General features: G+C 72.9%; 56 protein-coding genes, 3 pseudogenes and 1 riboswitch (2 of these 60 running past the window's edge). Of the genes and pseudogenes, 29 read left to right on the forward strand and 30 right to left on the reverse strand.

Annotated elements, in window-relative coordinates:
* The 5 genes from BKD26_RS06565 to BKD26_RS06585 all read right to left on the reverse strand — a co-directional run.
* Nucleotides 1-1,672 carry the 5' portion of an ABC transporter ATP-binding protein gene (locus BKD26_RS06565; RefSeq protein ID WP_241518571.1) on the reverse strand. 11 nt of this gene lie to the left of the window's left edge, so only the first 1,672 of its 1,683 coding nucleotides appear in the window; its start codon is at nt 1,670-1,672; the stop codon falls past the left edge of the window.
* 408 nt (nt 1,673-2,080) lie between these two features.
* A complete protein-coding gene (locus BKD26_RS06570) occupies nt 2,081-2,209 on the reverse strand; it encodes a SapB/AmfS family lanthipeptide (protein WP_073755677.1) in 129 nt (42 codons plus the stop codon).
* Nucleotides 2,206-4,791, reverse strand: a complete 2,586-nt coding sequence (gene lanKC, locus BKD26_RS06575; RefSeq protein WP_084896744.1) for a class III lanthionine synthetase LanKC — start codon at nt 4,789-4,791, stop codon at nt 2,206-2,208. Before lanKC ends, BKD26_RS06570 begins: the two co-directional genes overlap by 4 nt.
* Nucleotides 4,792-4,913: 122 nt before the next feature.
* Nucleotides 4,914-5,309 (reverse strand): VOC family protein, encoded by a 396-nt coding sequence (locus tag BKD26_RS06580; protein ID WP_084896747.1) that lies wholly within the window; start codon nt 5,307-5,309, stop codon nt 4,914-4,916.
* 46 nt (nt 5,310-5,355) lie between these two features.
* Nucleotides 5,356-6,987: an amino acid adenylation domain-containing protein gene (locus BKD26_RS06585; protein ID WP_084896749.1), complete on the reverse strand. Its 1,632-nt coding sequence runs from the start codon at nt 6,985-6,987 to the stop codon at nt 5,356-5,358.
* Nucleotides 6,988-7,360: 373 nt separating this feature from the next.
* On the opposite strand from BKD26_RS06585, the gene BKD26_RS06590 reads away from it, so the two are divergent.
* Together BKD26_RS06590 and BKD26_RS06595 are read left to right on the forward strand one after the other, a co-directional pair.
* On the forward strand, nt 7,361-8,923 hold the full coding sequence (locus BKD26_RS06590) for an FAD-dependent oxidoreductase (RefSeq protein ID WP_084896751.1): 1,563 nt from the start codon (nt 7,361-7,363) through the stop codon (nt 8,921-8,923).
* 2 nt (nt 8,924-8,925) lie between these two features.
* A complete protein-coding gene (locus tag BKD26_RS06595; protein WP_084896754.1) occupies nt 8,926-9,216 on the forward strand; it encodes a phosphopantetheine-binding protein in 291 nt (96 codons plus the stop codon).
* Between the two features lie 86 nt (nt 9,217-9,302).
* Here the strand turns inward: BKD26_RS06595 and BKD26_RS06600 are convergent, their stop codons facing one another.
* From BKD26_RS06600 to BKD26_RS06610, 3 genes are all read right to left on the reverse strand, one after another.
* Complete coding sequence (locus BKD26_RS06600; RefSeq protein WP_143662620.1) at nt 9,303-9,563, reverse strand: MbtH family protein; 261 nt, start codon at nt 9,561-9,563, stop codon at nt 9,303-9,305.
* 26 nt (nt 9,564-9,589) lie between these two features.
* Nucleotides 9,590-13,573 carry a non-ribosomal peptide synthetase gene (locus BKD26_RS06605; protein ID WP_084896756.1) on the reverse strand — a complete coding sequence of 1,328 codons (3,984 nt, stop codon included), beginning with the start codon at nt 13,571-13,573 and terminating at the stop codon, nt 9,590-9,592.
* 96 nt (nt 13,574-13,669) lie between these two features.
* Nucleotides 13,670-14,557, reverse strand: coding sequence for an EamA family transporter (locus tag BKD26_RS06610; RefSeq protein ID WP_084896758.1), 888 nt, complete (start codon nt 14,555-14,557; stop codon nt 13,670-13,672).
* Nucleotides 14,558-14,877: 320 nt separating this feature from the next.
* Between BKD26_RS06610 and BKD26_RS06615 the strand changes: the two genes are divergently transcribed.
* The gene (locus tag BKD26_RS06615) at nt 14,878-15,591 is read left to right on the forward strand and encodes a lysophospholipid acyltransferase family protein (RefSeq protein WP_084896760.1); all 714 of its coding nucleotides are present in this window, start codon (nt 14,878-14,880) and stop codon (nt 15,589-15,591) included.
* Between the two features lie 146 nt (nt 15,592-15,737).
* Nucleotides 15,738-16,028 carry a DUF4190 domain-containing protein gene (locus BKD26_RS06620; RefSeq protein WP_084896762.1) on the forward strand — a complete coding sequence of 97 codons (291 nt, stop codon included), beginning with the start codon at nt 15,738-15,740 and terminating at the stop codon, nt 16,026-16,028.
* Between the two features lie 10 nt (nt 16,029-16,038).
* On the opposite strand, the gene BKD26_RS06625 is transcribed toward BKD26_RS06620, so the two are convergent.
* The 6 genes and pseudogenes from BKD26_RS06625 to BKD26_RS06650 all read right to left on the reverse strand — a co-directional run bounded on the left by BKD26_RS06625 (nt 16,039) and on the right by BKD26_RS06650 (nt 20,480).
* On the reverse strand, nt 16,039-16,782 hold the full coding sequence (locus tag BKD26_RS06625; protein ID WP_084896764.1) for an urease accessory protein UreD: 744 nt from the start codon (nt 16,780-16,782) through the stop codon (nt 16,039-16,041).
* Complete coding sequence (ureG, locus tag BKD26_RS06630) at nt 16,779-17,462, reverse strand: urease accessory protein UreG (RefSeq protein WP_084896766.1); 684 nt, start codon at nt 17,460-17,462, stop codon at nt 16,779-16,781. The genes BKD26_RS06625 and ureG overlap by 4 nt, the downstream gene beginning before the upstream one ends.
* 15 nt (nt 17,463-17,477) lie before the next feature.
* On the reverse strand, nt 17,478-18,140 hold the full coding sequence (locus BKD26_RS06635) for an urease accessory UreF family protein (RefSeq protein WP_084896768.1): 663 nt from the start codon (nt 18,138-18,140) through the stop codon (nt 17,478-17,480).
* Complete coding sequence (locus BKD26_RS06640; protein ID WP_084896771.1) at nt 18,140-19,861, reverse strand: urease subunit alpha; 1,722 nt, start codon at nt 19,859-19,861, stop codon at nt 18,140-18,142. The genes BKD26_RS06635 and BKD26_RS06640 overlap by 1 nt, the downstream gene beginning before the upstream one ends.
* Nucleotides 19,854-20,165: an urease subunit beta gene (locus BKD26_RS06645; protein ID WP_084896773.1), complete on the reverse strand. Its 312-nt coding sequence runs from the start codon at nt 20,163-20,165 to the stop codon at nt 19,854-19,856. Before BKD26_RS06645 ends, BKD26_RS06640 begins: the two co-directional genes overlap by 8 nt.
* 13 nt (nt 20,166-20,178) lie before the next feature.
* Nucleotides 20,179-20,480, reverse strand: a pseudogene (locus tag BKD26_RS06650) (urease subunit gamma).
* Nucleotides 20,481-20,781: 301 nt separating this feature from the next.
* Between BKD26_RS06650 and BKD26_RS06655 the strand changes: the two are divergent.
* Entirely contained in the window at nt 20,782-22,953 is a 2,172-nt protein-coding gene (locus BKD26_RS06655) for an FG-GAP-like repeat-containing protein (RefSeq protein ID WP_084896775.1), read from the forward strand.
* 85 nt (nt 22,954-23,038) lie between these two features.
* Here BKD26_RS06655 and BKD26_RS06660 read toward each other — a convergent pair whose 3' ends face one another.
* Complete coding sequence (locus tag BKD26_RS06660; protein WP_084896777.1) at nt 23,039-23,338, reverse strand: type II toxin-antitoxin system Phd/YefM family antitoxin; 300 nt, start codon at nt 23,336-23,338, stop codon at nt 23,039-23,041.
* Between the two features lie 62 nt (nt 23,339-23,400).
* Between BKD26_RS06660 and BKD26_RS06665 the strand changes: the two genes are divergently transcribed.
* The 4 genes from BKD26_RS06665 (at nt 23,401) to BKD26_RS06680 (ending at nt 25,901) form a co-directional block, all read left to right on the forward strand.
* Nucleotides 23,401-24,009 carry an ATP-dependent Clp protease proteolytic subunit gene (locus BKD26_RS06665; protein ID WP_084896779.1) on the forward strand — a complete coding sequence of 203 codons (609 nt, stop codon included), beginning with the start codon at nt 23,401-23,403 and terminating at the stop codon, nt 24,007-24,009.
* A 3-nt stretch (nt 24,010-24,012) separates the two neighbouring features.
* Entirely contained in the window at nt 24,013-24,330 is a 318-nt protein-coding gene (locus BKD26_RS06670) for a hypothetical protein (protein WP_084896781.1), read from the forward strand.
* 296 nt (nt 24,331-24,626) lie between these two features.
* Nucleotides 24,627-24,831, forward strand: a riboswitch (cyclic di-AMP (ydaO/yuaA leader).
* Nucleotides 24,832-24,835: 4 nt separating this feature from the next.
* Nucleotides 24,836-25,312 (forward strand): C40 family peptidase, encoded by a 477-nt coding sequence (locus BKD26_RS06675; protein WP_084896784.1) that lies wholly within the window; start codon nt 24,836-24,838, stop codon nt 25,310-25,312.
* 52 nt (nt 25,313-25,364) lie between these two features.
* Nucleotides 25,365-25,901, forward strand: coding sequence for a DUF6328 family protein (locus tag BKD26_RS06680; protein ID WP_084896786.1), 537 nt, complete (start codon nt 25,365-25,367; stop codon nt 25,899-25,901).
* Here the strand turns inward: BKD26_RS06680 and BKD26_RS06685 are convergent.
* Complete coding sequence (locus tag BKD26_RS06685; RefSeq protein ID WP_084896788.1) at nt 25,837-26,469, reverse strand: LysE family translocator; 633 nt, start codon at nt 26,467-26,469, stop codon at nt 25,837-25,839. The two genes, BKD26_RS06680 and BKD26_RS06685, sit on opposite strands and share 65 nt — an antisense overlap.
* 74 nt (nt 26,470-26,543) lie before the next feature.
* Between BKD26_RS06685 and BKD26_RS06690 the strand changes: the two genes are divergently transcribed.
* Nucleotides 26,544-27,455, forward strand: coding sequence for a LysR family transcriptional regulator (locus tag BKD26_RS06690; RefSeq protein ID WP_084896790.1), 912 nt, complete (start codon nt 26,544-26,546; stop codon nt 27,453-27,455).
* Between the two features lie 583 nt (nt 27,456-28,038).
* Here BKD26_RS06690 and BKD26_RS06695 read toward each other — a convergent pair.
* A complete protein-coding gene (locus BKD26_RS06695; protein WP_084896792.1) occupies nt 28,039-28,470 on the reverse strand; it encodes an ATP-binding protein in 432 nt (143 codons plus the stop codon).
* A 247-nt stretch (nt 28,471-28,717) separates the two neighbouring features.
* On the opposite strand from BKD26_RS06695, the pseudogene BKD26_RS06700 reads away from it, so the two are divergent.
* Both BKD26_RS06700 and BKD26_RS41195 read left to right on the forward strand, forming a co-directional pair.
* Nucleotides 28,718-29,572, forward strand: a pseudogene (locus BKD26_RS06700) (helix-turn-helix transcriptional regulator); the annotation flags it as partial.
* Nucleotides 29,573-29,602: 30 nt separating this feature from the next.
* Entirely contained in the window at nt 29,603-29,806 is a 204-nt protein-coding gene (locus tag BKD26_RS41195) for a DUF397 domain-containing protein (protein WP_277622355.1), read from the forward strand.
* Here the strand turns inward: BKD26_RS41195 and BKD26_RS06705 are convergent.
* Nucleotides 29,799-31,013 (reverse strand): 8-amino-7-oxononanoate synthase, encoded by a 1,215-nt coding sequence (locus BKD26_RS06705; protein ID WP_084896794.1) that lies wholly within the window; start codon nt 31,011-31,013, stop codon nt 29,799-29,801. The two genes, BKD26_RS41195 and BKD26_RS06705, sit on opposite strands and share 8 nt — an antisense overlap.
* A 142-nt stretch (nt 31,014-31,155) precedes the next feature.
* Here BKD26_RS06705 and bioB point away from each other — a divergent pair, with 142 nt between their 5' ends.
* From bioB to BKD26_RS06745, 8 genes are all read left to right on the forward strand, one after another.
* Nucleotides 31,156-32,307, forward strand: a complete 1,152-nt coding sequence (gene bioB, locus BKD26_RS06710; RefSeq protein ID WP_084896796.1) for a biotin synthase BioB — start codon at nt 31,156-31,158, stop codon at nt 32,305-32,307.
* A complete protein-coding gene (locus BKD26_RS06715) occupies nt 32,300-33,589 on the forward strand; it encodes an adenosylmethionine--8-amino-7-oxononanoate transaminase (RefSeq protein ID WP_084896798.1) in 1,290 nt (429 codons plus the stop codon). The genes bioB and BKD26_RS06715 overlap by 8 nt, the downstream gene beginning before the upstream one ends.
* Before the next feature lies 1 nt (nt 33,590).
* Entirely contained in the window at nt 33,591-34,310 is a 720-nt protein-coding gene (gene bioD / locus BKD26_RS06720; RefSeq protein ID WP_084896800.1) for a dethiobiotin synthase, read from the forward strand.
* Between the two features lie 11 nt (nt 34,311-34,321).
* Entirely contained in the window at nt 34,322-34,666 is a 345-nt protein-coding gene (locus BKD26_RS06725) for a VOC family protein (RefSeq protein ID WP_084896802.1), read from the forward strand.
* Nucleotides 34,667-34,713: 47 nt separating this feature from the next.
* Nucleotides 34,714-35,358, forward strand: a complete 645-nt coding sequence (locus BKD26_RS06730; RefSeq protein ID WP_084896804.1) for a class I SAM-dependent methyltransferase — start codon at nt 34,714-34,716, stop codon at nt 35,356-35,358.
* Nucleotides 35,359-35,405: 47 nt separating this feature from the next.
* A complete protein-coding gene (locus BKD26_RS06735; RefSeq protein ID WP_084896806.1) occupies nt 35,406-36,185 on the forward strand; it encodes an SDR family oxidoreductase in 780 nt (259 codons plus the stop codon).
* A gap of 70 nt (nt 36,186-36,255) precedes the next feature.
* Nucleotides 36,256-38,739, forward strand: a complete 2,484-nt coding sequence (locus BKD26_RS06740; protein ID WP_084896808.1) for a helix-turn-helix transcriptional regulator — start codon at nt 36,256-36,258, stop codon at nt 38,737-38,739.
* 9 nt (nt 38,740-38,748) lie between these two features.
* Nucleotides 38,749-39,306 carry a DNA-binding protein gene (locus BKD26_RS06745; protein WP_084896810.1) on the forward strand — a complete coding sequence of 186 codons (558 nt, stop codon included), beginning with the start codon at nt 38,749-38,751 and terminating at the stop codon, nt 39,304-39,306.
* Between the two features lie 71 nt (nt 39,307-39,377).
* Here the strand turns inward: BKD26_RS06745 and BKD26_RS06750 are convergent, their stop codons facing one another.
* A complete protein-coding gene (locus tag BKD26_RS06750; RefSeq protein WP_084896812.1) occupies nt 39,378-39,902 on the reverse strand; it encodes an ATP-binding protein in 525 nt (174 codons plus the stop codon).
* Between the two features lie 179 nt (nt 39,903-40,081).
* Nucleotides 40,082-40,180: pseudogene (locus BKD26_RS41200) on the reverse strand (peptidylprolyl isomerase); the annotation flags it as partial.
* 63 nt (nt 40,181-40,243) lie between these two features.
* Here BKD26_RS41200 and BKD26_RS06760 point away from each other — a divergent pair.
* Nucleotides 40,244-40,984 (forward strand): VOC family protein, encoded by a 741-nt coding sequence (locus BKD26_RS06760; protein WP_084896814.1) that lies wholly within the window; start codon nt 40,244-40,246, stop codon nt 40,982-40,984.
* Nucleotides 40,985-41,089: 105 nt separating this feature from the next.
* On the opposite strand, the gene BKD26_RS06765 is transcribed toward BKD26_RS06760, so the two are convergent.
* The 7 genes from BKD26_RS06765 to BKD26_RS06795 all read right to left on the reverse strand — a co-directional run bounded on the left by BKD26_RS06765 (nt 41,090) and on the right by BKD26_RS06795 (nt 45,795).
* Nucleotides 41,090-41,860, reverse strand: coding sequence for a hypothetical protein (locus tag BKD26_RS06765; protein WP_084896816.1), 771 nt, complete (start codon nt 41,858-41,860; stop codon nt 41,090-41,092).
* Nucleotides 41,857-42,345: a SigE family RNA polymerase sigma factor gene (locus BKD26_RS06770; protein WP_084896818.1), complete on the reverse strand. Its 489-nt coding sequence runs from the start codon at nt 42,343-42,345 to the stop codon at nt 41,857-41,859. The genes BKD26_RS06765 and BKD26_RS06770 overlap by 4 nt, the downstream gene beginning before the upstream one ends.
* Before the next feature lie 87 nt (nt 42,346-42,432).
* A complete protein-coding gene (locus BKD26_RS06775) occupies nt 42,433-44,004 on the reverse strand; it encodes an SMI1/KNR4 family protein (protein ID WP_084896820.1) in 1,572 nt (523 codons plus the stop codon).
* A gap of 94 nt (nt 44,005-44,098) precedes the next feature.
* Nucleotides 44,099-44,503, reverse strand: a complete 405-nt coding sequence (locus BKD26_RS06780; protein ID WP_084896822.1) for a hypothetical protein — start codon at nt 44,501-44,503, stop codon at nt 44,099-44,101.
* Between the two features lie 96 nt (nt 44,504-44,599).
* On the reverse strand, nt 44,600-45,076 hold the full coding sequence (locus tag BKD26_RS06785) for a hypothetical protein (protein WP_084896824.1): 477 nt from the start codon (nt 45,074-45,076) through the stop codon (nt 44,600-44,602).
* A gap of 64 nt (nt 45,077-45,140) precedes the next feature.
* Nucleotides 45,141-45,512 (reverse strand): fic family toxin-antitoxin system, toxin component, encoded by a 372-nt coding sequence (locus BKD26_RS06790; protein ID WP_084896826.1) that lies wholly within the window; start codon nt 45,510-45,512, stop codon nt 45,141-45,143.
* Nucleotides 45,513-45,558: 46 nt separating this feature from the next.
* Nucleotides 45,559-45,795 carry a toxin-antitoxin system HicB family antitoxin gene (locus tag BKD26_RS06795; RefSeq protein WP_084896828.1) on the reverse strand — a complete coding sequence of 79 codons (237 nt, stop codon included), beginning with the start codon at nt 45,793-45,795 and terminating at the stop codon, nt 45,559-45,561.
* Nucleotides 45,796-45,884: 89 nt separating this feature from the next.
* Between BKD26_RS06795 and BKD26_RS06800 the strand changes: the two genes are divergently transcribed.
* The 6 genes from BKD26_RS06800 to mug all read left to right on the forward strand — a co-directional run bounded on the left by BKD26_RS06800 (nt 45,885) and on the right by mug (nt 51,818).
* Nucleotides 45,885-46,310, forward strand: a complete 426-nt coding sequence (locus BKD26_RS06800) for a GNAT family N-acetyltransferase (RefSeq protein ID WP_084897002.1) — start codon at nt 45,885-45,887, stop codon at nt 46,308-46,310.
* Nucleotides 46,311-46,461: 151 nt separating this feature from the next.
* Nucleotides 46,462-47,895, forward strand: coding sequence for a hemolysin family protein (locus tag BKD26_RS06805; RefSeq protein ID WP_084896830.1), 1,434 nt, complete (start codon nt 46,462-46,464; stop codon nt 47,893-47,895).
* Nucleotides 47,892-48,908 carry a hemolysin family protein gene (locus BKD26_RS06810; protein WP_084896832.1) on the forward strand — a complete coding sequence of 339 codons (1,017 nt, stop codon included), beginning with the start codon at nt 47,892-47,894 and terminating at the stop codon, nt 48,906-48,908. The genes BKD26_RS06805 and BKD26_RS06810 overlap by 4 nt, the downstream gene beginning before the upstream one ends.
* A gap of 51 nt (nt 48,909-48,959) precedes the next feature.
* Nucleotides 48,960-49,751 (forward strand): SGNH/GDSL hydrolase family protein, encoded by a 792-nt coding sequence (locus tag BKD26_RS06815; protein WP_084896834.1) that lies wholly within the window; start codon nt 48,960-48,962, stop codon nt 49,749-49,751.
* A gap of 59 nt (nt 49,752-49,810) precedes the next feature.
* Nucleotides 49,811-51,244 (forward strand): adenylosuccinate lyase, encoded by a 1,434-nt coding sequence (gene purB, locus BKD26_RS06820; protein WP_084896836.1) that lies wholly within the window; start codon nt 49,811-49,813, stop codon nt 51,242-51,244.
* A gap of 19 nt (nt 51,245-51,263) precedes the next feature.
* Entirely contained in the window at nt 51,264-51,818 is a 555-nt protein-coding gene (gene mug, locus BKD26_RS06825) for a G/U mismatch-specific DNA glycosylase (RefSeq protein ID WP_084896838.1), read from the forward strand.
* Between the two features lie 21 nt (nt 51,819-51,839).
* Here the strand turns inward: mug and BKD26_RS40840 are convergent, their stop codons facing one another.
* Nucleotides 51,840-52,028 (reverse strand): hypothetical protein, encoded by a 189-nt coding sequence (locus tag BKD26_RS40840; RefSeq protein ID WP_084896840.1) that lies wholly within the window; start codon nt 52,026-52,028, stop codon nt 51,840-51,842.
* Between the two features lie 38 nt (nt 52,029-52,066).
* Here BKD26_RS40840 and BKD26_RS06835 point away from each other — a divergent pair, with 38 nt between their 5' ends.
* Entirely contained in the window at nt 52,067-53,230 is a 1,164-nt protein-coding gene (locus tag BKD26_RS06835; RefSeq protein ID WP_241518560.1) for a DMT family transporter, read from the forward strand.
* Nucleotides 53,231-53,234: 4 nt separating this feature from the next.
* On the opposite strand, the gene BKD26_RS06840 is transcribed toward BKD26_RS06835, so the two are convergent.
* Nucleotides 53,235-53,672, reverse strand: coding sequence for a hypothetical protein (locus BKD26_RS06840; RefSeq protein ID WP_084896842.1), 438 nt, complete (start codon nt 53,670-53,672; stop codon nt 53,235-53,237).
* Nucleotides 53,673-53,827: 155 nt separating this feature from the next.
* Nucleotides 53,828-54,298, reverse strand: coding sequence for a hypothetical protein (locus BKD26_RS06845; RefSeq protein WP_084896844.1), 471 nt, complete (start codon nt 54,296-54,298; stop codon nt 53,828-53,830).
* Nucleotides 54,299-54,417: 119 nt separating this feature from the next.
* Between BKD26_RS06845 and BKD26_RS06850 the strand changes: the two genes are divergently transcribed.
* Nucleotides 54,418-54,488, forward strand: partial view of an ROK family transcriptional regulator gene (locus tag BKD26_RS06850; protein ID WP_084896846.1) — the beginning only. Its footprint extends 1,087 nt past the window's final position; only the first 71 of its 1,158 coding nucleotides appear in the window; the start codon lies at nt 54,418-54,420; its stop codon lies off the right edge, out of view.

Here is a 54,488-nt window from a genome sequence, read left to right on the forward strand (position 1 = left end):
CCGCCCCTGCGGCGGTGAAGACGGCCCGGTACGCCGGGTCGCGCCACAGCGTCCGGTGCGGCCCGACCGCGCGTACCCGGCCGCCGTCCAGCCACACCACCAGGTCCGCCCGGGCGGCGGAGGAGAGCCGGTGGGCGACGACGAGCCGGGTGCCCGGCCGGACGTCGTGGGCCAGCGCCCGCTCGACCTGCCGCTGGGTGACGGTGTCCAGGCCGGACATCGCGTCGTCGAGGATCAGCAGCCGTCCCGCGTGGGCGAACGCCCGGGCCAGGCCGAGTCGTTGCAGCTCACCGCCCGAGAGCGGGGCGTCCACGAGGGGGGTGTCGTAGCCGTCGGGCAGCCGTACGACGAACCCGTCCGCACCGGCCGCCCGGGCGGCGGAGCGCACGGCGGCCGGCCCGGGCAGGTCGGCCCCGAACGCGATGGAGGCGCCGACCGTGGTACCGAAGAGCGCCGGACGGGAGAAGGCGTGGCCCACCTCGCGGCGCAACTGGCCGGGCTCCACGCGGTCCAGACGTACGCCGTCGAGGCGGACGTACCCCTCGTCGGGGTCGACCAGCCGGCCCGCGACGGCCGCGAGCAGCGACTTTCCCGCGCCCGACCGGCCGACCACGGCGGCGGTCGCCCCGCCGGGCACCCGCAGGTCGATCCCGCGCAGCACGGCCACCCCGTCCCGTACGACGGTGACGCCGCGCAGTTCGAGCGTGCCGGTGCCGTCGGCGGGCAGGTTCTCCGCACCGTGCGGTACGGCCGGGAGGGCGAGGAGCTCTCCGGTGCGGCGGGCGGCGGCCCGGCCGCGGACCAGGCCGCCGAGTGCCGCGGCGACCGAGCCGACGCCGGCGGCGAGCGCGGCGTACCGGGAGGCCGCCACCAACTCGCCGACGCCCAGGGCGCCGGAGGCCAGCCGGGCGCCGCCGACGGCGAGGACGACGCACACCAGCAGGGGCATCAGCACGCCGCTGCGGGCGACGGCGCGGCCGTACACCCGCCACATCGTCCGCCCTTCGGTTGCGAGTTCGGGAAGCGTGGCGAGGACGCGCCGCCGTTCGCGTGCGACGGTTCCGGCGGCGGCGATGGTACGGGCGCCGGCCAGCGCCTCGAGGAGGCGGTCCGCCATGCCGGACTGCACGCGCTGGTAGCGCGAGACAGTGTCGGATGAGGTGCGGGCGAAGGCCCGCAGGAGGAGGACGAGCAGCGGGACGCCTGCCACGAAGGCGGCCGCCGTCCACAGGTCGATGAGCAGCAGCGCGACCAGTGCGCCGACGGGCGGGAGGACCGTGGCGAGGGCGCTCGCGGCGGTCGCCGGGACGGTGCCGGCCTCGGTGGCGTTGGCGGTCAGCCGGGTGGCGAGGTCGCCGGGGGCGAAGCGGGCCGCCGCGTGGTATGGGGAGGCGGCGAGCAGGCGGCCGAGGGCGCGGTGGCGGAGCCAGGCGGTGGACCGCGCGTTGGTGGTGCCGGTCAGCAGGGCCACGAGCGCGTCGAGGGCCACCTCGGCCGCGATCAGCGCGCCGCACAGGGCGACCCAGCGGGGTGCGTCGGCGGACCCGGCGAGCAGCAGGTCGAGGCTCCGGCCGAGGACGGCGGGCTCGGCGAGGGCGGCCAGCGCGGCGCCCACGGAGCAGACCAGGATGGCCCCGGCTCGCCCCCCACTGTGCCGGGCGGCCCCCCACAGGACCCGGTCGGCCCCGGAGCCCCCCTCGCCCGCGGGGGGCTGGTCGGCGGGCGGGGCGTCTGCGGATGGGTGGTCCTTTCGCGCCGGCGGAACCTCCGGCTCCGGCAGGGGCTCCCGCACCGCGCGCCGGGCGCCCCGCGCGGGAGCGGCGCCGGGCTTCGGTGGCGGGGATGGTTCAGGGGGCGGTCCCAGGGGCGGTTCCGGGGGCGGGGAGGTCATGGGGCCGGTGTCCTCCTCGGGGCGGGCGGAACGGGGCGGCCGGGATGCGGGTGGTCCCCGGCGGGGCGGGTGTGAACGGGTCCGGGGCGTGAACGGGCCGGGATGCGGGTGGTCCCGGGCGGGGTGAGCCGCCCGGGACCGGGTGATCCGTACGGGCGCGCGGCATTCGGCACCGCGCGACCGGGCGGGTCAGTTACAGGTGGTGACGCTCAGGCTGCTGTCGCCGCAGAGCAGCAGGCTGGCCCGGCTGCCGGTGGCGATGTCGCCCGTCGCCTCTTCCTTCGGGGTCTCCATCGACTGCAGGTCGAGAAGCGTCATGATTGATTCCTTTCCTTCATGGGGACGGTGTGCTCTGTCTCGGCCCCTGGCTGGGGCCGGCTCGTGGGCCGCCGGAGCGGCGGGAGGAACGGCAGGTGCGCGTGTCCGTCGGACGCGGCGCTGCCGAGGGCGAGCAGGCAGCCGGCGGTGCCCGTGGCGAGGTCCATGGACAGCCGCATCATCTGCTCGCCGGGGAAGGCCAGATGGCCCTCGTACGGCACGGCGTGCCGGGCGAGGGCGTCGATCTGACGCCGTACGTCGGAGGTCTCGGTGCCCGGCCCCGGCACGGTGGTGCGGCTCAGGTACAGCACCATGCCGGCCGCGCCGCGGAACAGCCCGGGCTGGGCGTAGAACGTGGCCTGGGCGGCCCGTACGATGTCGCGCCGCGCCTGCTCGAAGTCGGCGTCGTCCCGGTGGGCGGCGTAGTCGTCGAGGACCATCCCGATGCCGACGCTCCCGGCGCCGAGGTACGGCATGGTCCGCCAGCCCTCGTCGACCTGGAGGGTGCCGCCCGCGCTGGTCACGCAGCGGGCGAGGTCGCGCCGGAGCGCGTCGGCGGCCAGGTCCAGCAGCCCGGTGTCACCGGTGCGTTCGTACAGGCGGAGGAAGAGGAGGGCGGGCCCGGACGCGCCGTACAGCAGTCCGGCCCGGGAGATGCCGGGAAGGGCGCGGGCGACGAGATCGGCGCAGCGCAGGGCGGCGTCCCGCATCCCGAGCGCGTCCAGGGCGAGGCCGACGCCCGCGAGGCCGCTGTGCAGGTCGGGGGCGATGTCCTCCCAGGGGCGCTGGAGGGTCGGTTCGGCGAGCTCCAGCGCGCGTTCGGGGTGACCGAGGCGGTCCAGCGTCCAGGCGAGGCCGGCGAGGCCGTCGTAGAACCCGACCGGTGTGCCGGACTCGGGTTCCTTGGTGCGGCGCAGCAGCCACTCCTCGGCTTCCCCGCAGCGCCCGGCGCCCGTCTCGGCGAGGGCGTACAGGACGCCGGCGGTGCCGTAGCCGAACGTCAGCCCGCCGCCCGCCGCCGCGAACTGGGCGATGTCGCCGGGGAAGAACCGGTCCTCCCGCTCCGGTGTCGCGGAGGCGAGCACGGCGCGCACCATGGAGTCGCGGCTGCGCGGCCAGTCGCCGGGCTCGACGGGCAGGTAGGGCCCGCTCCCGGAGGGTCCGGCGATCTCCTCGACCGCCTCGTCGAGGAAACCGCGCGGTACCGGGAAGTGCGCGGCCGCGATGTCCGCCAGGTGCCGGGCCTTCCCCGGATCCAGCGGGAACAGGCTGGTCAGCGGCATGAAGAGAGCGATCCGCAGGCACGCCAGCGCGTAGCGGTCGACGGCGAACCCGCGCCGGTCGGGCGGCGCGACGAACGCCGGGTTGGCGACGGTCTGGCGCCGTCCCTCGTCGATGTGCGCGGCGGCCTCGAAGTCGAGCAGCATCACGGACGTCTCGTCCTCGGACACCATGATGTTGAACAGGTGCAGGTCGTTGAAGACGACCCCGCGTGCGTGCACCGCCTCCACGGCCTCCTCCACCAGGCGGTGGATCCGCAGCGCCCATTCGGTGTATTCGGCCAGGGACTCCGGTGTCGGGTCGGCCTCGATCAGCGGGTGGCGGCGGGCGAAGAAGGTGTTGAGGGGCTTGCCCTCCAGGAACTCCATCGCCAGGAAGTGGTGGTCGCCGAGGACGAACGTGCCGCGCACGTCGGGGGTGTACGGCAGTCCCGCCAGCCGCTCCAGCGCGGTCTGCTCGCGCCGCAGCCGGGTCACCGCGTCGGCGCCGTCGGCGGCCAGGCCGGCGTGCGGGCGGGCTTCCTTGAGGACGACCTTCTCGCCGGTGCGGCGGTCGTGGCCGACGTACACTCCCCCGCCGTTGGAGAAGTGCAGGGCGCTGTCGACGGTGTACGGGATGTCGGTGACCGTCACGGCGGCGCGTGCGTCGAGGTGGGGCTTGAGGAAGGCGGGCGGATCGACCCAGTCGGGCAACTGGAAGACGGGACCGCGCAGGTCGGGGACGAGCCGCCCGTCGGGGTGCTCGACGGCCGGGCACAGTTCGCCGTTCTCGCCGTAGCAGTGCCGCTGCGTGAAGCTGCCGTACCGGACGTACACCGGTCCTTCGCCCCAGCGGAGGTCGCTGAGGATGTACGGGCCCGGCTCGCCGTCGAGCAGTGCCGCCAGGTCGTCGGCGATCCGGTGGCACTGCTCGTCACCGGCCGGGTAGACGGTGATGAACTTGCCGCTCGCGGCGCGGTCGGCGTACTTGGCGTTGCGGGTGTGCAGCAGGTAGCGGCTCGGTACGAACTTGAAGGCGACGCCCCGGGCGAGGCAGTAGTCCATGACCTTCGAAAGAATCGTTTCAGCATTGGCCAGGCAGGCCGAAACGTGGATCTTCCAGCCCTGCGCGGGCAGCGTGAGGTCGACCGGGCGGAGAGCCAGCCAGTCACCGCTGCGGTGCCGGCGCCACCCTTCGGGTACGGGGGCGAGCGCCGCCCCGTACAGCGCGCCCCTGCGGTCGGTGCCCTCGGCGGACAGCCGGTACGGCGCGTCGTAGAAGTGGCGGTCCGCGTCGCAGAAGGCGGCGTAGCCCTTGATCACACCTGCTCCCTCGGTCGGCGACGGGGACAACCGTGTCACCGGGGAGCCGGGCCGCAACAGTCACAACCGTCAGCAACCGACCGTGCGGAACGCATGAGTAACTTCGCGCCCGTGACGATCCCTCAGGTCGCCGACCGGCCTTCCCGGGCGACCAGGGTGAAGGAGTGACCGGCCGGGTCGGAGTACGTCCGCACGTCCCGTGGGCCGGAGTTGTCCCTGGTCTCCACCGGCCGGGCACCCAGACCGACCGCCTCGCGTTCCGCCTCGTCCATGTCGTCCTGGGCCACCAGGATGTGCAGGTGGGCCTGCTGGGAGTCGTCGGGCCGGGGCCAACTCGGCGGCGCGTAGCCGTGATCGCGCCGTACGGCCAGGCATACGCCGTGGTGGCCGGCCACCTCGATGAAGTCGGGATCGGTTCCGCGCCGCGTCGTCGCGTCGAGGAGCTTGGCGTAGAACTCCGCCAGCGCCTCGGGTTCGGCACTGTCCAGGACCAGGACACTCTTCTTGGGTACGGTCATGCACCTCTTGTGCCCCCATCCCGGCGGCCATCACCCCCCTGCGCCGTCAGCCCGCCGGCCCCTCGCCGGCTATGAGCGGCAGCGTGCTCAGCGCGCCGCGGTCGACCTTGCCCTGTGGGGTGAGTGGCAGCACGTCCAGCCAGCGGCGGAGTCCGGGGATCATGTGGGCCGGCAGACGGGTACGGAGACGCTCCGTCAGCGTGCCGTCGACGCCGGAGTCGCCCACCAGGCAGGCGAGGAGCGCCGGTCCTCCCGGGGCGTCGTCACGCAGGACCACGGCGGCGTCCCGCACCCCGGGGCAGTGCAGCAGCGCCTCCTCCACCTCGCCGATCTCTATACGGAACCCGCTGACCTTCACCTGGTTGTCCATGCGGTCGAGGAACTCCAGCGTCCCGTCGGGCAGCCGGCGTACCCGGTCGCCGGTCGCGTACATCCGGGCGCCGGGGCGGTCGGCGAAGGGGTCGGGCAGGAAGACGGCGGCGGTGCGAGCCGGCCGCCCCAGGTAGCCCCAGGCCAGGCCGTCTCCGGCGAGGTGGAGCTGGCCCGGCCGGCCGGCCGGTACGGGAGCCAGGTCGTCGTCGAGGACATGGGCCCGCACGCCGCGGATGGGCCGCCCGATGGGGACGCGCCGGGGCGGGTCAGCGGCGCAGCGGTGAAGCGTGGCGGTGACGGTCGCCTCTGTCGGCCCGTAGGCGTTGACCACCGTCAGGGACGGGGGCGCCCCGGTGACACCGGCTCCGTCGAGCAGGGAGCCGCCGGTGATGACGAGCCGTACGCCCGCCTCGGCCAGCCGGGGCAGGAGAGCTCGGCCGTACGGGCCGATCACCGCCGCGGGGAGGTCCACCACCGTGGCACCCAGGGTGCTCGCGGCTTTGAGGATGCTGCGGGGCAGGAAGCCCTGGTCCTCCGGGATGGCCACGGTCGCGCCGTGGCAGAGGGCCATCAGGCAGTCCTGCACCGAGACGTCGACGGAGGGGCGGGACGTCCAGAGGACCACGTCGCGCTCCGGGACCAGTTCGAAGTCGTCCTTCGAGGTGGTGATCAGGTTGAAGAGGGCGTCGTGTGGGACCGCGACCGCCTTCGGCCGCCCCGTGGACCCCGATGTCGTGATCGCGTACGCGAGATCGTCCGGTGCGGGACCGGCGAACGGGGCCGCGCGGGAACCGGCCGTGCCGGGACCCGCCGCCGGGGCCACGTCCGGACCGGCGGCGGAGCGGTGGCCGCCGTGGTCGGGGTCCTCGAACCCCGTGATGACCAGTGCCTCGGGGTACGAATCGAGTGGGGCCTCGACGAGCACGGTCCCGCAGCCGGTCTCCTCGATCACACGGCGGACACGTCGGGGCGGATCGTCCGGGTCCAGAAGAAGGCAGGCGGCGCCGCACCGCAGGACGGCCAGCAGGCCGAACAGCGCGGCGGGTCCCCGCCGCGCCAGAAGACCCGCCAGCGTTCCCTGCCGTACACCGGACCGGGACATCCGGATGCTCAGGTCCTGCACGGAATCGTGGAGTTGGGAAAAGGTCCAGGAATGGTGCGGGGTCTTGACGGCCGTTGCGTGCGGACGTTCGTTTATCTGCAATGACAGGAGGTCACACACGGTACGGGGAGTTGACGACAACGTTCCGTTTGGGCGGTCGGCGCGCACAACACCTCCAGGAAGGCCGGGTAGAGCGACAACCATGTAGGCAGAGCCATTTCAGCGCTCGAACGGAGTCCCTATACTCGGCCAGGATCGCACTCCCGTCGAGTGGAGAGCCGATGAAGAGACGCCAGTCGATCCGGAACCGCCGCACCGATCCCGCAAGCGTCCTCAGCGACCGGTCCGCTCACGCCGGGATCACATCCGGCGGGGTGAGACTCGGTCATTTCCACATGTCCGGTCGCTTGTCCGGCCGTTCAGCCGTCCTTTGCGCGGCGTCCGCGTCGCGGTACGACGAGCCGAATCACCCATGACCGCGAGTACATTTTTCAGCCACTTTCCGGCAATGCGGCCCGTGTAATACCCGGTACGGGCCGTAAATACATCGCACGCCCACGCACTCCTCGGAGGATTTATGCCCCTCGGAAAGGTCCCGACCCCCGTCGACGGACAACCGCCCGGCCGGGCCGACGTCGTCATCGTCGGCAATGGCGCCCTTGGCCTGTTCCTCGCCGATGAACTGATGCGACGACAATTCGGCTCCGTCACCGTCGTAGGCCCCTGGGCGCGGGAAGGAGGCGCGAGCCAGGCCGCCGGGGCGATGCTCGGCTGCTTCGGCGAGGTCACCCGGGAAACCCTGCGCAACCGGCCACAGCGCAGCCGCTTCGAGATGGCCTTCGCCGCCCACGAGCGGTGGGAGGACGTGGTGGGCGGCCTGGAGGACGACGCCCCGGGCCGACTGCCTCTCCGCACGGCCGACGAGACCCACGTCATCCTGAACGCCGTCGGCGCCGAACTGGACTCGATCAACTTCGAGGCGATGCTCGCCGCGCTCGACGAGTACAAGCAGCCCTGGGAGGAAGTGGATCCGCGCACCATCCCGGGCTATCGGCCGAGGACCGAATCCCGGGCCCTTCGCGCGGTACGGCTGCCCACCGAGGGGGCCGTCGACGCCCGTGCCGTACTCAACGCCGTGCAGGAACGATTACTCCGCGAAGGCGTGACCCTGGTGGACGCCACCGTGCGGCGGCTGACCGAGGGCTCCGACGCCGTCACCGGGGTCGAACTGGACGACGGCCGGCTCATCGAGGCCGGCACCGTCGTCGTCGCGGCCGGAGCTGCCAGCGAACAGCTGGTCCAACCCTTCCTCGACGGTGCTCTGATGCCGACGTTTCCCGGACTCGGCTTCGCGATGCTCTCCCGACGGGTCGTCGGCGAACCGTTCCGCAGCGTGGTCCGCACCCCCAACCGCGGTTTCGCCTGCGGACTGCACGTCGTACCCGCCGGTCCTGGCATGGAGTACCTGGGTGCCACCAACCGCCTGGTCGACCGCCCCACCGACGTCGTTCCCGTGGGCGACGTCCGGTTCCTCGCCCAGTACGCCATGCAGCAACTGGACGAGGACATCGCGCGTCACGACGTCGTCCGCTACCTCACCGGCAACCGTCCGATGACCCTCGACGGGTTCCCGCTGATCGGCGCGCTGCCCGTCCCCGGTCTGTACCTGATGACCGGCACGTACCGCGACGGCTTCCACTGCGCGCCACTTCTCGCCACGCACGTCGCCAATGAACTGCAGGGGCGCCCCGGCGTCATCGACCCCATGTTCGCCCCGGTGCGCCGCCCCATCGAGACCCGCACCCTGGAGTACTCCGTGGAGGAGTACGTCGAACACACCCTGGCCGCGTGGTTCGAGACGGGCGCACAGGCCGCCCCGCAGATGACGACCGCCCAGCTCGCCAACTCGTACCGGCTCCACGCCACCCAGGTGTACGAGCGGCTGGGCATCGACTACGGGCTCGCCCCGGACGTGCTGTGGTACGCGGCCGGCAGCCTGACGGGTGCCCGCCGCATCGCCCGCTACCTGCGCCGCGGCGAGGCCCTCACCGGGGCGGCACACCCCCCGGCGACGGCGGGTGCCACGAGCGGGGAACCGGGGATCGCACGGACGACGGAAGCACGGGAAGGGGAGCGGTGACCATGCCGGGACCGACCACGGTGGAGACCGTACGCGCCATTGTCGGCGAGCAGCTCGGCTTCGTCCTCCGACGCGGTGTGCTCGGGCCCGACGACGACCTGTGGAACCTGGGGATGACCTCGCTGAACTGCATGGGCATCATGCTTGCCCTGGAGGACGGCTTCGACCTCGAACTGCCCGAACACCGCCTGAACGAGGCCACCTTCGGCACCGTTCGCTCCATCGCGGCGGCGGTGGAGGAGGCGCTGGCGGGCCAGGACGCCACGGGAGGACGGGACCGGGTGGGCGGCTGATCCCGGTGCGCGCGATGCCGTGGCCCCGGTTCGTTCCGCCGGCGAAACCGGGGAACGGGGCCGGCGGGCCACGGCGTCGCCGGACGTCAGTGCCCTCCCGTGAGCGCCCTCAGCACTCCGGGGAGTCGCCGGTCTCGCCCCCCCATGCGGCGCCGCACACTCAGTGGACGCAGGTCGGTCCACACCTCGTCGATGTGGGCCAGGCATTCCTCACGCGTCCCCGAAGGACCGGCGCGGTGCCATCCGGCGGGCAGGTCCCGGTCGGTGGGCCACACCGAGTACTGCTCCTCGTCGTTGGCGACGACCTGGCAGCGGCGCTCCTGGTTCCGTTCCGGCTCGGCCCGGATGATGTCGTTCGTGTCGTCCAAGGGAATCAGCTCCTCGTCGGCTCGCCCGCGGCGAGCCAGGTGACCGCCTCCGGCAGAGCGTTCTGCCAGGCGGCGTAGGTGTGCCCTCCGGGGCCGTACGCACAGGTGACGGCGTGGCCCGCGCGGCGCAGCCGCTCTCCGGTCCTGGCCGTCCCGGTCGGCAGGTCGGTCCCATCGGCGAGGACGAGGTCCGCCTCCGCCCGGCCGGCGTGCAGATACAGGCGCGACGACACGGCTGCGGGCACGCCGTCCACCGGCTCCAGACGGTGGTCGGAGAGCGGGCTCGACAGGGCGATCGCGCCCGCGAACCGGTCGGGGCGGCGCAGCGCGGCGCGGACCGCCGCCACCCCGCCCAGACTGGCCCCGAGGCAGAACACCGGCCCCGGCCGCACCGCCGGCGTCCACGCCTCCAGCAGGGGGACGACCTCGTCGGCGAGCAGATCGGCATAGCCGTCGGCGAGGAGTTCCTCACGGCGTCCCCGCCAGGAGCCGGGGCTGACGAAGACGGCTGCGACAGTGGGCACCGCACTCCGTCCCACCAGCCCTTGCAGGATGGCCGGAAGCCGGACCACGTCCACGAACTCGCCACCGTCCAGCACCACGAGCCCCCACCGGGGCACGTCCCCGCCCTGTCCGGCGCCGGAGGCGTAGAAGTCGACGCGGCGCTCGCCGTCGAGGCCCTTGGCGCACCAGGTCGACCGCTCCAGGCGGTACGGAGCGTCCGCCGTCCCATCAAGGCCGGGTGTCCCGTCAAGCCGGGATGTCCCGTCAAGGCCGGGTGCCCCGTCAAGGCCGCGTGCGCCCTCCTCCAGCAGCGCCGAGGCGTACGCGGCCGGGGTGCGATGGCGCAGCATCAGCCGCAGCGGCACCTCGCGGCCGAGGAGGTTCCGCACGGCGGCCGTCGCCCGGGGCACCAGCAGCGAGTGCCCGCCGCATGTGAAGAAGTCGTCCGTCCCGGACAGCGGATGTCCCAGAACCGTGGACCATGCCTCACAGACCCGCTCCTCCAGGGCGTTCGCGGCGCCGGCGCGAGCCACCGGGACGGAGGAGACGGATGAGACGGATGAGGGGCGTACCGGGCGCGGCGGCGGCAGTGCCGAGCGGTCCACCTTGTTGCGTACCGTCAGCGGCAGCCGCGACAGCTGGACGATGTGCGCGGGAAGCATGTAGGCGGGCAGGCGTGCGGCCAGGCACCGGCGCAGTTCCCCGGGGTCGAAGGGCTGGGAGGCGGCGGGGACCACGTACGCGACCAGCGCCGGACCCGTGTCCAGGTCGGCGGCGACGACCACGGCCGACGCGACCGCCGGCTCGCGCACCAGGGCGTGCTCGATCTCCGACGTCTCGATCCGGTAGCCGCGGATCTTCACCTGCCGGTCGGCGCGCCCCAGGAAGTCGATCGTGCCGTCCGCGAGGTACCGGCCCAGATCCCCGGTGCGGTACATCCGGGAGCCGGGGGGCCCGAACGGGTCGGGCAGGAAAGCCGCCGCGGTCGTCCCGGGCCGGCGGTGGTATCCGCGGGCCAGCCCGTCTCCGGCCAGGTGGATCTCCCCGCGCATGCCGACGGGAACCGGCCGCAGGTCCTCGTCGAGGATGTAGACCCGGGTGTACGGCACGGCGTGCCCCAGGGGAACACGCCCGGCCCGGACGGGGCCCGTGGACACGGTCGCCAGGACGGTGCTCTCGGTGGGGCCGTACGACGCGAGGACGCGACAGCCCGGCAGCGCGCGCCGCACCGCCTCGAAGCTGCGGGGGTTGACCACGTCGCCGCCCACCACCAGCTCACGCAGCCCGGCGAGTGCCGCGGGACCACGCTCGACGACGAGGTCGAGTTGGGGCGAGACGAGCTTGAGGGTGGTGACACGGTGCGCTCTCAGCGCGGGGCCCAGCTCCTCCAGCAGCGCGCCCGTGTCCACCACCGCCACTCGGCCGCCATGGGCGAGTGGCGCCCATTCGAGCACGGCCACGTCGAAGGAGAGCGGACCGGTCTGGAGGAACGTCGTACCGGGACCGACATCCAGGTAGCGCGGGGCGCCGGACACCAGCCGCCCCAGGGCGCGGTGGGTGATCGTGACGCACTTGGGCGTCCCGGTGGAGCCGGAGGTGGAGATGAGGTAGGCGGCGCTGTCGGGGTCCGGTGCCGGGAACGCCCTCGGCACGTCGTCCCCGGCCGGCGCGTCCGGAGCCGTTTCCGTCGTCGCGGCCGGATCGCCGTCGTACACCAGCAGCGGTACGTCCGTCCCGGGAAGCCGTGCGCGCAGGGCGGGGTGGACGACGATGAGGACCGCCCCGGCGTCGTCGAGGAGGAACCGCAGCCGTTCGGCGGGAAGACCCGGGTCGAGCGGCAGGTAGGCCGCGCCCGTCAGTGCCACGGCCAGGAGCACCACGGGGGTGTCCGTGGTCCGTTCCAGGCACACGGCGACCACGCGCTCGGGGCCCGCCCCGTACGCCACCAGACGGTGTGCCAGCCTGGCGGCGCGACGTTCGAGTCCGGCGTAGGACAGCACCTCCCGGGCCCCGGTGACGGCGGTGGCCGTGGGCCGCAGGCGCACCTGGTTCCGTACGAGTTCCACGACCGTGGCCCCGGGGCAGTCCGCCGGATCGTTGCGGCGCCACAGCCGGTCCCGCTCCGCGCGGTCCAGCAGGTCGAGGTCCGCCAGGGGTACGTCGGGAGCGCGCGCCCCCTGCTCCAGCAGCCGTACGCAGCGCTCGGCCAGGGCGGTCACGGTGGCGTGGTGGAAGAGGGCGGGGCGGTAGAGGAAACCCGCCCGGAGGCGGCCGTCCACCACCCGGGTGTGCAAGGACAGGTCGAATCGGGCCGTCGTCGGCAGCTGGGGCTCCCAGGCCGGTGGTGTGCCACCTCCCTCCTCCGCCCCGGGTCGGCCGCCGGCGTGGTTGACCGTGATGTCGAACAGTGGATGGCGGCCCGCGCCGGCCCCGGCGCCCAGCGCTGCCACCAGCCGCTCGAACGGCACGTCCTGATGGGCGTCGGCGAACATCCACGCGTCGCGCGTACGTCGAATGATCTGGCGGAACGTCAGCCGCTCTCCCGACAGGTCGACGCGGAGAACCACGGTGTTGACGAAGAATCCCATCACGTCGTGGAGCTCGGGGCTGGGCCGGTCGGAGAGCATCGCGCCGATGACGACGTCGTGCTGTCCCGTGAACGCCTTCAATGTCGCGGCCAGCGCGGCGGTGACCACGACGGCCTGGCTCGCGCGGCTCCGCCAGGCCAGGGCCGACACGGCGTCCGTGTCGTCGGAGGACAGGGTCATGACGACCTCCCGCCCGGCGTCGTCGTCCGCGTCCGCCGCCGGCCTGGGGTGGTCCGTCACCAGCTCCAGACGCTCGCAGCCGTCCAGCCGCCGCAGCCAGCGCTCGGTCACCGGCCGCAGCGCCTCACTCGCCTGCAACCGGCGCTGCCACAGCGCGTAGTCCCCGAACTGAAGCTTCGGCACCGGCAGCCGGGGGGAACGCCCCTGGCACTCGGCCGCGTACAGTTCGTACAGTTCGTACAGGTCACGGCCGAACACGTCCATGGACCAGCGGTCGGACACGATGTGGTGCTGGGCGACGAACAGTCCGTACCCGTCGTCCAACCGGGCCACCACCGCCCGTGCGAGCGGTGGCCCGGCCAGGTCGAACGGCCGGCGCGCGGCGTCTTCCACGGCTTCCGCCCAGTCCTTGCCCGCCCAGCGCACCGGAACACGCACCCCGTCCCGCAGCCGCGCGGTCACCGTCCCGTCCCCTCCCAGGACGAAGGCGGTGCGCAGGATCTCGTGGCGCCGCACCAGCGCGTCCAGCGCGCGTGTGAGCGCGTCCGGATCGACCTCCGTCCCCCAGTGCCAGCCTCCGGTGACGTGGTAGCGGGCCCCGTCGTCCGACTGGCGCTGCCACCACAGGCGTTCCTGGCCCGCCGACAGCGGATGGCCGTCCGGCCGGGGAGCGCGCTCCAGCGGGTACGGGTTCAGGACTCGCCGTTCGATGCTCACTGCGCACTCCTCGCGTTCCCGGTGATACTGCGGTGGCTTCGGGACGGGACGACTCGCGTCGTTGCGGAGGGGGGAGCCGTCGGCGCGGGGCGACCGTCACGCCGCGGAGATCATGCCGACCGCCGCGACGGCCGCGCCGATGCCGACCAGCTGCCACGGACCCGGCCGCTCACGCAGGATGGCGAGCGCCAACAGCACCGTAACCGCGGGATACAGCGACGCCAAGACGGCGACCAGCCCGAGCTGCCCCTCCCGCAGGGCCAGGACGAGCACCAGGTTCCCCGCCGACGCCAGCACCCCCGACGCCACGGCCGTACCCAGCCGGCGCGGGGGTGCCAGGGGCTCCGCCCGCCGCTTGACCAGCCAGCCGACCCACACGACGACCACCACCGCCGAGGCGATGCGGGCGCTGAGGACGGGGGCGACACCCGAGTCGTCCGAAATGCGGCTGAACAGGATGTAGTAGAGGGCGAATCCGCTTCCCGCGACCGCGCCCAGCACCATGGGGAGCGGACGCCACAGCTCCGCCCCGCTGGCGCCGCCCGGCGCGGCTTCGCCCGACGACCTGCCGGGCAGGCTGACAGCCGCGACAGCGATCACCCCGACGACGATCCCGGCCCACTGCACCCCCGCGACGCGTTCCCCGAAGAACACGCCTGCCACGACGGGCAACGCGCTGGAGACCACCCCGGAGACCGGCGCCACCCCCGCCATGGCCCCGATGGACAGCGCCTTGAACAACAGCAGAAGACCCGCGCAGTCCGCGACCCCGGCCGCGGCTCCCCACAGCAGGTCCCGCAACGTCGGATTGCCCGTATGCGCCGCTGTGGCCACCAGCAGGGCGACACAGCCGGCGAGTTGCGCCGCGAGGGCGGTCGAGGCGAGACCCGTGCGCCGTGTGGAGAGCCCACCGAGGTAGTCGGCGGTTCCGAAGGCGGCCGCGGCGAGCAACGCGAGCCCGGACGCGCTGTGCGTGTCAACCATACGGTCCCCCTTCAGCCTCCGGCGAAGAGATCGGGCGGGATGCTCCGGCAGGCGCACACCCTAGCCCGCACCCGCGCCTGCGTTCGATCCCCGGCAACCAGGGGCGGAGGCTTTCGGCCACCCGAGCCGGTGAGCCACCGTCCGGGTGTGCGGGACCATGGATGACGGTCATGCCTGCAGCGGCAATGCATGGGTAAGCGGTCGAGGATGGGCCACAATGGCCTGACGCTCCGTTAAAAAGGCAGCACGTCAGCATGAGGTCCGATCAGAGGTGGTCACACAGCTGATGGGCCCGGCCGGGAGAGTGGGGAGCCAGCCCAGTGTTCTACTACCTGCTCAAATACGTCTTCCTCGGACCGGTGCTGCGGCTGCTGTTCCGGCCGAGGACCGAGGGACTGGAGCACATCCCGGAGGACGGCGCCGCGATCGTCGCGGGCAACCACCTGTCCTTCTCGGACCACTTCCTGATGCCGGTCGTCCTCAAGCGGCGCATCACCTTCCTCGCGAAGCAGGAGTACTTCACGGGCCCCGGCATCAAGGGCCGGCTGACCGCCGCGTTCTTCCGCAGCGCCGGGCAGATCCCGGTGGACCGCTCCGGCAAGGAGGCCGGCCAGGCGGCGATCCGCGAGGGGCTCGGGGTGCTGGCCAAGGGCGAGCTGCTGGGCATCTACCCGGAGGGGACACGCTCGCACGACGGGCGGCTCTACAAGGGCAAGGTCGGGGTCGCGGTCATGGCCCTGAAGGCGGGCGTTCCGGTGATCCCGTGCGCGATGGTGGGGACGTTCGAGATCCAGCCGCCCGGACAGGTCGTACCGAAGATCAAACGGGTGACGATCCGGTTCGGCGAGCCGCTGGACTTCTCGCGGTACGCGGGGATGGAGAACGACAAGACGGTGCTGCGTGCCGTGACCGACGAGATCATGTACCGGATCCTCGCGCTGTCGGGCCAGGAGTACGTGGACGACTACGCGGCCAGGGTGAAGGAAGCCCAACAGGGCTCCCAGCCACGGAAGTTCCCGAAGTTCCGGCGCTGATCGGGGCCGCCGCCGGGCGCGCGATCGCGCGGGCGGACCGACATCGCGCGGGCGGACCGGCACGGAGTTCTCACCCGGCGGGCATGGTATCGGCACATCGGGCAACACGGACGGTCACAAGTCCCCCCGAAACAGGGAGAGTTCCCATGGCCGGTTACGGCACCAGCGGTACGCACGGGCAGGCGCAGTCCCGTACGAACGGTCTCGCCATCGCCGGGCTCGTCTGCGGCATCATCGGCGTGCTGTTCCTCAATGTCATCCTCGGGCCGCTGGCCATCATCCTCGGTGCGGTCGGCCTCAAGCAGGCGCCGGTCAAGAACGGCGCGGGCATGGCGAAGGCCGCGATCGTCCTCGGCATCGTCGACCTGGTGGTCTTCGCCATCCTGCTGGCCGTCGCCGCGTCGTCCGGCGGCTTCACCTGGTACGTCGGCGGCTGACCGGCGGCCGTCACAGGGACACCAGCGCCGTCATCGCCTCGTCCAGGACGCGCCGCAGGCACAGCGCGTCCGGGGCGACCGCCGTCACCAGGGCGGCGGGCCCGGCAAGGGGCGTGACGGCGGCGGTGTCGCCGATGAGGCGCGGCTCGGCCGGCTTGTCGCCGAAGTCCGGGTCCACCACGAGAAGTTGGCCGACGGCCCGGTGCCTCGCCAGCACCGCTCCCCCGTCCCAGCCGCCGGGCGCCCCCGGACCGTAGAACAGTTCCTGGTCCAGCAAGGGGCGGTCGGCGCGGTGGACGGTGAGGCGGGTGGCGAGGGTGCCGGGCCGTTCGCCGTGGCGGCCCAGGATCTGCTCCTCGCGCAGGACGAGCCGTGCGCCGGCGGCCAGTTCGACCGTCGTACGCATCCGGAGATCGGAGCCGTACGCGGAGACCAGCTGCTCCGGCAGCCAGCGCAGCTCCGCTCCCTCGCCGACCGTCAGCCGCACGTCGTACGTCGCCGGCCCGGCGGCGTCCCGGCCGGGCAGCGCGACCGTCGCGGCCGCCGAGTCGACGGTGAGCCGCGCCCCGTCCCGTACCGCCGCCTCGATCGCCAGCCGGTCGCCGCCGAGCGGCGCGGTCATCGCGCCGACGACGGTGACGCGGGTGTACGGGCCGGTGGCGCGGGTGCGGCGCAGGGCGAGCGGCCCGGCGCTCTCCAGTACGGGGAGCCCGGCGGGGGTGGCCTCGATCCGCGCGGTGGCGTGGACGCTCATCCTCGGGTGTTCCAGGCGGCGAGCCGGCCCCGCACCCACTGCGCGACCGGTGCGACACCCTGCTCGCCGGTCAGCGAGGTGAAGAGGACGGGCAGGTCGCCGCGCTGCTCCTTGGCGTCGCGGGCCATCCGCTCCAGGTCGGAGCCGACGTACGGGGCGAGGTCGGTCTTGTTGATCACGAGCAGGTCTGCGGTGGTGACACCGGGGCCGCCCTTGCGCGGGATGTCGTCGCCGCCCGCGACGTCGATGACGAAGATCTGGGCGTCGACGAGGCCCTTGGAGAAGGTGGCGGTGAGGTTGTCGCCGCCGGACTCGACGAGGATGAGGTCGAGCGGGCCGACAGCGTCCTCCAGGTCCTCGACGGCTTCGAGGTTGGCGGAGATGTCGTCGCGGATCGCGGTGTGCGGGCACGCGCCGGTCTCCACGGCCTGGATGCGCTCGGGCGGCAGGACGGCGTTGCGCAGCAGGAACTCGGCGTCCTCGCGGGTGTAGATGTCATTGGTGACGACCGCGAGGGACAGCTGGTCGCGCAGTTCCCGGCACAGGGCGGCGACGGTGGCGGTCTTGCCGGACCCGACGGGCCCGCCGAGGCCGATGCGCAGGGCGCGGCGGGTGCCGTCGGGGCGGTGGGCGTCGGCGCTGACGGCGGCGGGGCCGGTGTGGTCGTGGTCGAGGTGCATGGGGAGAGCTCCTTGTTACGAGGCGAACAGGCGTACGGGCCAGGCCGCGTGCTGCTCGGCCGTGATGTCGAGCAGCGGCGCGGACGCGGCCGGCAGGGCGTCGATGCCGCCGCGGGCGGCGTCGGCGGCCCGGGCGGCGACCTGATCCATGTCGGGCGCGAGGCGGGCGAGGACGGCGGTGGCCTGGAAGGGGTCGAGGCTCAGCAGGCGGACGGCGGCGGTGGCGGGGCCGCTGACCGTCTCGTACGCCACGCAGTGCGCGGCGTCCTCGGGGCCGAGGCCCGCCGCGCGGGCGGCCAGCCCGAGGACGACCGGCTGGTGGGCGCCGCGCGGGAACGCCCGGGCGAGCGCGTCGAGTTCGGGGCTCGGCCAGGTGGTGCGGGCGGCCCGCAGCATCTGGCGGCCGAGCTTGCGGGCGGTGGCGCGCAGCGCGGGCGAGGGGGTGCGGGCGTCGGCGGCCTCGTCGAGCGCGGCGGGGTCGTGGCCGAGGGCGGCCGCGGCGGCGAGGGCGGCGGAGGTGAGCCCGCTGGTGTGCAGGCGGCCCCGGCAGAAGGACTCCAGGTCACGGGCGTCACGGATGCGTCCCGCCTTGACGGCCGGTTCGGCGCCGCCGGAGTGGGCGTGGCCACCGGCGGGGAACCGGCCGTCGGCGAGGACGAGAAGAGCGGACCGGGACATCAGAAGAGGAAGTAGCGCTGGGCCATGGGCAGTTCGGCGGCGGGCTCCGGGTCGACCGGGGCGCCGTCGATCGTCACCGTGAACGTGTCGGCGTCGACCTCGACGCGTGGCAGGGCGTCGTTCTCGCGCATGTCCGCCTTGGTGACGCCCCGGGTGTTCCTGATCGCCACGAACTCCTTGGCGAGTCCCAGCCGCTGCGGCAGACCGTCATCGAGGGCCGACTGCGTGACGAAGTTGAACGAGCCCGCCGCCGCGGCCCTGCCCAGTGCGCCGAACATGGGGCGGGGCATGACCGGCTGGGGCGTGGGGATGGACGCGTTGGCGTCCCCCATCTGCGCGTACGCAATCTGGCCGCCCTTGATCACGGTCTGCGGTTTGACGCCGAAGAACGCCGGCTCCCACAGGACGAGGTCGGCGAGCTTGCCGGTCTCGACGGAGCCGATCTCATGGTCGAGGCCCTGCGCGACGGCCGGGTTGATCGTGTACTTGGCGACATAGCGACGTACGCGCTGGTTGTCGGCGCGGCCGTCGCCGGGCAGTGCGCCGCGGCGCCTTTTCATCACGTGCGCGGTCTGCCAGGTCCGCAGGATCACCTCGCCGACACGGCCCATCGCCTGGGAGTCGGAGGAGATGATCGAGATGGCGCCCATGTCGTGCAGGATGTCCTCGGCCGCGATGGTCGAGGGCCGGATGCGGGACTCGGCGAAGGCGAGGTCCTCGGGGACGGCCGGGTTGAGGTGGTGGCACACCATCAGCATGTCGAGGTGCTCGTCGAGCGTGTTGACGGTGTGCGGCCGGGTGGGGTTGGTGGAGCTGGGCAGGACGTACGGCTCGGAGACCACGGTGATGATGTCGGGGGCGTGACCGCCGCCCGCGCCCTCGGTGTGGTACGCGTGGATGGTGCGGCCCGCGATGGCGGCGAGGGTGTCGCCGACGAACCCGGCCTCGTTGAGCGTGTCGGTGTGGATGGCGAGCTGCGCGCCGGTCTCCTCGCACACGCCCAGGCAGGCGTCGATGGCCGCTGGGGTGGCCCCCCAGTCCTCGTGGATCTTGAACCCGAGGGCGCCGCCCCGCAGTTGGGAGTGCATCGCCTCGCGCGAGACGGTGTTGCCCTTGCCGAGCAGGCCGATGTTGACGGGGTACGTCTCCAGCGCCTCGAACATCCGGGCGAGGTGCCAGGGGCCGGGGGTGATGGTGGTGGCCTTGGTGCCCTCGGCGGGCCCGGTGCCGCCGCCGACGAGGGTGGTGATGCCGGAGGTGAGCGCCTGCTCGACGACGGTCGGGGAGATGAAGTGGATGTGCGCGTCGATGGCGCCGGCGGTCACGATCTTGCCGTTGCCGGCGATGACCTCGGTCTCCGGCCCGATGACGAGGTCGGGGTGGACGCCGTCCATGGTGTCGGGGTTCCCGGCCTTGCCGATGCCGGTGATCCGGCCGTCGCGGATGCCGATGTCGGCCTTGACGATGCCCCAGTGGTCGACGATGACGGCCCCGGTGATGACGGTGTCGGGGGCGCCCTCGGCGCGGGTCGTACGGGACTGGCCCATGGACTCGCGGATCACCTTGCCGCCGCCGAACACGGCCTCGTCGCCCGCGCGGCCGGGCCCGCCGGAGCGGTCCTCCTCGATCTCGATCAGCAGGTCGGTGTCGGCGAGCCGGACGCGGTCGCCGGTGGTGGGGCCGAAGAGGTCGGCGTACACGGGCCGGATCAGTTCAGGCATCGAGGGGGCCTCCGGTCTGTCCGCGCAGGCCGGGGACGACGCGCAGCCCGGCGAGCGGTACGAGTTCGACGTCGACGGGGATGCCGGGCTCGAAGCGTACGGCGGTACCGGCGGCGATGTTCAGCCGCAGGCCGCGCGCGGCCGAACGGTCGAAGTCGAGGCCCGGGTTGGCCTCGGCGAAGTGGTAGTGGGAGCCGACCTGGACGGGCCGGTCGGCGGCGTTGAGCACGGTGAGGCGGGTGACGGGGCGGCCCACGTTGAGGAGCACGGGCTCGTCCGCGTACAGGATCTCTCCGGGAATCATCAGAGCGCCCCCTTCACACGATCGGGTCGTGGACGGTGACGAGCTTGGTCCCGTCGGGGAAGGTGGCCTCGACCTGGACGTCGTGGATCATCTCGGGGATGCCGTCCATGACGTCGTCGCGGCTGAGCACCTTGCGGCCGGACGCCATGAGTTCGGCGACGGTGCGGCCGTCGCGGGCGCCCTCCAGGATGTGGGAGGTGATGAGGGCGACGGCTTCGGGATGGTTGAGCCTACCCCGCGTGCCCGGCGCTTCTCCGCCACGTCGGCGGCCACGTGGATGAGCAGTCGCTCCTGCTCGTGCGGCGTCAGTTGCACGTTTCACCTCACAGTCTCCCGCCCGATGTGATCCCGGGCGCAGCGGGACACTATCCGGCTTCAACACTCTGTTGACCTGCAGGAACGAGTGTGGCGCAGAGATATTTCAATCTCGGGCACAAGTTTTTCCGGGAGGTTAACTGGCCCTTTGCTCGCTCATGGACGGAGGCGCCGCCCGGACCGCCGTCGCGAGCCGGTCGTGCGGGGTCGTATACGGAGCACCCACGTACGTGACCAGGGCGTTGCGCGCCGGGCGGACCGTAGTATCTGGGGCGATCAAGCAATCATGAGGGGGGCAGACATGACCATCCGCAGGAGAAGACGCACGGCCCGAACCATCGGGTTCGCCGTCGTCGCACTGGCGGTGGGCGGGCTCACTCCGGCCCCGGCCGCGGCGGCACCCGCCGCGACGGACGGGGGCGAGGCCGTCATCACGTTCGGAACGCTCAGCGGCACCGGGAGTCCGGAGGGGATCGCCCTGGGCGGCGGTCGGCTCACCGTGGTGGGCTGGGCGGACACCGGAACCAGACGCGGGCTGTACGAGTACGACCTGCCGGCCTCCGGCGGCCTGGAGCCCGGCCCGCGGCGGCTGGTGCAGGGCGACTTCTACATGGACTATCCGTGCGAGGGCGCGGGCAGCGAGTACTCGTGCGCCGAGTTCGATTCCCGCCTGTGGCCGCTGGGCGACGGGCGCGTGGGCTACCGGACCCCGCTCGACACCCCGCTCGCGTACCACGAGGCCAACGGCGGGAAGGTGCCCGCCGAACAGATCTACGTCACCTCGTACGTCCCGTACGACAACGTGGTGGGGGCGTCCGGGCCGTACATCGTCGTCAGGAACTCCGACGGGCCAGGGTCGCTCGTCGAGTCCTTCGACACGTCCGAGACCGGCGTGAACCCGGCACCCCACTCCGTGCCGGGGAGCACAGTCGCCGTCTGGGGCGACACGCTGTGGAAGCCAGGGACCACGACCGGGACCGTCAACTCGTACGACCTGCGCAAGAAGACGCAGTCGGCCGACATCAACATCGGCTCGGGTTGCGTGCCGAACCATCTGCAGGCGGTCGGCCGCTGGCTGTACTGGGGGTGCTACGCCGAGGGTCGCGCCGGGGTGTGGGACCGCACGGAGGGGCGTGGCATACCGGTGCCGCTGGGGGCACAGCTGGGCGACGGCTTCGTGGCCTGGAAGGACGCCTCCGACGCGGACGCGACCCGGCTGCGGATGAAGGACTTCCACGGAGGAGCCGGTCAGCCCGCGTCCGAGACCGTGCTCGCACAGCGGCCGTCCATCGGCGAGTGGACGGTCGACAAGTTCGGCGGACACGTCGCGTACGTCGACGAATCGCGCCGTATCCGCGTCCCGGCGGTGACCGTGCCGCGCTCGCCCCTGGCGGTCCTGGGCACGCGCACGAGCGAGTCGGTCGACCTGCGCGCGGCCTCCCCGTCGCCGTGGACCGGACTGTGGCGGCTGAGCCGCCCGGTGGCGTCCTGGAAGCTGACCTTCCGTGACGCCTACGGCGACACGGTGCGGGTGATCTCCGGCACCGACCGGGACGGTGCCGCGATCCGCGCCACCTGGGACGGCCTCGGCGCCGACGGCAGGCCCGCCGTGAGCCGGCCGCACCGGTGGGAGCTGAGCACCGACCTGGGCGACGGCACCGGCCCTTCGGTCGTCAGCCGCGGCACGGCACAGGTGCTCGGCGGGCGCACCGCCCACCGTGACGCCAACGGTGACGGCCTGGGCGAGTACTACTCCATGACCGAGGGCGGCAAGCTCGCCGCACACCGCATCGGCGCCACCGGCGGGGACTGGTCGAGCTCGCCGTGGGACCCGGCGACCCGGATCATCCCGTTCGGCGACATCGACGGCGACGGCTGCGACGACATGCTGCTGCGGACCACGGACGGCAAGCTGTGGCGGAGCGGCGGCAAGTGCGAGGGCGACTTCGCCCCGTCCTCCACCGCCAACCCGCACGTGCAGATCGGTACGGGCTGGAACGGTTTCAACGACTTCGCGGCGCCAGGTGACTTCACCGGCGACGGCCGGCCGGACCTGCTGGCCCGGCAGACCACGACGGGCTACCTCTTCCTGTACAAGGCGAACGCGTCCGGCGGCCTGGACGCGGCGGTCCGCGTCGGCACCGGCTGGACGGGCTACCGCCTGATCGGCGCGGGTGACGTCGACGGCGACGGGCACGGCGACCTGCTCGCCCGCGACGCCTCCGGTGAGCTGTGGCGCTACAGCGGCACGGGGCAGGGCACGTTCAAGCCCCGGCAGCTGGTGTTCCAGGACTGGGGCGCCGGGCGCTCCGAGATCATCGGGGTCGGCGACATCAGCGGTGACGGGCTGCCCGACCTGTTGTCGCGCGACACCAACGGCAAGCTGCTGCGCAACAAGGGCGACGGCAAGGGCTCCTTCGGGGCGACCCTGACCATCGCCACGGGCTGGCAGAACTACCGGTCCTTGTACTGACCGGTGTACTGACCGGCCAACCGGGGGGAGCCATCGACGGCTCCCCCCGGTTTCTTTTTCGCGTCGGGACCGGTCTGTGGGCCGGTCAGTGGTGCGGGCCGTGGTGCGGGCCGCCCGGGCGGTGTTCCGCGGCGATGCCGAAGCGGCCGCGGTCGACCGGGGCGGAGGACGGGACGTCGCGGACCGCGGCGACGGAGCGGATCACCTGCTCCTCCGCGGGCTCCTGCTCCGGCGCTTCGAGTCGTTCGAGGTCGGCAGCCGATACGAGCGCCACGAGCGGCTTGCCGTGACGGGTCACGACGACCCGTTCACCGCCGTACACCACGCGGTTGATCAGATCGGCGAGCTCCGCCCGGGCTTGCGTCACCGGAATCTCATAGGCCATGCTCCCATCATAACCGCCTGTACGTCCTGTACATTTTTTACAGAGACCTGAGGAGGCACGTCATGAGCCCTGCCGCGCGCCACGTCCTGCCCGAGTTCACCGAGCGCACCACTTCCGGCACCCGCACGCTCGATCCGTACTCCAAGCTGCTGGAGGAGCGGATCATCTTCCTGGGCACCCCCATCGACGACACCGCCGCCAACGACGTCATCGCACAGTTCCTGCACCTCGAGTACGCCGCGCCCGACCGGGACATCTCGCTCTACATCAACTCCCCCGGCGGCCCCCTCAGCGCCATGTCGGCCGTTTACGACACCATGCAGGTCGTCCGGTGCGACGTGGAGACCACCTGCATCGGCCAGGCCGCGTCGACCGCCGCCGTCCTGCTCGCCGCCGGCGCGCCCGGCAAGCGCATGGCCCTGCCCGGCGCGCGCGTGCTCGTCCAACAGCTCGCCATGGAGGAGCCGTTGCGCGGACAGCCGTCGGATCTGGACATCCAGGCGCGGGAGTTGCTGCGGCTGCGCGGCCAACTGGCAGGCATGCTCGCCCGCCACACCGGCCAGAGCCGCGAGCGCGTCGACGCCGACCTGGAGCGGGACACGGTCTTCGACGCGCCCGCCGCCGTGGCGTACGGCCTGGTCGACCATGTCGTCCCCAACCGCGGGAGGTGAGCGATGCGGCCGGACGAACCACCGCCGCTCCCCGCGCTGACCCGGGCCGAAAGCGCGTTCGTCGACAGCTGGCTCGAAGTCGTCGACCTGCTGGGGCGGATCAACCCGGCGCGCGCCACCCACACCTACAGCGCCCTGCGCGCGGCACAGGCCCTCGTCGGGCGTGCGACCGCGCTGCGCGACGCCCTGACCTCGATGCACGAGCGCGGTGAGAGCGACGTGCATGCCCATACGCTGGCGCGGGCGTTGCGGGTGCTTGACGGCGAGCGGCGCGCGGGACGCGTGACGGTGCCTCAGAATCGGGGCGTGGGACCGCCGTAGCTCTCCCCCGGATGGGCTCAGGAGTACGAGAACCGATCCCTCGTTCAGCGTACGCAACCGGACGAATTTCGTACGACGCGAGTTGCGCACCCGCCGTACACATCTGGCGGAATATCAGCTTCCGGCCCTGGTACGGGGATCGTCGGTGTCTCGCCGCCCGACCCCAAATCCACCCTGTCCACCCGAATGGATCAGTCGTGAGGAGCCTCACAAACGGCCGTTTCGACTCGGAATTTCACCCCGACATGGGCCAAGATCCCTGACGACGACAAGCCCCCGCCACCGCGGCGGGGCGGTCCGGGCGGACGCCGAGTCCTGCCGCCGTCCGGATGACTGGTCGACAGGAGTGGATCGGCAGGAGTGGAGGACCCAAGCAGTACGGGTGACCGAACGATGTTCGTCCCATCGGTCGCCCTTGGGGTGAAGCCGCGTCAGCGGCCGGGCAACTTCGCCAGTCCGAACCCGACAGGTCATCCTTCACAGGCGGCTGACGAAGGGTTGCGCAATGACCGCGCAGATTCATGTCCCGTCTCTGCTGTCCCGGGCCGGTGCCGTCTCGGCACTCACCCTCGCCGCCGTCGGCGGCCCGATGCTGGCGCCGGGCGCCGTATCCGAGGCGCAGGCCGTCCCGGCGCACGCGAGCAAGGCGCTGAACATCGCCGCGTCCAAGCAGGGCGCACCGTACAAGTACGGAGCCGCGGGCCCGTCCCGGTTCGACTGCTCCGGCCTGACGCTGTACTCGTACAAGAAGGCCGGCAAGACGCTGCCGCGCACGGCACAGCAGCAGTACAACAAGACCCGCCACATCTCCGCCTCCAGTCGGCAGAAGGGCGACCTGGTCTTCTTCCATCGTGGGAGCAACGTGTACCACGTCGGAATCTACGCGGGTAACAACAAGATCTGGCACTCACCGAAGTCGGGGTCGGTCGTGAAGCTGGACAAGATCTGGTCGAAGTCGGTCTGGTACGGACGCGTCCGCTGATCCTGCCGTGATCCCGCGGGCATGAGCCGTGGTGCGGGGGTACTCGTCGGGAATGTCCGGCGAGAGCCCCCGCACCGCGCGCAACGAGACGCCCCTGGAGCGTGCCGACCGCAACTTCGCCGAGCTGCTCCAGGAACTGCGCGTCACCCAGACCGGCGTCCAGATCCTGTTCGCCTTCCTGCTGACCCTGGCGTTCACACCCCGCTTCGCCGCCCTCGACTCCTACCAGCGAGGGATGTACGTCGGGACGCTGCTGCTCTCCGTCGTGGCGGCGGTGCTGCTCACCGCCCCTGCCGCGCTGCACCGCACGCTCTTCCAGCAGGGCGCCAAGGCCCGTATCGTCGCCGTGTCCTCCCGCCTGGCGAGACTCGGCCTCGCCGTCCTGGCCCTGGCGCTCACCTGCTCCGTGTCGCTGGTCGTGGACGTGGTGCACGGCCGGCCCGAGGGCCTGGCGGCGGGCGCCTTCACCCTGCTGGTCTGCGCCGGCCTGTGGGGGCTCCTCCCCCATCTCGTACGGCGCGGGCTCAGCGGCCGGCCACCGGAGCAGCCAGCAGCGACACACCCAGGGCGGCGAGTCCGCCACCGGTGACGCCCTGCACGGCCCTGGCGGTACGCGGCCGTCGCAGCCACCGCCCGAGCCGGTCCACCAGCAGCGCGACGGCCGGGAACCAGACCAGGGCGAGGACAACCACGATCGACGCCAGGAGCAGGGTGCGCGGCAGCACGGCCGCCCCGTCCGGCACGAACTGCGGCAGCAGGCTCAGGAAGAGGACGGGCGCCTTGGGGTTGAGGACGTTGGTCAGGAACCCCTGCCGGAGGCTGCGCCCCGCCCCCGGCCCCGCCCGCCCCTCGGCCTCCACGGGCCCCATGGTCCCCTTGAGGGCCCCGCGCACCGCCTGGACGCCCAGGTACAGGACGTACGCGCCGCCGGCGATCTGGAGCGTCCGGTAGAGGACCGGCACCGCGACCAGGACCGCGGCGAGCCCCGCGACGGCGAGGGCCGTGTGGACGACCAGCCCGCCCGCGACGCCCACGGCGCAGGCCACGCCCGCGCGGCGGGAGGCGAGGGAGTTTCGTACGACGACGGTGAAGTCGGCGCCGGGCATGGCGATCATGCCGGCCGCGACCCCGATGAAGGCGATGAGCTGTGCGTCCATGGCCCCTCATCCTGACGGGCGAAAGGCCTTAGCGTGTACGTGCAATCTTGAGGGTCTGTCTAAAGGAACGCTTAATGTACGACCCCGTCCGTCTGGCCGCGCTCGTCGCGGTCGCCGAGGCCGGTTCGATCACGCGGGCCGCCGGGCGGCTCGGCTACACGCCGCCCGCGCTCTCGCAGCAGCTCGCCAAGCTGGAGCGGGAGGCGGGCGCGCCGCTGCTCGTACGCCATCACCGTGGCGCCCGGCTCACAGCGGCGGGCGAGGTGCTGGTGGCGCGGGCGCGCCGGGTGCTGGACGAGATGGAACGGGCGCGGCACGAGCTGGCACTGCTGAGCGGGCTCACGGGCGGGCGGCTGCGCGTCGGCACCTTCACCACGGTGGGGATCCACCTGCTGCCGCCGGTGCTCAGCGCGTTCCGCCGCGCCCACCCGGACGTGGAGCTGGCGGTCACCGAGTACGAGCCGCCGCGCGGGGTGGCCGCGGTGGCGGCCGGGCAGGTCGACCTGGCGCTGACGCACGCGTACGAGCCGGCCGGCGCCGAACCGCTCCCCACGGGCGTGTTCCTGGAACCGCTGCTGGTCGAGGAACTGGTGCTGGTGACCGCGCCCGGTCATGTCCTCGCCGAGGGCTCGGGACGGCTCCCGGTGGCGGAGCTCTCGGACCAGCCCCTGATCAGCAGCGCCCCGGCGCATCCGCCGCGCCGTGGCGTGGAGGGCGCGCTCCGGGAGGCGGGCGCGCGACCGGCGGTGGTCTGCGAGTCCCCCGGTTACGCCCTGGTGTGCGCCCTGGTCAGCGCGGGCCTGGGCGTGGCGGTCGTCCCGGAGATGGTCGCCGCGATGGACCCGGCGCCCCTGGGTGTACGCCCCCTGGCCCCGGCAGCGTTCCGCCGCACCATCTCGGTCGCCCACCGCGGCGACGAATCCGGCCCGGCCGCCCAGTCACTCCGCGCGCTCCTCCGCGGCGGCTTCGCCCGGGGCGCCACGTAAGGCCCCCGCGACACCTGGGCGGCACGGCCCGGAGGGCCACATCCAGACGCCGGAGGCCAGGGAACGGCCCGCGAGGCGGGGTCGGGCGTGATACCAGGAGCCGAGCGGCCGGGGGCCAAGGGACCGCGAGCCGGGCAGGCCGGGGGCCCGGGAGCCGGGGCATGTGGCGGAGGCCAGGGAGGCGAGGCCACGGGCCGAGCTGGGGAGTCGCGAGCCGGGGCATTGGGCCGGGGGCTGCGAGCCTGGCAGCTGGGGCCGGGCAGCCGGGCCAGGGAGCCCGGGCACGGGGCCGGAAGCGGGGCTGGCGGCAGCGAGCCGGGAGCCGGGGCCGAAGGAGCCGAGCGGAGGCCAGGCACGGGGCCGGAGGCCGCGAGCCGGGGAGCCGCGAGTCGGAGGCTGGCGTCCAAGGGAGCCGCGAGCCGGAGGCTGGGGGCCAGGGAGCCGGGGCATGTGGCGGAGGCCGGGGAGGCGTGGCCACGGGCCGAGCCGGGGAGCCGCGAGCCGGAGGTTGGGGGGTCAGGGAGGCGGCGCACGGGCCGGAAGCCAGGGAGGCCGGGGGCCATAGTGCCGGGGCGTGGGGGGGTCAGGTCTGGACGGGGACGGTCCAGGGGAGGGCGATCCAGACCGTCTTGCCCCCCTCGGCGGTGGGGGTGACCGAGAGGCGGCCGCCGCATTCCGCGGTGAGCCAGCGGATGATGACCATGCCGCGGCCGTTGTCCTGCTGGACGGCGGCGGGCAGCCGTTGCGGCCAGCGCGGGTGACTGTCGGTGACGCCGATGCGCAGCTGCTCGTCGCGCTCCAGCCGGACGTCCACCGTGAACGTCGGCGACTGGCCGAAGGTGTGCTGAACGGCGTTGGTGGCGAGTTCCGAGACGATCAGCCGGACCGTGTCGGCCGTTTCGGCCTCGCCGGGGAGGCCCCATTCCGCGAGGACGTCCGCCACGTATCTCCGGGCGGTGGAGACCGAGGCGGGATCGCTCGGCAGAGTGACGGATGCTTCCTGATGGTCTGCCATGGCGACGCTGTCCCTTTCCCACCGGGGCCGGACTCCGACACGTACCGGATGTTTTGTGAGGACGGCCTCGGATTGTGCTTCGCGCCAGAGTGCCACTTATGTCGCCCTCGATGGGGGCGATCCACCAAGATCTGCATATATCTGTCGCTCGAAGCGGTGAACTCTGCCACGCGAGACCGGATTTGGGCGGCAAACTGACGGGCTGGCCCTATGGCGGGGGGGATGCCGGCAACGGGAGGAGGCGGTCATGCGAGGCACTCGGCACGGCCCGGCGGTGCGTCGGCGCAAGCTCGGCGAGGAGTTGCGCGGGCTGCGCCTGGCCGCGGGCCTCACCAGCCGGGAGGCGGCGCTGCTGGTGGGCTGGCACCAGTCGAAGGTGAGCCGGATCGAGACGGGTACGAGCGGGGTGTCGGGCGCGGACGTGGCGCGGCTGCTCGACGCCTACGGCGTCCACGAGCCGCGGCTGCGCGCCCTGTTGGAGGCGCTGGCGGGCGCGGCGGCGGACGGCGGCGGGGCGGGGTGGTGGCATGCGTACCGGGGTGTGATCCCGCCCCCGTACCAGGACTTCATCAGCCTGGAGGCGCAGGCGTGTACGGCGCGCACGCTGGAGACGTCAGTGGTGCCGGGCCTGTTGCAGACGGCGGACTACGCACGCGCGGTGACGCGGGCGGCGCTGGCGGGGGTGCCGGCGGCGACGGTCGAGTCCTTGGTACGGGTGCGGATCGCGCGGCAGGAAGTACTGCACGCCGATCCGCCGCTGCGGCTGGACGCGGTGCTCGACGAGGCGGTGCTGCGGCGGCAGGTGGGCGGCCCAGGGGTGATGCGGGAGCAGTTGCGGCAGTTGCTGGATTGGGCTCAGTTGCCTCATGTGCGGTTGCAGGTACTGCCGTTCTCCGCGGGCGAGTACGTCGGGCTCTCCGGGTCTTTCGTTATCTTCTCCTTTCCGAACATTTCTGATCTGGACGTGGTTGCTCTTGACCACTTGACGAGTAGCCTCTATCTCGAACGCATGGAAGACCTCGAGGCGTACTGCGCCGCTTTCCGCACCATGCAGGCGCACGCCCTGTCGCCCGAGGAGTCGTCGGAACTCATCGCCGGGATCGGTGACGGCGCGTGGGGAGAGGCACCCCACATGTCTGCTTACCTCGCACAGACCAACCTCACCTGGCGGCGCAGCAGCCGCAGCGTGGGTATGAACAACTGCGTCGAGGCCGCCCGCCTCGACGCCGCGCGACTGGCCGTACGCGACTCGAAGAACACCGCCAGGCCGCCGCTGCGCTTCTCCGCGACGGCCTGGACCTCCTTCGTCACCTCCCTGAAGGAGGAGGTCAGCTGACCGGGACCGGCGGCGCCGTACGGAGGATCGTCGCGACCGCCTCATCGATCTGACGTTCCGTCAGGTCGGCGCGGGCGGTCAGCCGGAGGCGTGAGATGCCGTCCGGCACCGACGGCGGCCGGAAGCACCCCACCGCGAGCCCTTCGGCCCGGCAGTCGGCCGCCCACCGCACGGCCTGCTCCGGCGAGGGAGCGCGTACGGAGACGACAGCGGCGTCCGGCCGCACGGCGGTCAGGCCCGCCGCCGTCAGCCGTGCGTGCAGAGTGGCCGCCACCGTACGCGCCCGGCCGGCCAGGCCCGGCTCGGCGCGCAGCAGCCGCAGGCTCGCCAGCGCGGCGCCCGCGGCGGCCGGGGCGAGGCCGGTGTCGAAGATGAACGTCCGGGCGGCGTTGACCAGGTGGTCGATCACCCGGGCCGGCCCGAGGACCGCTCCGCCCTGGCTGCCCAGGGACTTGGAGAGGGTGAGCGTGGCGACGACGTCCGGGCCGCCCGCGAGCCCCGCCCCGTGCAGCGCGCCCCGCCCGCCCTCGCCGAGCACGCCCAGGCCGTGCGCGTCGTCCACCACCAGCGCCGCGCCGTGGGCCCTGCAGGCCGCGGCGAGCCCGCCCAGCGGCGCCGCGTCACCGTCGACGGAGAAGACCGAGTCGGTGACCACCAGCGCCCGCCGCCCGGGGTGGGCGCCGAGGGTCTTGGCCACCGCCTCGGGGTCGGCGTGCGGGACGACCGCGGTCTCGGCGCGCGAGAGCCTGCAGCCGTCCACGATGGAGGCGTGGTTGCCCGCGTCGGAGACGATCAGCGAGCCGGGGGCGCTCAGCGCGGTCAGGGCGGCGAGGTTGGCCGCGTACCCGGACGAGAACACCAGCGCCGCCTCGAAACCGCAGAAACCGGCCAGCTCCCGCTCCAGCTCGGCGTGCAGCTCGGTGGTCCCGGTCACCAGGCGTGAGCCGGTCGCGCCCGCGCCCCAGCGGCGGGCGGCGTCGGCGGCCGCGGCGGTGATGTCCGGGTGGTGGGTGAGGCCGAGGTAGTCGTTGCTCGCGAGGTCCAGCAGCTCCGGCACGGCCGGTCGCGGACGGAGCGTACGCACCAGACCGGCGTCCGCGCGGCGGCGCGCCTCCTCGTCGGTCCAGTCGAAGGGCGAGGCGGGAGAGGTGTCGAGCGGCTGAGCGACCGGCGGGTCGGCGGGCGGGTCGAGCGGAGCCTGGGGCATGTCTGGTCCCTTTTGTAGACAGCGAACAGACCCTAACTGTGGTCGCGACGGGCCGGAGTGTGGTTATACACACACTCGAAAGCGGCTCTCCTGTGGGGTTCCTCCTTGGCCGCGGGCCGTGCCGTAGGCCAGGATCAGCGCCATGGACCTGCTGAACACGCTGGTGGACAAGGGGCTTCGGCGCGAGCTGCCGACCCGCGAAGAAGCGCTCGCCGTGCTGGCGACCTCGGACGACGAGCTGCTGGATGTGGTGGCCGCGGCCGGGAAGGTACGCCGTCAGTGGTTCGGGCGGCGGGTGAAGCTGAACTACCTGGTCAACCTCAAGTCCGGTCTGTGCCCGGAGGACTGCTCGTACTGCTCGCAGCGGCTCGGCTCCAAGGCGGAGATCCTCAAGTACACCTGGCTGAAGCCGGAGGAGGCCTCGAAGGCGGCCGCCGCGGGCGTCGCGGGCGGCGCGAAGCGGGTCTGCCTGGTCGCCAGCGGCCGGGGCCCCACGGACCGGGACGTCGACCGCGTCTCGAAGACCATCGAGGCCATCAAGGAGGAGAACGAGGGCGTCGAGGTGTGCGCGTGCCTCGGGCTGCTCTCGGACGGCCAGGCGGAGCGGCTGCGGACGGCGGGGGCCGACGCGTACAACCACAACCTCAATACGTCCGAGGGGACGTACGGGGACATTACGACCACGCACACGTACGCGGACCGTGTGGACACCGTGCAGAAGGCGCACGCGGCGGGCCTGTCGGCCTGCTCCGGGCTGATCGCGGGCATGGGTGAGAGCGACGAGGACCTGGTCGACGTCGTCTTCGCGCTGCGCGAGCTGGACCCGGACTCGGTGCCGGTGAACTTCCTGATCCCGTTCGAGGGCACTCCGCTGGCCAAGGAGTGGAACCTGACCCCGCAGCGGGCGCTGCGCATCCTGGCGATGGTCCGGTTCGTCTGCCCGGACGTGGAGGTCCGGCTGGCGGGCGGGCGCGAGGTGCACCTGCGTACGCTCCAGCCGCTCGCCCTGCACCTGGCCAACTCGATCTTCCTGGGCGACTACCTCACCAGCGAGGGCCAGGCCGGCAAGGCGGACCTGGAGATGATCGCGGACGCCGGCTTCGAGGTGGAGGGCACGGACACCACCACGCTGCCCGAGCACCGGGCGGACGCCGCCTCCTGCGGAACCGGCGGCGGCTGCGGCTCCGGTTCCGTGTGCTCGTCGGACGAGGAGCCGGAGGTTTCGGCCGCCCGTCCCGACCTGGTGGCGGTGCGCCGTCGCGGCGCCGGCACGGACCTCGCCCCCAATGCGTGACCTCGACACCGCCGAGCTGATCGCCCTCGACCGGGCCCACGTCTGGCATCCGTACGGACCCATGCCGGGCCGTACGGACCCGCTCGTCGTGGAGTCCGCCTCGGGGGTACGGCTGCGGCTCGCCGAACCGGCGTACGGGCAGGACGAGCTGGTCGACGGCATGTCCTCCTGGTGGTCGGCCGTCCACGGCTACAACCACCCGGTGCTGAACGAGGCGGCGCGCGACCAGCTGGACCGGATGAGCCATGTGATGTTCGGCGGGCTCACCCATGAGCCGGCCGTGCGGCTGGCCACCCGGCTGGTGGAGATCACGCCCGAGCCGTTGCGGCACGTCTTCCTCTCCGACTCGGGCTCGGTGTCGGTCGAGGTCGCGATCAAGATGTGCCTGCAGTACTGGCGCTCGGTGGGCCGCCCGGCCAAGCGGCGGATGCTGACCTGGCGCGGCGGCTACCACGGCGACACGTGGCAGCCGATGTCGGTGTGCGATCCCGAGGGCGGGATGCACGAGCTGTGGTCGGGGGCGCTGCCGCGGCAGATCTTCGCGGGGCCGCCGCCGGTCACGTACGAGGAGTCGTACGCGGAGCAGCTGCGGGAGGCGATCGGGCGGCACGCGGACGAGCTGGCCGCGGTGATCGTCGAGCCGGTGGTGCAGGGCGCGGGTGGGATGCGGTTCCACGACCCGGCGTATCTGCGGGTGCTGCGCGAGGCGTGCGACGCGCACGACGTGCTGCTGGTGTTCGACGAGATCGCGACCGGTTTCGGGCGCACGGGCACGCTGTTCGCGGCGGAGCACGCGCGCGTGGCGCCGGATGTGATGTGCCTGGGCAAGGCGCTGACCGGCGGCTACCTGTCGCTGGCGGCGACCCTGTGCAGCACACGCGTGGCGGACGGCATCTCGCGGGGCGAGGTGCCGGTGCTGGCACACGGACCCACGTTCATGGGCAACCCGCTGGCCACGGCCGTGGCGTGCGCCTCGATCGACCTGCTGCTCGGCCAGGACTGGGCGCGGGAGGTCAAGCGGATAGAGGCGGGACTGCGGGACGGCCTGGCGCAGGCCGCCGAGCTGCCGGGGGTGCGCGAGGTGCGCGTGCTCGGCGCCATCGGCGTCGTCCAGCTGGACCGTCCGGTGGACATGGCGGCCGCGACGGCCGCGGCGGTGCGCGAGGGCGTGTGGCTGCGGCCGTTCCGGGACCTGGTGTACGTGATGCCGCCGTACGTCACGGGTGACGAGGACCTGGCACGGATCTGCCGCGGAGTGTGCGCGGCGGCACGGGAGGGCTGAGATGTCGGTACTGGTGGTCAGCGGTACGGGGACGGAGATCGGCAAGACGGTCGTCACGTCGGCCGTCGCGGCGGTGGCGCGGGCGGCGGGGCGGTCGGTGGCCGTGCTGAAACCCGCGCAGACCGGGGTCGGCCCGGGTGAGCGGGGCGACGCGGACGAGGTCGTACGGCTCGCCGGGGGCGGTGTCACGCCGGTGGAACTGGCACGCTTCCCGGAGCCGTTGGCGCCCGTGACGGCCGCGCGGCGGGCGGGCATGGCCCCCGTGGGTCCGGAGGAGGTGGCGCGGGCCGCGCGGAAGCTGGCCGACGACCACGACCTGGTCCTGGTGGAGGGCGCGGGCGGGCTCCTCGTGCGGTACGACGAGGAGGGCGGCACACTCGCTGACGCGGCCCGGCTGCTGGACGCGCCGGTGCTGGTCGTGGCGCCCCCGGGGCTCGGCACGCTCAACATGGTGACGCTCACCGGTGAGGCGCTGCGGGCGCGCGGGCTGGAGCAGGCGGGCGTCGTCATCGGCAGCTGGCCGGACGAGCCGGGGCTCGCCGAGCGCTGCAACGTCGCCGAGCTGCCGGAGGTGGCGGGCGCGCCGCTGCTGGGCGCGGTGCCGTCGGGCGCGGCGGCGCTGGCGGTCGGCGAGTTCCGCGCGGCGGCCGGGGGCTGGCTCGCCCCGGCGCTCGGCGGCGCGTGGGATGCGGAGGCGTTCGCCGCGGCCGTACGCTCCTGATCGTGCCTGCCATGCGAGCTGTTGTCAGCGAGATCGTGTTCGACTGCGCCGACCCGGCCGCGCTGGTCCGCTTCTGGGCCGCGCTGCTGGGCGGCGAGCCCGTCGACCGGAGCCCGGACTGGTCGTACGTGGATCCGCCGGGCTTCGTACGGGTCGCCTTCCAGCGCGTACCGGAGGGCAAGGCCGCGAAGAACCGGCTCCATCCGGACCTGGAGGCGGGCGACGTGGACACCGCCGCCGCCGAGGCGGTACGGCTCGGCGCGGTGCGGGTCGGCGACGTCGTGGCGGACGACTACGGCGACTTCCAGGTGCTGCGGGATCCCGAGGGCAACGAGTTCTGCTTCGTCAGCGGCTGACGGGGGGACACTGACGGTGTCAGCCCCCTTCCGCCGGGAGGTCCGCGATGCGGGACACCGTCCACCACCCGCTGTTCGCCCGCTTCTACGCGCGCATGAGCGTCGCCATGGACACCAAGGGCGGCGTCGCCGCGTACCGGGACGAGCTGCTCGCCGGGCTCTCCGGCCGGGTCATCGAGGTCGGCGCCGGCAACGGGCTGAACTTCGCGCACTACCCGGGCGCCGTGTCGGAGGTCGTCGCGATCGAACCGGAGCGGCGACTGCGGCAGTTGGCCGCGAGCGCGGGGCTGCGCGCCGAGGTGCCCGTGGATGTGGTGCCGGGCGTGGCGGAGGCGCTGCCGGTGAAGAGCGAGGCGTTCGACGCGGCGGTCGCGTCGCTGGTGCTGTGTACGGTACGGGACCTGCCACGGGCGCTCGGGGAGCTGCGGCGGGTGCTGCGGCCGGGCGGTGAGCTGCGGTTCTTCGAGCACGGGGTGGCCCAGGGGCGGGCACTGGCGACGGCTCAGCGGGCGCTGGACCGTACGGTGTGGCCGCTGCTGTTCGGGGGCTGCCACACGGCGCGGGATCCGCTGGCCGCGATCGAGGCGGCGGGGTTCGAGGTCGTCACGTACCGCCGGCTCCGCATCCCGGAGAAGGGGCCGCAGATGCCGACGTCGCCGTGCGTGCTGGGTGTGGCACGGCGGCCGGCCTGAGCCTTCCCGCCCAGGGGCGGCGCCGACGCTCGGATTAGGGTGCGGACATGACATCGCACGCGTACCTCTCGCACCTCTTCTCGCTCGACGGCCGGGTGGCCCTGGTGACGGGCGGCAGTTCCGGCATCGGCCGGGCGATCGCGGGTGCCCTCGCGCGGGCGGGGGCGAGCGTCGTGATCGTCGCGCGCCGGGAGGCGGAGCTGGCGGCCACGGTCGACGAGTTGGTGGCCGACGGCTGCCGGGCCGCGTGGGTGAGCGGTGACCTCTCCACCCGCGAGGGTGTGCGGGCGGCGGCGGATGAGGCGGCCGGGGTCTTCGGGGAGCCCGACATCCTCGTCAACAGCGCCGGAATCAACCTGCGGCCGCCGATGGGCGAGCTGGGCGAGGACGTCTGGGACGCCACGATGGCGGTGAACCTGGAGGCCCCTTATCTGCTGGGGCAGCGGTTCGGCCCGGGTATGGCCGAGCGGGGCTTCGGGCGGATCATCCACGTCACCTCGCAGCAGGCGCACCGGGCGTTCGTGCAGAGCGGGGCGTACGGGGTGTCCAAGGGCGGCCTGGAGTCGCTGGCCCGTTCGCAGGCCGAGGCGTGGTCGGCGTACGGCGTCACCTGCAACACGCTGGTGCCCGGCTTCGTGCTGACACCGCTCAACGCCCGGCTCCAGGAGGACCCGGAGACGGTCGCGGCGCTGGCCTCGCGCACGATGGTGGGGCGCAACGGGCTGGCGGACGACTTCGCGGGCGCGGCGGTGTTCCTGGCGAGTGCCGCGTCGGCGTACGTCACCGGGCACGCGCTCTTCGTCGACGGCGGGCTGTCCGTCCACTGACCGTGTGTGTCCGGCGTTCGGTGCGGTGTGCGTTTCGCGCTAGGGTGATCGTCACTGGAGGTGACGCACCGTGCCCAACGAGCAGGAGCACCTGTTCGCGGCGGTCGACGCGCTGCTGGAGCAGGCGGCGCAGGACGCCCTGCCCGAGCCGGACGAGCGGAAGCGGCTGCGGGAGGCCGCCGGGCTGAGCCAGGAGCAGATCGCGAAGGCGCTGTCGGTACGCCGCGAGACGGTCACCGGCTGGGAAACGGGCCGCACCGAGCCCCGGGCGCCGAAGCGGGCGGCCTACGCGAGGCTCCTGTCGGGCCTCGCCGAACGCCACCCCGCCCCACGTCACCGGCCGGCGGCCCCGGAGGACCCGGCCCCACCACGCCCGGCGGTGCCCCCCGAGGCGCCAGGCACGCCACGCCACGCTGCGGCCCCCGAGGGACCGGGCGCGACTTCCCCGCAGCGGGCCCCGGCGCCCGGGGCCGAAGCCGCCGGACCCGCGTCGCCACCGGCCAGCGATTCGCCGGGCACGCAGCGCCCCGCGGCGTCCCCGTCGGGCACGGCAGGCACGACTCCCCCGCAGCGGGTGGCCGCGCCCGGGCCCGCCGCGTCGCCGCCGGCCGGCGGTTCGCCGCGCACCGCGGCCGAAGCATCCGGAGCACCGAGCACCGGCACGGCCGCCGCCTCGCGCTCGGGCGGAGGCTCGGGCGCACCCGCTCATCAGGTGCCGCCCGGCACACCGGCCACCGGCCTGGTGGTTCAGGTGCCCGGCGCAGCCGCCACCGGCCCCGTCCCGGCCGACCACGCGCCCCTCGCCCAGGCGCCCGCCCGGCGCGTGGCGCCCCCGCCCCGGCGGGCGGTGGCCGCGCAGCCGCACACCGACGAGGCCGACGGCCGGTTCGTGAACGGGCCGGTCGCCGTGCTGGACGGGGAGGGGAACGCGTACTGCGCCGGGGGCCTAATCCTCGACTGCCCCGCCCGGGACGTCCCGGCGCTCGTCGAATGGGCGCTCGGCGAGGCGCGGCTGGGCGCGCCCCGGCTGCACCGCAACGGCAGGGACGCCGACCCCCTCGTCGTCCTCACCGAGCCCGCGGCCGTGCGCCTCGGGCTGCCGGCCGAACTGGCCGACCGGCGCGGGCTGCGGCTGCCGGAGGACCACGAGGTGGTACGCCAGGTCGCGAAGGCCAAGTGGCGGCTGACGCGCCGGGGGTTCGGTCCGTGGGCCTGGGTGTACCGCCCGGCGCAGGGCAGCCGTCGCGTCTGCGTGCAGCTCGCCGTCCTGCCGTGGGGGGCGCTGGACGCCCGCGCGTGGGGCGACGCCGCCGCGCTGCCGCCGGCCGAGCTGGCCGACGTACTCGCCACATACGCCGCCCGGGTCATCACCCCGCGCGGCACCACCGCCGTGTGCGGGCTGGAGCTGATGACCGCGCTGCGCCCGCCGACCCGGGCCGTGCGGGACGAGGCCACCGGCGCATGGGTGTCCGCCCCGAGCCCCGGAACCCTCACCGAGCCGGTGGACCCGGCGCCACCCGAGGCCCCGGACGAGCACCCGGTCGTCGCGCGGCTGTACCCGCGCGGGCACCGGCGTACGCCCGACGAGGTCCTCGACGAGGAGGCGTACGACTGGATCCGCGACCCGGAGCTGCTCACCGACGCCGAGTGCGCGAAGCCGTACGCCGTCGGCATCGACGTCAACATGGCGTTCGCGGCGGCCGCGAACCGGCTCACGGTCGGCCTCGGCGCGCCGGTCCACGTCACGTCGCCGGTGTTCGACAAGAAGACGCCGGGCTGTTGGCTGGTGGACCTCTCCGGCGTCGACGTGGACCCCCGCCTGCCGAACCCGTTCACGCCGCACGGCGCCCGGCCCGAGGGACCGGCCTGGTACGCCACGCCGACCGTGGCGTACGCGATCGAGCTGGGCCACGAGGTCCGGCCGGCCGAGGCGTACCTGCGCCCCGACAACGGCGCGTACCTGGACGCCTGGTACACACGGCTGCGCGACGCCTACCTGGCGACCATGGAGGAGCTGGGCGTACGCGCCGGTATGCCGGAGGCGGAGTTCCTCGCCGCGATGGAGGCGGTCGACCGGCTCAAGGTGGAGGACCCGGGGCGGGCCGCCGTCCTGTCGGCGATCAAGTCGACCGTCAAGGGCGGTATCGGCAAGCTCCGGGAGCGCCCGCAGGGTGCGGGTTACCGCCCCGGGGAGCGGTGGCCGGCGCTGGACCGCCCCACCTGGCGGCCCGACATCCGCGCGGCCGTCATCTCCGCCGCCCGGGTCAACATGCACCGCAAGATGCGCCGTCTCGCCGAGGGGGCGGGGCTGTTCCCCATCGCGGTCCTGTCCGACTGCGCCGTCTACCTCTCCGACGGCCCGAGCCCGCTGGACTTCCTGCCGCGCACCACCGACGGCGCGCCTCTTCCCGGCGGTTTCCGGGTGGGCGTCTCGCCCGGCATGGTCAAGCACGAGGGCACGCAGTCCCTGATGTGGGCGGTGCGGCTGCTGGACGAGGGCCACAACCCGGCCCGTCACATCAAGGGCACGGACGCGGCGGCGGGCGGGGAGTAGGAGCGAGCGATGGGCATCCTGGGCGAGAGCCTCGAGCGGGCGACGGCCAACGCGTTCACACGGCCGATCCCCAAGTCGGCGGGCGCGCAAGTCAGGTTCCTCGTCAAGAGCGAGAAGGGCTCCACCAGGGCCGTCGCACGGCGCCTCGGCGTCTCGCAGCGGACGGTGGAGCGGTACGTGAAGAACCAGATCAGGCACCCGCGTCCGGAGCTGGCCGCCCGGCTCGTGGAGGAGGTGCGCAAGAGCTGGCAGCCGCGCGTACGCCGGCGGGCCCGGGAGGCCGCCGCCACGACGGGCGGCATCGTGATCGAGACGCGGGCCAGGTTCGGATTCACCGCCGCCCCCGGCTCCACCGACGACAGCCGGCTGCGCCTGATCACCCAGCACCTCCCCCCGGAGTACGCGGCGCGCCTCTTCGAGGCCCAGGAGGCGGGCGCGGAGGAACAGCGGCTGCGGGAGATCGCGGCGGAGGGCCTGCAGGAGCAGTACTTCAAGGACCGGGGCCGCCGCGCGCAGGGCCTGCACGTCGAGTTCACCGACATCGACTACGTGGAGCTGGACTTCTGACGACCTCGCGAGCGTCCGCCGTCTGTCCCTGTGTGGTGAGCCGAAGCACGCCAGTTGTCAGGTCGTTTCTCTCAACTCTTGACGGCCTCTGCGATCTGCAGGGCGGCTTCGGCGGGTGTGAGGTGCGTGGTGTCGACGACCTCGGCCTCGGCGTGCAGCCACGTGCGGGCCGCCTCGGCGTAGGGCTCAAGGTATTGGAGACGGAACGGGGAGTCGGGGCCAAGAACAGTGTCACCCGCGATGCGCGCACGGAGGGTGTCCTGGTCGGCATGGAGGACGAAGTGCCGGACCTGAATGGCATGCTGGGCAAGGCCCGAGCTGATCTCGCGCCAGTACTGCTCGACCAGGACGGTCATGGGCATCACCAGAGTGCCACCGGTGTAGTCGAGGACGCGTCGGGCGGTCTCGACTACGAGCGGTCGCCACGGCGGCCAGTGCTGGAAGTTGTCCGTCGTGGGCAGCCCTGGCGTGATGTCCATGAGTGTCTCGCCGACCTTCTCGGCGTCGAACACCCGTGAATGCGAGATCAGCTGCTGCACGAGCGCACTGGTCGTCGTCTTGCCTGCGCCATGGGTGCCGTTGAGCCATACGATCATGAGACTCGACGCTAGCGTCGTGCGGGCCGCGGGAACAGGCACAGCAGAACTCCGCTATGGCTTCGGTGTGTCTCACAGTGGCGCCAGCCACCAAGATCAGGCGTCGCGTCGAGTAGCGGCTTGAGGGCTCGGTAGTAGCCCTGGAGACCGGCAGCCAGATGAGAGGCGATCAGCTCTGGCTCGTATCCGGGACCGCCCCTGCCCGTACCCAGGGGGTCACCGCCCTGGATCATGAAACCGTCGATGACCCGGTGGAAGGTCGTCCCGTTGTACAGAGGACCCTGCCCGTGGCGGCGGTACCTGCGGATGGCGTTGCAGAGGGGGTGCATAGGATCGCCGGCATGACGCTGCGACCTGTTCTGGTGAACATCAAGGCTGTTGATGACTCGGCCGTCGGCCGGTTCTGGGGGGAGGCGCTCGGCTGGGGTGTTTCCAGCGGGGGACCCGGCGAGACCGCCGTTAAACCCGTCGGCTTCGATTGGCTGGACCCGGTCACCGTCTGCGTCGACGTCGTTGCCGTCCCGGAACGCAAGACGACGACGAAGAACCGTGTGCACCTCGATCTCGCCACCACCTCTGCGGCCCATCAGGCGGAGTTGGTCGCGCGCCTGAAGGCTCTCGGTGCGACGCCCGCCCACGTGGGCCAGGGCGACGTGCCGTGGACGGTCCTCGCCGACCCGGAGGGCAACGAGTTCTGCGTGCTGGAGCCTCGGGAGGTCTACCGGGACACCGGGCCGATCGCCCGGGTGGTGGTCGACTGCGCGGATCCGCGGGCCATGGCGCGATTCTGGGGTGAGGCGATGGACTGGACCCTCCACGAGGTGACTGACGATCACGCGGTGTGGCGCTCCGCCAAGGGTGTCGGCCCGTATCTCGAGTTCCTCCGCACGCCCGATGTGAAGACCGTGCCGGACCGCGTCCATCTCGACCTGCTGCGGTACCCCGATGACGATCAAGAGGCGGAGGTGGCCCGGCTGCGGGCCCTCGGCGCCACCGACCTCGACGTCGGCCAGGGCGACGTCCCGTGGAGGTGCCTGGCCGACCCGGAGGGCCACGCGTTCTGCGTGCTCGCCCGGTCCTGACGCGGAGCCTCGCCGGGCCTGTGGCCTGCGGGTCCGTTGGCCCTGGCGGTGCCACGTCGTGCACGTGGCACCGCCTGATGCCGGTCTCGCGCCCGGGGAGCAGGGTCAGTTCTTCGGCAGCAGCTCGGGGCGCAGCATCAGTGCGCGCAGGTGCTCACGGGTGAGTGGCGGCGAGGTGAGCGGGCGCCCCTGGGCGTGCTTGCCGAGGATGCCGGCGCTGTCGCGGACGAAGAGGACGGAGCCGTCGTTCAGCGTCAGGCGTCCGGTCAGTTCCTGGGCCCATCGCGGCTCGCCGCCGCCCGGGGAGGCGGCGGGCTGGTGCCAGATGGTCAGGACCCTCCCGTCGGGCAGCTTCTCGCGTACGCAGTCCTCCCGGTCGTCCTCCGGTCCGGTCTTCTCGCAGAGGTCGCCGGCCATCCCCTTGCCCCCGGTCTTCGCCGCGATGTCCTTGGCGCTCCTGGTGTGGAGTGCCAGGTAGCCGACGCCGCCGTCCTTGCGGATGGCGTACTCGCCGTCCAGCGGGCCCAGGTGCTTCACCTCGGCCTGTTCGGCGCCCGCCCCCTTGAGGAGCACGGCCCACGACACCTGCTCGACCGCCCCGGCGTCCGGGGGGAGCAGCCGGGCCAGTCGCTTGCCCTGGCCGTTGTCGCCCACCAGCTCGGTGGGCGCGGCCACGGACGCCTGGCCCGTCTCCCGGGAGATCAGTCCGGGCAACGAGAACGCTCCCGCGCCGACGACGGCGAGTGCCGCCACCGAGGCGGCCGTCCGGCGTCGCCACCGCACCCTGGCAGCCTTCGCGTACACCGCCTCCGTGCTGATCACCGGCCGGCCGGCGTCCTCCGCGGCCCGTCCCAGAAGGTCCCTGACGTCGCTCATACCCGCTCCTCCGTCATCACGGCGCGCAGCGCCGCCAATCCGCGAGCCGTGTGGCTCTTGACCGTGTTCTCCCGCATCCCGAGCAGGGCGGCCGTCGCCTCGACGCTCAGGTCCTCCCAGTAGCGCAGCACCAGCACGGCCCGCTGTCGGGCCGTGAGCGTGGCGAGCGCGGCCCGCACCATCAGGCCGGTGTCCGTGTCGGGTGAGTCGCCCATGCGGTCGGGAACTTCGCCGTACGCCTGCTCGCGCCGCCAGAAGCGGCGGCGGGCGGCGATGTAGGTGTTGACCAGGGTCTTGCGCGCGTACGCCTCGATACTGTCCAGCCGCCCGTGCCGCCGCCTGCCCAGCACGACTTTCACCAGCGTCGTCTGGACCAGGTCCTCGGCCTCGTGCCGATCGCCGCACAACAGGTAGGCGCTGCGGAACAGCGCCGTACGTCTGTCCTCGACGAAGGCGCGCAGCGCGGCATCGTCATCGGTCCGCATTCCCCGCCTCTCTCCGGGTCCGCGGTTGCGGACCGTCTCACCTCTCCAGTGCGGTGGGACGTCCGTCGGGTTGCGCCACGCGTGGGCTCATCCGCTGCCGGTTGCGAGGGTGCCGGTGGTACGAAGCGCGTCCTCGGTGTTCAGGCCGAGACGGGCCGCCCAGGTCAGGGCCTGGTCGAGCGGGGCGTCTTCGTCGGCCAGGCGGGCGGCGGCGAGGGTGAGCGGTGCCTTGCCCCGGTCCAGCAGGATGGTCCACTGCCGCTCGGTGAGGGCCAGGTAGCGCACGTCGGGCAGGTCGGCGAGGACGGTCAGGTCGCGGACGGCGGCCCGGGACAGGTCCAGGCAGCGGAGGTTCGGGACGGTGCGCAGCGGGGTGATGTCGACCGGGGCGGTGGTGGTGCCGAGGTTCAGGGAGGTGAGGTGGCGGTGGCCTTCGAGCGGGGACAGGTCACCGCCGTCGAGCGTGACGCACAGGGACTCGACGGGCAGCGCGCGCATCGGCGCCAGGCCGGCCGTGGCGGAGTGGTTGAGGTGCAGCTGCCGCAGGTGCGGGGCGGCGGTGAGGGGGGTGAGGTCGACCGGGCCGGTGACGTCGTGGATGTGGATGGCCTGGAGGGCGGGCGGGATCTCGGCGGGGATCTCGCCGACGATCCTCTCGGGCCCGAACCTGCCGGCGGGCTCCAGCAGCCAGATGTAGTCGTCCTCCTTCTCGTAGGCTCCCCGCTCGATCAGGCGCAGGTAGTGGCCGAGCAGCGAGGTCACCGAGTCGGCGACATGGGCGGGGCCGCGGTCGTAGTCGCGGCCGATGCGGATGACCTGGCCGGGACGGCCGTCGCGGGCAGGGGCCAGGTCCACCGCCAGGTAGTTGCCGTCCTCGCCGGTGGCGAAGGGCAACCAGGCCGCGTGGCCGTCGCAGCGCCGGACCGTGTGGGGCGGGTCGGCGTCGAAGACGACCGAGTGCCAGGCCAGTTCCCAGCTGTACCAGGCAGTTTGGCGCTGCTGGGCGTGGACGGCGACGAGGCTCTTCAGCGGCATCCAGGCGTTGTTGCCGAACAGGTAGCGCTGCTCGTGGTCCATGCCGTCGCCGTCGGCGATCAGGTACAGCGCCCGCAGGTCGGCGGGGAGCGGCCGGCCGATGCGGCGTTCGGCCTCGTCGAGTGCGGCGGCGGACGCGGGGGGCGGCAGTTGCTCGGGCCGCCCCAGGATCGCGGCGCGGCGCTCCATGTACGCGCGGAACCGCGCCACCGCCAGGTGTGGATCCCCGGCCGGGGCCGCCGTACCGTCCTGCTGCCAGGAACCGGGCTGGGGCAGCCGGTAGCCGGGGTCCAGGACGGCCTGGAAACCACCGGCCCGTCCGCGCAGGCTGGTCATCGCGTCCGTGGTCGCGACCAGCCGGTACTCTCCGGACGGCCGGCACACGATCTCCACGGTGATGCGCTCCCAGTCCCGGACCTCGCGCACGGCCTCCGCCAGACCGGTCAGTTCCCTGAAGGGGCTGGGCACCGGGTTGCGCCACAGGGGCGCGCCGGGGACGGCGTAACCACCGGCCACCGAGACGCTGCCCCCGCCTGCCGTACTGGCCAGCTCCGCACGCGTCCAGCCCGTCGGCGCGCTCGCGACGATCTCCTCGGCGATCCGTCGCGCGGCCCGCTCAACCATGTCCTGCTCCCGTCCTGTTGGCACTGCCGGTCATCATCGCAGTGGGGTACGACAGGACGGATGGCCCACGGGTCCGCGCGATGCGGCCGGCCGGTCAGCCCAGGCTCGGCACGAAGCCGCCGCGGGCCGTGCCCGAGCCCAGCAGCACGGCCCAGTCGAGCACCTCGGGCAGTTGGTCGAGTGACAGGACTACCGCTCCGCCCGCCTGTTCGGCGTCCGCGCACCAGTCGGTCATCTCTCCCGGCACGGTGGTCCCGTCCGTCCCTCCCGTTCCGTCGATCACGGGGGCGGCGAGGGAGGGGATCATCATCCCGGCTTCTCCGGGTCCGTCCACGACACACAAGGTGAGCCTGGGGACGATGGTCCACCCCTCGCACCGGGGCACTGCCCCGCCGGGCGCGGTGAGGACGGGCAGGAGGTCGTGGACGGGTGCGCCGGCCAGCAGGAGGACGGGCGTGGCACCACGAACGAACAGGGTGTTCTCGGGATTCTGAAGCACCGGACCACTCTGCCAGGCCGGGGCAGCCCGGGTATCAGCGGGGCGTCCACCCGGTAGGAGGTTCCCGGCTTCGACGACCCCACCCGGACCGCTCGGTCACTCCTTGTCCAGCTCGTCGGCGAAGGCGCGCAGCGCGTCGGCCAGTTCCTTCTTGGTGGGCAGCTCGTCGACCTTCTTGTTGAGCTCGTCGATGCGCTTGGTGAGCCCGGCGAGGTCGGGCGGGGTGCCCGGGTCGGTGGGGCCCGGGTACGTGGGTTCGGGGGACTGCGTGGGGTCGGGGTCCCCGCCCGCGGTGCCACCGCTGACGGGGTCGGGGTCCCCACCCGCGGTGCCACCGTCCGCGCTGCCACCGCTGTCGACGCCCACGGTGCCACCGCTGTCGCCGCCCGCCGTGCCACCGCTGTCGCCCTCCGGCGGGATGGTCGGCTGCGGCTGGGAGGTCGCGGGCGGTGGGGACGGTTCGTCGGTGTCTCCGGCCGCGAGGGCGCCGCCGATGCTCAGGACCACTGCCGCTGCCGTACCGGCGACGGCGACGGCGATCCGTCTCGTACGTACGTTCCGTGTGGGTGCCATGGCGCGAAAGGTAGCGGCGCGCCGGGACGGACGGAGGGCTTCCGGTGATCCCGCACAAAGGGAGTCACTGGCTCCAGCGGCGCAGCTCGGCAGCGATGGCCCGGACGTCCGCCTCCCCCGCCTTGACCAGCCGGGCCAGGTCCCTGACCTTCTCGGGCGAGGTGCTCACCTTGAGCCCGGAGGCGACGAGGTAGCCGTACGCGACGGCGGAGGCGTACAGGGCGTTGGAGTGCTCCAGCGCGGGCACGTGCACCAGCAGTTGCAGCAGCGCGGCGGCGCGGGCGTGCGGGTCACCGTAGACGGGGACGCCGAAGATCTCCGCGTCGTGCCGGCTCACGGCGGCGACGAGTGCGCCCCAGTCGGTGACCTGGGGGTCGCCGGGCGTCTTCTGCTCGGCGACCATGAGGAGCCAGGCGAGGTCGATCGAGAGGTTCATACGGGCGCGGTGCCCGCCTTCGGCGCGTACACCAACGGCGCGTACGTCATCGTGTGCCGGGCGTACGGCGGTCCGGGGCGCCGAACTCCTCCACGAAGACCGACTCGTACTGCTTCATGAAATCGGCCGCCGCCTCCACGAAGGTGCGTCCCGCCTCGCCCGCGTCCTGCTGGACGAGTTCCTCGATGTACCGGTTCACGCTGACGCCCCGCTGCTGCGCCCTGCGGCGGGCGGCCTCGGCGGTGGTCTCGTCGACGCGTACGTTCAGCTGGGTCTTCGCCACACCACCACGCTAGCGCGACCGCGCTAGCACCGGCAAGGCCATGGTTATTGCGGGGCGAGTGGGGCAACAGGTGTCCCATGATGGAGGCCATGGATGATCTTCACATACGGGCCGCCTCGCCGGCCGACCTCGACACCGTCCTCGCCTTCTGGAAGGTGGCGGCCGAGGGCACCAGCATCAGCGACGACCGGGACGGCGTCGAGCGGCTGGTCGCCCGCGACCCGGAGGCGCTGATCCTCGCCGAGCGCGGCGGTGAACTCGCGGGAACGGTGATCGCCGGCTTCGACGGCTGGCGCTGTCACCTCTACCGGCTCGCGGTCCACCCGGACCACCGCCGCCGGGGCATCGGCGCGGCGCTGCTCGCGGCCGCCGAGGAGCGGTTCGTACGCCTCGGCGGGCGGCGCGGCGACGCCATGGTGTTGGACCGCAACGAGCTCGCCCACCACACCTGGCGGGCGGCGGGCTATGCGCCGCAGCCGGAGTGGAGCCGCTGGGTCAAGCCCCTAGAAGGGTGATCATTTTTGCTGTTCCTTTACCATGGGCGGAGCATTCACCATCAATCGAAAGGTGTGAGCGTCCGCCCATGGGCGAGCCTCCCAGTAGTCCCCGTAGCCGACATCGCGCATCCCTGCCGTCCGTGGCCGACCATGGGACGGAGGTGAACCGATGACCGAAGTGCTCCTGCTCCTCGTGGCGCTGCTGCTCTCCCTCGCGTGCGGCGCGTTCGTGGCGGCCGAGTTCTCCCTGACGACGGTCGAGCGCGGGGAGCTGGAGCGGGCCGTCGAACGGGGCGAGCGCGGGGCGGCGGGCGCCCTCGCGGCCGTACGCTCCCTCACCTTCCAGCTCTCCGGCGCCCAGCTCGGCATCACCGTCACCAACCTCATCGTCGGCATGCTGTCCGAGCCGTCCATCGCCAAGCTCATCCGCGGGCCGATCCAGGACATCGGCCTGTCGGCGTCCGTGGCGTCCTCGGTGGCGCTCGTCATCGGTACGGCCCTGTCGACGGTGGTGCTGATGGTCGTCGGCGAACTCGTCCCCAAGAACTGGGCCATCTCCTCCCCCCTGGGGGTGGCCAAGGTGGTCGCCACCCCGCAGCGGATCTTCACCGCCGCGTTCCGGCCGCTGATCAGCCACCTCAACAACACGGCCAACCACATCGTGCGCCGGCTCGGCATGGAGCCGGCCGAGGAGCTGGCCTCCGCGCGCAGCCCGCAGGAGCTGGTCGCCCTGGCCCGCCACTCCGCGCGGGAGGGCGCCCTGGAGCCCGACACCGCCGAGCTGTTCGTCCGCACCCTGAACCTGGCCGAACTCACCGCGGAGAACGTCATGACCCCGCGCGTCCAGGTCACCGCGCTGGAGGCGCAGGCCACCGCCGAGGACGTCGCCAACGCGACCCGCGCGACCGGGCTGTCCCGCTTCCCCGTCTACCGGGGCAGCCTGGACTCGGTCGTCGGCATCGCGCACATCAAGGACGTCCTGACGGTCCCGGCCTCGCAGCGGCGCCTCAAGCCGGTCTCGGAGATCCTCCGCGAGCCGCTGCTCGTACCGGAGTCACTGACCGTGGACCGGTTGCTGGACCGGCTGTCGGGCAAGACGACGATGGCCGTCGTCATAGACGAGTACGGCGGTACGGCCGGGGTCGTGACGCTGGAGGACATCGTCGAGGAGGTCGTCGGCGAGGTGCGCGACGAGCACGACCCGCACGAGACGCCGGACCTCGCGCCGGCGGGCGAGGACGCCGGCGGGCGGTCCCTGTGGTCCGCGGACGGCGCGGCCCGTACCGACCAGTTGGAGACCATCGGCCTGCGGGTGCCGGACGGCCCGTACGAGACCCTCGCCGGGCTCGTCGCGACCGAGCTGGGCCGCATCCCGGCCGTCGGCGACAGTGTCGTCCTGGGCGGCTGGCTGCTCGACGTGGTCGACGCCTCCGGGCGGCGCGCCGCCCGCGTCCTGCTGCACGCCCCGCCGGGCGGACCGGAGGCCGGCGGGCCGAGGGCCGGCGGGCCGGGGTCGGACCGACCGAGGGCCGACGAACCGGGGACCGGTGAGTCCGGCACGCGTGGATCGCGGGCCCATGAGGGTGGGGAGGCGGGACGATGACCGCGATCCAGTTGCTGATCGGTTTCCTGACGCTCGTCGTCAACGCCTTCTTCGTCGGCGCGGAGTTCGCCATGATCTCCGTACGCCGCAGTCAGATCGAGCCGGAGGCGGAGGCCGGGAACCGGCGGGCGCGCAGCGTCATCTGGGGCCTGGAGCACGTCTCGGCGCTGCTCGCGGCGGCGCAGCTGGGCATCACGCTGTCCACCCTGGTGCTCGGTGTCGTCGCCGAGCCGGCCATCGCCCACCTGCTGGAGCCGGTGTTCGACGCGGTCGGCGTGCCGCACGGGCTGGTGCACCCGATCTCGTTCGTGATCGCGCTGTCGCTGGCCACGTACCTGCACATGCTGCTCGGCGAGATGGTGCCGAAGAACATCGCCCTGGCCGAGCCGACCCGTACCGCGCTGCTGCTGGGCCCGCCCCTGGTGGCGCTGTCGCGGGCGCTGAAGCCGGTGATCTTCACGATCAACGCGTTCGCCAACGCCCTGCTGAAGCTGCTGCGGGTCCAGACGCGGGACGAGGTGTCCGCGACGTTCTCGGACGACGAACTGGCGCGGATGGTGAAGGACGCCGGTGACGCGGGCCTGCTGGACGACCGAGCGGCCGAGCGGCTGCACGACGCCCTGGAGCTGGGGCGCCGTCCGGTGCGTGACGTGGTGATGCCGGTGGAGCGGGTGGTGTACGCCAGGGCCGGCACGACGCCCGAGGAGCTGGAGGCACTGGCCGCCGAGTCGGGCTTCTCCCGCTTCCCGGTGATCGACTCGGCCCGCCGGATCCTCGGCTACCTGCACGTGAAGGACGCGCTGGACGCGATGCCGCGCGACCTGCCGTTCCCGGTGTCGGCGATGCGGCCGATCGCCCGGGTGCGGGCGGCCACGCCGCTGGACGACGTCCTGACGGCGATGCGCCGCAGCCGTACGCACCTGGCGGCGGTGGTGGACGAGGACGGCAGGCCGGCGGGCCTGGTCACCATGGAGGACGTGCTGCGGGAGCTGGTGGGGCGGCCGGCGGTGTAGGAGGCACGCGCGGCCGGCGGTCAGGCTACCGCGCGGTACGATCACTCCGCCATGGAGATGAATGCCACCTACAACAGTTTTGTCGCGGTGGGCGACAGCTTCACCGAGGGCATGTCGGACCTGTTGCCCGACGGCTCCTACCGGGGCTGGGCCGATCTGCTGACGGCCCGCCTCGCGGCCCGTACGCCCGGGTTCCGGTACGCCAACCTCGCCGTGCGCGGCAAGCTGATCGGCCAGATCGTGGACGAGCAGGTGGACGTCGCCGCGGCCATGAAGGCGGACGTCGTCACGCTGGTCGGCGGGCTGAACGACACCCTGCGCCCGAAGTGCGACATGGGCCGGGTGCGCGGGCTGCTGGAGGAGGCGGTGGAGCGACTCGCCCCGTCGTGCGGGCGGCTGGTGCTGATGCGCAGCCCCGGCCGCAACGGCCCCGTCATGGAGCGGTTCCGGCCGCGCATGGAGGAGCTCTTCGCGTACGTGGACGAACTGGCCGTCCGGCACGGTGCGCTGGTGGTCGACCTGTACGGCGCCGAGGTGCTGGGCGACCCGCGGCTGTGGGACCTGGACCGGCTGCACCTGACCACGGAGGGGCACCGGCGGGTGACCGAGGCCGTGTGGCAGGCGCTGGGCCTGGAGCCGGAGGAGGACTGGCGGGCGCCGCTTCCGCCTGCCGTGCCGGCCGCCTGGCTCGCCCGCCGGGTGAGCGACGTACGGTTCGCGCGGCAGCACCTGGGGCCGTGGATAGGGCGGCGGCTCACCGGCCGGTCCTCCGGCGACGGGCGGCCGGCCAAGCGGCCGGAGCTGTTGCCGTATCCGCTCGACGCGGAGTCGTCGTACTCGTAGCAAGCCACAATCCGGACCGCGGCGCCGACCTGCAGAAACCGCCAGTAGAATCTGGTCACGTGACTGCCAAGCCCCGCATCCCCAATGTCCTGGCCGGCCGCTACGCCTCCGCGGAGCTCGCCGTCCTCTGGTCCCCCGAGCAGAAGGTGAAGCTGGAGCGCCGGCTGTGGCTCGCCGTGCTGCGCGCCCAGAAGGACCTCGGGATCGAGGTGCCGGACGCCGCGCTCACCGACTACGAGCGGGTGCTCGACCAGGTCGACCTGGCGTCGATCGCCGAGCGCGAGAAGGTCACGCGCCATGATGTGAAGGCGCGGATCGAGGAGTTCAACGCCCTCGCCGGGCACGAGCACGTCCACAAGGGCATGACCTCGCGCGACCTCACCGAGAACGTCGAGCAACTCCAGATCCGGCTCTCGCTGGAGCTGATGCGCGACCGTACGGTGGCGGTCCTGGCCCGGCTGGGCAAGCTGGCGGGCGAGTACGGCGAGCTGGTCATGGCGGGGCGCTCGCACAATGTCGCCGCGCAGGCCACGACGCTCGGCAAGCGCTTCGCGACCGCGGCCGACGAGCTGCTGGTGGCGTACGCGCGGCTGGAGGAGCTGCTGGGCCGTTACCCGCTGCGCGGCATCAAGGGCCCGGTCGGCACGGCGCAGGACATGCTCGACCTGCTGGGCGGTGACGCCGCGAAGCTGGCCGAGCTGGAGCAGCGGATCGCCGGCCACCTGGGCTTCGCCCACGCCTTCACCTCGGTCGGCCAGGTCTACCCGCGCTCGCTGGACTACGAGGTCGTCACCGCCCTGGTGCAGCTGGCCGCCGCCCCTTCGTCGCTGGCCAAGACGGTCCGGCTGATGGCCGGGCACGAGCTGGTCACCGAGGGCTTCAAGCCGGGCCAGGTCGGCTCGTCCGCCATGCCGCACAAGATGAACACCCGCTCCTGCGAGCGCGTCAACGGCCTGATGGTCATCCTGCGCGGGTACGCCTCGATGACCGGCGAGCTGGCGGGCGACCAGTGGAACGAGGGCGACGTGTCGTGCTCGGTGGTGCGCCGGGTGGCGCTGCCCGACGCGTTCTTCGCGCTCGACGGGCTGCTGGAGACGTTCCTGACCGTGCTCGACGAGTTCGGCGCGTTCCCGGCGGTCGTCGCCCGCGAACTGGACCGCTACCTGCCGTTCCTGGCGACCACGAAGGTGCTGATGGCGTCGGTGCGTGCCGGGGTGGGCCGCGAGGTCGCGCACGAGGCCATCAAGGAGAACGCGGTGGCGTCGGCGCTGGCCATGCGGGAGCAGGGTGCCGAGCGCAACGAGCTCCTCGACAAGCTCGCCGCCGACGAGCGCATCCCGCTGGACCGGGAGCAGTTGGACGCGGCGATGGCGGACAAGCTGTCGTTCACGGGCGCGGCCGCCGACCAGGTCGGCGCGGTGATCGCCCGGATCGAGGAGATCGCCAAGCAGCACCCGGAAGCCGCCGGTTACGTCCCCGGTGCGATCCTCTGACGCGGGGCACACGTCCCGTATGACACCCCAGGAACTGGAGGCCGCTCGCGACCGCATCGTCCCCGATGTGATCGCGGGCGGCCTGTCCGTGCTGTTCTGCGGCATCAACCCGGGCCTGATGTCGGCCGCGACGGGCCACCATTTCGCCCGCCCCGGCAACCGCTTCTGGCCCGTGCTGCACCGCTCCGGCTTCACCCCACGGCAGTTGAAGCCGTCCGAGCAGGACGAGCTCCTCGACTACGGGCTCGGCATCACCAACGTCGTCGCGCGGGCGAGCGCGCGGGCCGACGAGCTGAGCGACGAGGAGTTCCGCGAGGGCGGACGGCTGCTGGCCCTCAAGGTGGAGCGGCTGCGGCCGCGCTGGCTGGCGGTGGCGGGTGTCACCGCGTACCGCACGGCCTTCCACGACCCCAAGGCGCGGATAGGGCCGCAGGACCGCATGATCGGCGACACCCGGATCTGGGCGCTGCCCAACCCCAGCGGCCTGAACGCCCACTGGACGCTGCAGACGATGGCGGAGGAGTTCGCCCGGCTGCGGGAGGCCGCGACGGGGGACAGCACCGGGACGTGGTGAGGTCCGGTCCTCGTGGCCGGGCTACGCGGGGTCGTCGTCGACGCCGGCGGCGCACCCGGTGGAGTACTCGGCGGCGCACGTTTCCGTGCCGAGGGTCGCGCGGAGCCCGGCCGTGATCCGGCCGACGTCGCCGCGCTCGGCCTGTGGGAGCGGGGCGCCGGCGGATTCCCGGGCACGGGCAGCCGCGCCCAGGAGGCGGGCGGGCCGCACTTTCCCCCACGAGGGCGTACGTCCCGGCGAGGCCTTTCGTGGGCGAGGGCGAGGGCCCGGGGGTCACCGCTGTCACGGGCGGCGGCGAGGCCTTGGCGGTGCAGGGCGAGGGCCTCGGGCGCTTCGCCGCGTTGTTCGGCGACGAATCCCACTTCGGCGAGCAGGAGAGCCGGGCCCGGGCCGAATGCGACCTCACGGTGCCACGCGAGCGCCTTGTGCAGGTACTTCTCGGCGAGGTCGATTCCCCGCAGCAGCGCGTGCGTGGCACGGGTGTCGAGTGCGGCGGCGACGCCCCAGTGGTCGCCGGTCGGGGGGAAGCCGGTCAGGGCGCGGTTCACCAGCCTCTCGCTGCGGGCCAGGTCCTCCCCCGCGTCGAGCAGGGCGTGGCCGAGGAACCATACGCCACGGGCGCTGCCGTCCGGCTCCGTTCCCCCTCCGCCGTCGGCTCGCCTTCCGCCCCGGTCGGACGGGCGGCCGCGGCCACCGGCCGGCTCGGGCGCCTGCCCCGCACGCCCAGGGCGGCGGCCCGAGTCGCCGTCTCCGGCATACTGCCGGCCCTGTTCCAGGCCGCCTGCTTCGCGGCGGTGGAGACCACTTCGGTCGGCCTGGCGACGCTGACCACGATGGTCGCCGTCCCCGTCCTGGTCACGGCCGGCTCGTCGGTCCTCGACCGGCGCCCGCCCACACCTCGCGCGCTCGGAGCGGTCGTGGTCGCCGTCGCCGGGCTGATGCTGTTGCTCGGCTCCCCGGCCGGCGGGGGCGGCAACCGGGCGGCCGGGACGCTCCTGGCGCTCCTGGCCGCGGCGGGGTTCGCCGTGCTCACCTTGTACGGCCGCGCGCCGGTTCCGGGCCTGGAGCCGGCCGCCGCCACCGGTCTGGGCTTCCTGACCGGGGGCCTTCTCCTGTTGCCCGCCGGCCTGTTGTCCGGGATGGGGCTGCCGCTCCGCGCGGACACCGTCGGCACCTTGATGTTCCTCGGACTGGTCCCCACGGCGGTCGCCTACACCGTCTACTTCGCCGGCCTGCATCGCGCCGGCCCTCCTGCCGGAGTCGTCGCCGTACTCCTGGAACCGCTCACCGCCACGCTGCTCGCCGTACCTCTCCGCCATGAGCAGCTGGACGGCACCCAAGTCCTCGGCGCCCTGCTCGTCCTGGTCTCGATCGGCATCCAGCACTCACCGACCGGGTCCGGACGGCACTGAACGGTCAGGGCGGGTCGGTCTCCGTGACCACGGCGAGCAGCTGGAACGGCAGCTCCTTGTCCCAGTGCGAGACCCCCAGGGCTATCCAGAGGCCGTCCGCGCGCCAGAGGTGGACGTCCGGCACGGAGCTGCTCAGGATGTCCCAGGGGTCCGGTATCTCCTCACCGGCCATACCCCGGTCGAACACCGACCACAGGCTGAACGTCTGCGGCTCGCCCCAGCGCGCAGCGAGCAACACCGCGAGCCCGTCGCGCTCCGCCTCGTACTGTTCTTCCACGATCGCGCGCCGCGTTCCGTCGTCGTCCCAGAACTCCTCGCTCGTGCTGAGCTCCGCGATGTGGTACCCCGGGCCGCTGTCACCCACGTCCGATCTGCCGCGCTGCCCGGGGAAGGGGCGGGAGCGCAGCTGATCGATGGTCGCCAGGTGCCGTGCGGTGGTCATGACTCCAGTAAAGCCCCCACCACTGACAATTGGCGTTCCGTCAGGCCCTCCTCAGGCGTCCCAGCGGTGGCCCGCGAAGCTGGGCGCCCGGGACCGCACGCGGGCGGTGATCGCCGCGTACGAGTCGGGGTTCGTCGCGCCGGAGCGAGCCGCTCCTAGTCGCCCGAGAAACCGAAGATGCCCACGTGGGTGGGCTCATCCCCCGTGTGAAGGAGCACGTACAGCCCGGTCCACCGCATGCGGCACTCGCCGGGGAGGCTCCGTACGTACTCCTGGTGGGGCATCCGCACCGCGGCGGCCACCGACTCCTCGTACTGGCGGACCGTCGGCCGATCCGTGCCGAAGTGGTGGAGGACGCGGTCGGCGGCCAAGGGGCGCAGCGTGCCGTAGTCCCTCGGGTTGTGCGGATCCGGGGCGTCGGCCGTGTGGACCACGCGGTCGATGTCGAGTATCGAATGCGTGCCCTCGTGGCCCATGAACTCGTGGTCGGCGCGCAGCTGCTTCAGGGTCCGGTATGCGGTGCCGGGGCCGTAACTCTCCTTGAACACCCGTGTCTGCAGCGCGTGCAGCGATTCCTCGACGCCGCCCTCGTACGCCGTCACGTAGTCCCACGCGCTGGCACCCATCGTCCCGCCCTCCTTGTCACCGCTTTCACGACCGGTGCCACCGTAGGCGAGGGGTCTGACAACGCGGCCGGGTCATTGAGTACCATCCGGCAGACACGCGCGAGCTGGGAGGACAAACTGTGGGGCGGCTGACCGGCGGGGATCCGTCGCTGCTGCGGCGGATCAATTCCGCAGTGGTACTCCATGCGCT

It is taken from the genome of Streptomyces sp. CB03238 (assembly GCF_002099185.1).
Classification (GTDB): domain Bacteria; phylum Actinomycetota; class Actinomycetes; order Streptomycetales; family Streptomycetaceae; genus Streptomyces.

Bases quoted from the DNA above. Each gene is read 5' to 3' on its own strand.
- BKD26_RS06570 (WP_073755677.1), bottom strand. From the start codon at position 2,209: ATGACGCTTCTCGACCTGCAGTCGATGGAGACCCCGAAGGAAGAGGCG.
- BKD26_RS06580 (WP_084896747.1), bottom strand. From the start codon at position 5,309: ATGACCGTACCCAAGAAGAGTGTCCTGGTCCTGGACAGTGCCGAACCC.
- BKD26_RS06585 (WP_084896749.1), bottom strand. From the start codon at position 6,987: ATGGTTGTCGCTCTACCCGGCCTTCCTGGAGGTGTTGTGCGCGCCGAC.
- BKD26_RS06590 (WP_084896751.1), top strand. From the start codon at position 7,361: ATGCCCCTCGGAAAGGTCCCGACCCCCGTCGACGGACAACCGCCCGGC.
- BKD26_RS06595 (WP_084896754.1), top strand. From the start codon at position 8,926: ATGCCGGGACCGACCACGGTGGAGACCGTACGCGCCATTGTCGGCGAG.
- BKD26_RS06610 (WP_084896758.1), bottom strand. From the start codon at position 14,557: ATGGTTGACACGCACAGCGCGTCCGGGCTCGCGTTGCTCGCCGCGGCC.
- BKD26_RS06620 (WP_084896762.1), top strand. From the start codon at position 15,738: ATGGCCGGTTACGGCACCAGCGGTACGCACGGGCAGGCGCAGTCCCGT.
- BKD26_RS06625 (WP_084896764.1), bottom strand. From the start codon at position 16,782: ATGAGCGTCCACGCCACCGCGCGGATCGAGGCCACCCCCGCCGGGCTC.
- ureG (WP_084896766.1), bottom strand. From the start codon at position 17,462: ATGCACCTCGACCACGACCACACCGGCCCCGCCGCCGTCAGCGCCGAC.
- BKD26_RS06635 (WP_084896768.1), bottom strand. From the start codon at position 18,140: ATGTCCCGGTCCGCTCTTCTCGTCCTCGCCGACGGCCGGTTCCCCGCC.
- BKD26_RS06640 (WP_084896771.1), bottom strand. From the start codon at position 19,861: ATGCCTGAACTGATCCGGCCCGTGTACGCCGACCTCTTCGGCCCCACC.
- BKD26_RS06645 (WP_084896773.1), bottom strand. From the start codon at position 20,165: ATGATTCCCGGAGAGATCCTGTACGCGGACGAGCCCGTGCTCCTCAAC.
- BKD26_RS06655 (WP_084896775.1), top strand. From the start codon at position 20,782: ATGACCATCCGCAGGAGAAGACGCACGGCCCGAACCATCGGGTTCGCC.
- BKD26_RS06660 (WP_084896777.1), bottom strand. From the start codon at position 23,338: ATGGCCTATGAGATTCCGGTGACGCAAGCCCGGGCGGAGCTCGCCGAT.
- BKD26_RS06665 (WP_084896779.1), top strand. From the start codon at position 23,401: ATGAGCCCTGCCGCGCGCCACGTCCTGCCCGAGTTCACCGAGCGCACC.
- BKD26_RS06670 (WP_084896781.1), top strand. From the start codon at position 24,013: ATGCGGCCGGACGAACCACCGCCGCTCCCCGCGCTGACCCGGGCCGAA.
- BKD26_RS06675 (WP_084896784.1), top strand. From the start codon at position 24,836: ATGACCGCGCAGATTCATGTCCCGTCTCTGCTGTCCCGGGCCGGTGCC.
- BKD26_RS06680 (WP_084896786.1), top strand. From the start codon at position 25,365: ATGTCCGGCGAGAGCCCCCGCACCGCGCGCAACGAGACGCCCCTGGAG.
- BKD26_RS06685 (WP_084896788.1), bottom strand. From the start codon at position 26,469: ATGGACGCACAGCTCATCGCCTTCATCGGGGTCGCGGCCGGCATGATC.
- BKD26_RS06690 (WP_084896790.1), top strand. From the start codon at position 26,544: ATGTACGACCCCGTCCGTCTGGCCGCGCTCGTCGCGGTCGCCGAGGCC.
- BKD26_RS06695 (WP_084896792.1), bottom strand. From the start codon at position 28,470: ATGGCAGACCATCAGGAAGCATCCGTCACTCTGCCGAGCGATCCCGCC.
- BKD26_RS41195 (WP_277622355.1), top strand. From the start codon at position 29,603: ATGTCTGCTTACCTCGCACAGACCAACCTCACCTGGCGGCGCAGCAGC.
- BKD26_RS06705 (WP_084896794.1), bottom strand. From the start codon at position 31,013: ATGCCCCAGGCTCCGCTCGACCCGCCCGCCGACCCGCCGGTCGCTCAG.
- bioB (WP_084896796.1), top strand. From the start codon at position 31,156: ATGGACCTGCTGAACACGCTGGTGGACAAGGGGCTTCGGCGCGAGCTG.
- BKD26_RS06715 (WP_084896798.1), top strand. From the start codon at position 32,300: ATGCGTGACCTCGACACCGCCGAGCTGATCGCCCTCGACCGGGCCCAC.
- bioD (WP_084896800.1), top strand. From the start codon at position 33,591: ATGTCGGTACTGGTGGTCAGCGGTACGGGGACGGAGATCGGCAAGACG.
- BKD26_RS06725 (WP_084896802.1), top strand. From the start codon at position 34,322: ATGCGAGCTGTTGTCAGCGAGATCGTGTTCGACTGCGCCGACCCGGCC.
- BKD26_RS06730 (WP_084896804.1), top strand. From the start codon at position 34,714: ATGCGGGACACCGTCCACCACCCGCTGTTCGCCCGCTTCTACGCGCGC.
- BKD26_RS06735 (WP_084896806.1), top strand. From the start codon at position 35,406: ATGACATCGCACGCGTACCTCTCGCACCTCTTCTCGCTCGACGGCCGG.
- BKD26_RS06745 (WP_084896810.1), top strand. From the start codon at position 38,749: ATGGGCATCCTGGGCGAGAGCCTCGAGCGGGCGACGGCCAACGCGTTC.
- BKD26_RS06750 (WP_084896812.1), bottom strand. From the start codon at position 39,902: ATGATCGTATGGCTCAACGGCACCCATGGCGCAGGCAAGACGACGACC.
- BKD26_RS06760 (WP_084896814.1), top strand. From the start codon at position 40,244: ATGACGCTGCGACCTGTTCTGGTGAACATCAAGGCTGTTGATGACTCG.
- BKD26_RS06765 (WP_084896816.1), bottom strand. From the start codon at position 41,860: ATGAGCGACGTCAGGGACCTTCTGGGACGGGCCGCGGAGGACGCCGGC.
- BKD26_RS06770 (WP_084896818.1), bottom strand. From the start codon at position 42,345: ATGCGGACCGATGACGATGCCGCGCTGCGCGCCTTCGTCGAGGACAGA.
- BKD26_RS06775 (WP_084896820.1), bottom strand. From the start codon at position 44,004: ATGGTTGAGCGGGCCGCGCGACGGATCGCCGAGGAGATCGTCGCGAGC.
- BKD26_RS06785 (WP_084896824.1), bottom strand. From the start codon at position 45,076: ATGGCACCCACACGGAACGTACGTACGAGACGGATCGCCGTCGCCGTC.
- BKD26_RS06790 (WP_084896826.1), bottom strand. From the start codon at position 45,512: ATGAACCTCTCGATCGACCTCGCCTGGCTCCTCATGGTCGCCGAGCAG.
- BKD26_RS06800 (WP_084897002.1), top strand. From the start codon at position 45,885: ATGGATGATCTTCACATACGGGCCGCCTCGCCGGCCGACCTCGACACC.
- BKD26_RS06805 (WP_084896830.1), top strand. From the start codon at position 46,462: ATGACCGAAGTGCTCCTGCTCCTCGTGGCGCTGCTGCTCTCCCTCGCG.
- BKD26_RS06810 (WP_084896832.1), top strand. From the start codon at position 47,892: ATGACCGCGATCCAGTTGCTGATCGGTTTCCTGACGCTCGTCGTCAAC.
- BKD26_RS06815 (WP_084896834.1), top strand. From the start codon at position 48,960: ATGGAGATGAATGCCACCTACAACAGTTTTGTCGCGGTGGGCGACAGC.
- mug (WP_084896838.1), top strand. From the start codon at position 51,264: ATGACACCCCAGGAACTGGAGGCCGCTCGCGACCGCATCGTCCCCGAT.
- BKD26_RS06840 (WP_084896842.1), bottom strand. From the start codon at position 53,672: ATGACCACCGCACGGCACCTGGCGACCATCGATCAGCTGCGCTCCCGC.
- BKD26_RS06845 (WP_084896844.1), bottom strand. From the start codon at position 54,298: ATGGGTGCCAGCGCGTGGGACTACGTGACGGCGTACGAGGGCGGCGTC.